Origin of the sequence: Deinococcus aerophilus, assembly GCF_014647075.1 — a bacterium.
GTDB lineage: Bacteria > Deinococcota > Deinococci > Deinococcales > Deinococcaceae > Deinococcus > Deinococcus aerophilus.
The window spans coordinates 1-51,582 of the sequence record NZ_BMOM01000023.1 but is presented as its reverse complement, the minus strand read 5'-3'; the positions used below and the strand labels follow the sequence as shown (position 1 = coordinate 51,582).

Below are 51,582 nucleotides of genomic sequence, written 5' to 3'. Positions count from 1 at the left end.
CATGGAAGAAGGCCTGCGCTTCGCCATCCGCGAAGGTGGCCGCACCGTCGGCGCCGGCGTCGTTACCAAGGTCCTGGAGTAACACTCCACGGAAGGGTGGGGAGGCCGCTTGGCCTCCCCCTTTTCTTTTCACCTGCACCTTTGGGTTGTCGTTCGGTCCCTCAAACACCCCAAAGATTCGAGGTTCCAGACATACTCATCCGCCTGTGTAACGGGGGAGAACTGCGCTGTCCATCAGTGTTTTTTGGCCTTCAGAACTGGCCGGGAAGAATGTAACGCTTTCACACAAGTAGACACCCACCCCGACAGTGTCTATAATCCGAATGTTGCCCGCCACAAGGCGGGCTTTTACCAGCGTGTCACCGGGCATCGCCCAACGACGTTGCCGCGCAGGCGGACGCTGGGAGCAGGCCTCTTCCGTTTCTGGAAAGGACTGCGAAAGGAGCGAGATTATGGCTAAAGACGGCCCCCGCATCATCGTGAAAATGGAAAGCACCGCTGGAACGGGCTTCTACTACACGACCACCAAGAACCGCCGCAACACGCAGGCCAAGCTGGAACTGCGTAAGTACGACCCCATGGCCAAAAAGCATGTGGTCTTCAAGGAGAAAAAGGTCTGATCTTCGTTGATGCCGGAAGGCCCCCCCGCTGGGGCCTCCGGCAGCCGGAGCGCCTTTCTCTTCTCGACCGCAGGTGAATGCATGAACTTGATTCAGTACTTCCGGGATTCGCGCGGCGAACTCGCGCGGGTGTCGTGGCCGACACGGCAACAGGTGTTTGAAGGCACGCAGGCCGTGCTGATCTTCGTGGTGGCCCTGACGTTGATCGTGTGGATGCTCGACGTGCTCTTCAGTACCGTGATCCGGTTGGTGTTGCCATGAGCATCGAGTGGTATGCCGTGCACACGTACGTGGGTCAGGAAGACCGCGTGCAGCAGCACCTGATGGAACGCGCCACCAAACTCGGCATGCGCGGCAGCAAGATCTTCCAGGTGTTGCAGCCCAGCGAGAAGGCCGTGGAACTGCGCGAGGGCGGCAAGAAAGAAACCGTGGAACGCAAGCTCTTCCCCGGTTACGTCTTCGTGCAGATGGACGTGGAGGATGACGACGCTCCCGGGGAACTCGGCGAGTCGTGGGAAGTCGTTCGCGGCACCAACGGCGTCACCGGGTTCGTCGGGACGGCCACCCGTCCTGTGCCCCTGTCGCCCGAAGAGGTGCAGCGTCTGCTCGCCTCGGTCGGCGTGGGGGTGCAGCCCAAGGCTGCCGAAGCTCCGCGCGTCAAGGCCGATTTCAAGGCCGGCGACATGGTCCGCGTGACTGGAGGCCCCTTCGCGGACTTCAGCGGCGTGATCAGCGAAGTCAACGTGCCGCAGGCCAAGGTCAAGGTGCTGGTCAGCATCTTCGGCCGCGAGACGCCCGTCGAACTCGATTTCGGTCAGGTCGCCAAGTAACCGCCGCGTCTCCTCTGTGCCGGACACCACTAGGCACGGAGGGCCGGAGCGGGTAAAATCAAAAAGTTGCTGTCGGGCCGCCTCAGGGCGGCGCAGACGGAACTTAGCGCCAGCACCCCACCGCCGCCCCGGCCCACGCCGGGTCAGGACAGGACGGGGGAGCTAAGGAGGACACAAAATGAAGAAGGTAACAGGCATCGTGAAGCTGCAACTCCCGGCGGGCAAGGCCACTCCGGCCCCCCCCGTGGGTCCCGCGCTGGGTCAGTACGGCGCGAACATCATGGAGTTCACCAAGGCGTTCAACGCCCTGACCGCCGACAAGGGTGACGCCATCATTCCCGTGGAGATCACCATCTTCGCGGACCGCAGCTTCACCTTCATCACCAAGACCCCCCCGATGAGCTACCTGATCCGTAAGGCCGCCGGCCTGAGCAAGGGCAGCCCCACGCCCAACAAGGCCAAGGTCGGCAAGCTGAACTGGGATCAGGTGCTGGAAATCGCCAAGACCAAGATGCCCGACCTGAACGCAGGCAGCATCGAGGCCGCCGCCAATACTGTGGCCGGCACCGCCCGCAGCATGGGCGTGACCATCGAGGGAGGCCCCAATGCCTAAACACGGCAAACGTTACCGCGCGCTGGAAAGCAAGGTGGACCGCGAGAAGCAGTACACCATCGACGAAGCCGCCGCACTGGTCAAGGAAATCGCCACCGCCAAGTTCGACGAAACGGTGGAGATCCACTTCCGTCTGGGCATTGACCCCCGCAAGAGCGACCAGAACGTGCGCGGCACGGTCTCGCTGCCGCACGGCACGGGCCGGACCGTTCGCGTGGCCGTGATCACCAAGGGTGACAACATCGCGGCGGCCGAAGCGGCGGGCGCGGACATCGCCGGCGGCGACGAGCTGATCGAGCGCATTGCCGGCGGCTTCATGGACTTTGACGCCGTGGTGGCAACTCCTGACATGATGGCGTCGGTGGGCCAGAAGCTCGCCCGTCTGCTCGGGCCGCGCGGCCTGCTGCCCAACCCCAAGAGCGGCACCGTTGGTCCCGACGTGACCGGCATGGTGTCGAGCCTCAAGGCGGGCCGCATCGAGTTCCGCAACGACAAGACCGGCGTGGTCCACGCGCCCATCGGTAAGGCCAGCTTTGACCCGGCCAACCTGAGCGCCAACTACGCCGCGCTGGTCTCGGCGCTGGAAGGAGCCAAGCCCGGCAGCGCCAAGGGCGTGTTCCTGCGCACCGCCTTCCTGACCACCACCATGGGGCCGAGCATTCCCCTGACCCTGAGCGCCAGCGCCCAGTCCTGAGCCCCACCCGGGGAGAGGTTCAGACCTTCTCCCCACCCCATTTCTGGCACCCCGGTGCATCTTCGCACCCTTTCCAATCCGCTTTCTCTCCAGGCATCCATGACAGCGGGGACCCTTGCCCGGTTTAAACAACCCGCCGAGTTGCCAGGCTGCAAGCACCGCCGAGCTGTATGGCTGCGAAACTGCACCTGGACTTGTTCAACCACGAGGAGGTTTACTGCGTGGCGAACCCCAAGAACCAGCAGACCCTCAGCGCCCTGAAGCAGAGCCTGACCGATATCGAGACGTTTTACGTCGTCGACTATCAAGGCCTGAACGCCGGACAGCTGAGCAAACTGCGCCAAGACATCCGTGAAAAGGGCGGGCAGCTGATCGTTGCCAAGAACACCCTGATTCACCTGGCCCTGCAAGAGGGTGGACGCGACTTCAGCGACACCCTGAAAGGCCCCAGCGCCATCGTGCTGGCCCAGACCGATCCTGCCGGAGTCGCCAAGGCCCTGGCCGACGCGGCCAAGGGCAACGACCGGGGCATCCCGAACGTCAAGGGCGGCTTCCTGGAAGGCAACAAGGTCGACGTGAAAGTCGTCCAGCGTCTGGCCAGCCTGGGCAGCAAGCAGAACCTGCAAGCCGAACTGGTCGGCGTTCTCAGCGCCCACCTCAGCAACTTCGTGGGCGTCCTCGAAGCCTACCAGGCCAAACTCGAAGAGCAGGGTCAGGGCGCTTAAGCCCTCTCCCCCTTCACCCCTCAGCATTTTCCCTCAACCGCTTTACCAATCCACCTCTGGAGGAACACCAACATGGCATACGACAAACAGGCTCTGATCGACCAACTCGGAACTCTCACCATCATGGAACTCGCGGACCTGATCGACGGTCTGAAAGAGCAGTGGGGCGTCACTGCTGCGGTCGCCGCCGGCCCCGCCGCTGGCCCCGCTGCCGCCGCCGAAGAGAAGACCGAATTTGACGTGGTGCTGGTGGACGCCGGCGCGAGCAAGATCAACGTCATTAAGGAAATCCGCGCCATCACCGGCCTGGGTCTGAAGGAAGCCAAGGACCTGTCCGAGAAGGGCGGCGCCCTGAAGGAAGGCATCAGCAAGGACGAGGCCGAGAAGATGAAGGCCCAGCTGGAAGCCGCCGGCGCCAAGGTCGAACTCAAGTAAGTCCCCCAACCGGGTGTGCAGCCCCCTGGCCCTTGTGGCCGGGGGGTTTTTGTTGATGGTCCTGCCCGTGACGGTCACTGGATGGCACCCTGCCGGGCTCCCCACAGTCAACAGCGGGCCACCCCTACACCCGCGCCATGAACGCCGGAGCCGCCACATACAGCACGTGGGGCGAATGTCTTCGGACCAGTTCAGCTGGGCTTCAAGGGCGGCGCCGTTGCCCGCGTACAGGTGCGGGCTGCCGACGGTCACCCTCAGGGCTGGCTTTGTGCGCCTTCTCGAGCGGGCCGCGCGGACCGAAGTTCACCCGCCGCTCGGTCCGGTCACCGAAAATCAGCGGGAAAGGCCCTGGCGTTCATGGGACGCAGCCAGCGTCACGGGCAGAAGGACCGTCCTTACTTCACTTCCCGCCGCAACCCCGCCGCCATCTCGAACCACTCGCGCTCCTGACGGCGGTACAGTCCTGTGGCCCGGCGCTCGGTCTTTTCCATCTGCTCGAGCAGTTGCCGGGCCTCGGCCTGACGGCCCTGCGCGATCAGGTAAGCCGCGTAACGGGCACGGGGTTCCTCGGTGGTGGCCGCCGTCATGGCGTCCCGGTAGGTGGCATCGGCCTGTGGTTTGTTCTGCATGGCCTGCGCCTGGGCAAGCAGCGTCAGGGCGCGGGTGCGGGTGGCGGCGCTGGTCTTGAGGTCCACCGCGTTCAGCCGGGCCTCGGCCTCCGCCGGATTGCCGCGCGCCAGATCCAGTTCGGCGCTGGTGAGCAGCACCACCGGGTCGTCGGCATAGATGCCCCCCAGCAAAGGATCGAGGGTCGCCTGTGCCTCGTCGCGCCGTCCGGCACGGGCGAGCAGTGCGGCCAGATCGGCGCGGTTTTGCAGGGTGTCGCTCTCGGACAGGCGCTCGCCGACCTCCCGGATGCGGACATCCAGGGGCTTGAAGGCCTCCACGCCACGGGCCACCGCCCGCCCGGCCACCCGGGTGCTGCCGCGCAGACTGGGAATCAGCACCATGAAGGTGTAGGCCAGCGAGCCCAGCAGGCCGAAGATGCTGCCCAGCAGCGCCCCAAACCCCAGCAGAAACATCCAGAACACCGGCTGCCGGGTGGCGATGGCATGCACCAGGCCCACCACTGCCAGCACGCGCAGGACGTTGAAGATCAGGGGCAGGTAGGGTTGAAGGAAGTCCATTCCCCTCATGATAAAGGGCGGCCCTGCCGAGCTCAGGGCGCAGGCACCCTCTCTGACCCTGCAGACCCTCAACCCACCGTGCCGGGGGCCGCGCCTTATAAGAAAGTGACGTGCTGCACACCCTGAGACGGGTACGCTGCCGACCCCTTTCCCGCGCCAGCCTTCTCGTCCCTTGATGGAGCATGAAAAGCGCAAAGGAACGTCATGACGGGCATCCTCCGCTGCCCCATCTGGAGTGGATACGGCTGAGGCTGCGTGTTTCGGTGCCGGTCGGGGCAGGTCTTCTCTCTGGGCATGATGTACGCGGCCACCCTCATCTGCGTCCTGGCCGCCCGGCGTGGCGGGGGCAATAATATGGCGTGGCGCTGGATCGCTCTGGCGGTGGGCACCTACGTACGCCGTGGCCGACACCTGCTTTGATGTGCTGGAGTCGGGCATGGGGGCCGTGAAGACGCCTTCGGTGGCGGACGCGCTGTACCTCGCCTTCTGTCCCCTGATCTCGCCAGGGTGTCTGGCCCTGAGCGCGGCGGCACGGGCCCTGAACCTCAGCGTGGCCGCCGAGGGAATAGAAAATCTGGCACAGTGGCCGGCCATGACCGAGCTGGGATGTGGGCGCAGTCCAGGCTCCCGAGTGGGCCACCCCCAGAACGTCTACAAAACGCTGGATCTGCTTACCTGAACCCACCTGCAGACGGCAGCGCAGGCCACGGACGGCCCCCACCACGGCCATCCCTAACCCGAGTTTCTGATGGTCCTCGGTCCCTATTGACATTTTGCACTGCCACCAAATATACTTTCCTGTGGCCGACCAGGATGGGTCAGGCAGGAGCCTCTTGATCTACTCAGCGGTATTCTCCGGTTCTCACAACTAAGTTTCAACGACAGGGACGCAAGCCGGGCGGTTTGCGGGTCCCAATTGCGCCTTTTGATACCCCCGAAAGGCCGCAACCACGACGCAGGGTGTCCTCGAGGTGTGCATGAGCTTGTCCAGTAAAGAACCCCGCATCGAACGCTTCGGTGAAATCAGCGAAGTGATTCCGCTTCCCAACCTGACCGAGATCCAGGTCAACTCCTTCCGCGCCTTCTTGCAGGCGGACCGCGCTCCCGACAAGCGCGAGAACGTGGGCCTGCAGAGTGCTTTCAAGGAAGTCTTCCCCATCGACGAGACCGAGAAGGGCCGCTCGACCGGTCTGGTTCTCGACTACCTGGAATACCGCCTGGGCGACGCGCCGTACACCCCCGAGGAGTGCCGCGAGAAGGACCTGACCTACCAGGCCCCGATGTACGCCAAGCTGCAGCTGATCCACAAGGACAGCGGTCTGATCAAGGAAGATCAGGTGTTCCTGGGCGACCTGCCGCTGATGACCGAGGACGGCTCGTTCGTGATCAACGGCGCCGACCGCGTCGTGATCTCGCAGATCCACCGCAGCCCCGGCGTGTACTTCACGTCCAGCTACAAGGGCATCAAGAAGATGTACACCGGCGCGATCATTCCGATGCCCAAGCGCGGGCCCTGGATCGAGCTGGAGTTCGCGGGCGGCATTCTGGAAATGAAGGTGAACAAGCGCAAGTTCCCGGTGGCGATGCTGCTGCGGGTGCTGGGCTACGACGACGCGAGCCTCAAGACGCTGTTCACGGAATTTGACCCGAACACCGAGCTGCCCGAGGACAAGAGCGCGGGCATGGGCGCGGACGAAGCGCTGCTGCGCCTGTTCACGGTGCTGCGCCCCGGCGATCCGCCCAAGCGCGACAAGGCCACCCAGTACCTGTACGGCCTGCTCGCCGATCCCCGCCGCTACGACCTGGGTGAACCGGGCCGCTTCAAGATGAACCGCAAGCTGGGCCTGGACCGCAGCGAGCACACCCTGCTGACCTTCACCGACGGCAAGTTCAGCGACGCCGGTCTGGTGGACACCATCCGCTACCTGATGGCGCTGCACCACGGCCACGACACCGTGTCCATGATGGGCCCCGACGGCAAGATGCACGACGTGCCGGTGGGCGAGGACGACATCGACCACCTGGGCAACCGCCGCGTGCGGACCGTGGGCGAACTGCTCGCCGACCAGCTGCGCGTGGGCATGGGCCGCATGGCGCGTGGCGTGCGCGAGCGCATGCTGCTGGGCAACCCCGACGCCGCGACCCCCACCAAGCTGGTCAACAACCGCCCCATCGTGGCGGCCATGCGCGAGTTCTTCGGGCGCTCGCAGCTCTCGCAGTTCAAGGACCAGACCAACCCGCTGTCGGACCTGCGCCACAAGCGCCGCATCTCCGCGCTGGGGCCGGGCGGCCTGACCCGCGAGCGCGCCGGCTTCGACGTGCGCGACGTGCACCGCACGCACTACGGACGCATCTGCCCGATCGAAACGCCCGAAGGTGCGAACATCGGTCTGATCTCCTCGCTGGCTTCGTACGCCAAGGTGAACCCGCTGGGCTTCATCGAGGCGCCGTACCGCCGCGTCAAGGACGGCACGGTCAGCGAGACGGTCGAGTACATGACGGCCGACATCGAGGACCGGTACACCGTCGCGCAGGCGAACAGCCCGCTGAACGCCGACAACACCTTTGCCGACGAGCGCGTGCTGGCCCGCCGCAAGGGTGACCCGCTGTGGTACACCCCCGAAGAAGTCGACTACATGGACGTCTCGCCCAAGCAGATCGTCTCGATCAACACCTCGCTGATTCCCTTCCTGGAACACGACGACGCCAACCGCGCGCTCATGGGATCGAACATGCAGTCGCAGGCCGTGCCGCTCGTGCGCGCCGACTCCCCCGCCGTGGGCACCGGGGTCGAGCGCCGCGTGGTGACCGACTCGGGCACCTCGGTCGTGAGCGACGTGACCGGCCGCGTGACCTACGTGGACGCCCGCGCCATCCAGATCACCCTGGCAGAGGACTCCGCCGCCGCCGGCATGGTCACGGGCAACGTCCGCACCTTTGAACTCGTGCGCTTCACCCGCTCCAACCAGGGCACCAACCTCGACCAGCACCCCATCGTGAACGTGGGAGACGAGGTCAAGGCCGGCCAGGTCATCGCCGACGGTCCCGCCAGCGACCTGGGCCGCCTCGCGCTGGGCCAGAACATCACCATCGCCATCATGCCCTTCGACGGCTTCAACTTCGAAGACGCGATCTGCATCAGCGAAGGTCTGGTTCGCAAGGACTTCTACACCTCGGTCCACATCGAGAAAGACGAGATCGAGGCGCGCGACACCAAGCTGGGGCCGGAAAAGATCACCCGCGACATTCCGGGCCTGAGTGAAGCCGCGCTGCGCGACCTCGACGAGGACGGCATCGTGCGCGTCGGCGCGGAAGTCAAGCCCGGCGACATCCTCGTGGGCAAGACCTCCTTCAAGGGTGAGTCCGAACCCACCCCCGAAGAGCGGCTGCTGCGCTCGATCTTCGGTGAGAAGGCCCGTGAAGTGAAGGATACCTCGCTGCGCGTGCAGTCCGGTCAGGGCGGCATCGTGGTGAAGACCGTGCGCTTCCGCCGCGGCGACGAGGGCGTGGACCTCAAGCCCGGCGTGCGCGAGATGGTGCGCGTGTACGTGGCCCAGAAGCGTCAGCTGCAGGTGGGCGACAAGGTGGCCAACCGCCACGGAAACAAGGGCGTGGTCTCCAAGATCATGGCTCCCGAGGACATGCCCTACCTGGAAGACGGCACCCCCGTCGATCTGGTGTTCAACCCGCTGGGCGTGCCCTCGCGCATGAACCTGGGTCAGATTCTCGAGACCCACCTGGGTGAAGTGGCCCGCCTGACCGGTCAGAAGTTCGAGACTCCGGTGTTCGACTCGGTGACCGAGGCGGCCATCAAGGAGATGCTGGAGGTGGCGGCTGCCGAGCGGCTGCAGGCCCGCAAGGACGACGGCTTCGAGCTCGACAAGCGCGAGCAGGAAGTGCTGGACCGCGCCGGCAAGCTGGGCGTGATCAACCAGCCGGGCGACGACTATGAGGCCGCGCAGATGCAGCTGGCCCGCACCGGCAAGAGCATCCTGTTCGACGGACGCAGCGGCGAGCCCATCAGCGGCCCGGTCGTGGTCGGCACCATGTACGTCATGAAGCTCTACCACATGGTGGAAGACAAGCTGCACGCCCGCTCCACCGGCCCCTACAGCCTGATCACCCAGCAGCCGCTGGGGGGCAAGGCGCAGTTCGGCGGCCAGCGCTTCGGCGAGATGGAAGTGTGGGCGCTCGAGGCCTACGGCGCGGCACATACCCTGCAGGAAATGCTGACCATCAAGTCCGACGACATTGACGGACGCGACGCGGCCTACCAGAGCATCGTCAAGGGCGAGGAAGTCTCGGGCAGCACCATTCCCGAGTCGTTCAAGGTGCTCGTCAAGGAGCTGCACTCGCTGGGCCTGAACGTCGAGGTGCTCGACGCCGGGGACCGCCCGGTGGACATCTTCGAAGGCATGATGCCCAAACGCTGAGTGCCCCGGGACGGGGGCCAGGCGCCTGCGCCTCCCGTCCCGGCCCTCGACCCCGCTTCACCCTGGCCACGCTCCACCCCCCTAAGCCTCTCTCCTAGGAGAAGCCGTGAAAGATTTCAGCAAAGTTCGTATCGCCATCGCCAGCCCGGAAAAAGTCCGCGAGTGGAGCTTTGGCGAGGTTGAAAAGCCCGAGACCATCAACTACCGCACCCTCAAGCCCGAGCGCGAGGGCCTGTTCGACGAGCGTATCTTCGGGCCACAGAAGGACTACGAGTGCGCGTGCGGCAAGTACAAGCGCCAGCGTTACGAGGGCAAGGTCTGCGAGCGCTGCGGTGTGGAAGTCACGAGCAGCAAGGTGCGCCGCTACCGCATGGGCCACATCGATCTCGCGACGCCCGCCGCCCACATCTGGTACGTCAAGGACAGCCCGAGCAAGATCGGCACGCTGCTGGACCTGAGCGCCGGGCAGCTGGAAAAGGTGCTGTACTTCAGCTCCTTCCTGGTCACCGATCCGCGCAACGCCCAGAAGGATGGCCGTCCCCTCAAGCGCGGCGAACTCCTGAGCGACGACGAGTACCGTGAGCTGCGCTTCGGCCGGCAGGAAACCTACACCATCCCCGGCGGCCAGGAAGCCGTGGTCCGGGACGGCGAGTACGTGACGCGCGGCCAGACGCTGGGCGGCAACGTGGTTGCCAAGATGGACGGCCTCGCGCAGTTCCGCTTTCCGCGCCGCGCCGAGATCGCCTACCGTGAGGAAGTCGAGGCCACCCTGCCCCTGCCCGCCGACGTGCTGGTGGATCAGGAAACCTTCCGCGCCGGAGAAATCCTGGCCGAGCTGGAAAGCGCCGTGAGCATCACCGCTCCGGTGGGCGGCACCGCCTTCCTGCACGACATGGGCGAGGACTCCGTGATGGTGATGATCCGCGAGAGCGTGGACGCCACCGAGAACGAGGACGAGGATGCCGAAGCCGCCGCTCCGCTGGGCGAGGTGCTGGCCCGCGTGTACGTGCCGCACGGCATGGACGTGCAGGTCGCGCACGGCGAGATCATCGAGGCCGGGGCCGTGCTGGCCGAGGCCGCTGCGGGCAAGCGCCTGCGCGTGAGCCGCGACAGCCGCCTGAGCGCCGTTAAGCTGCCCAAGAAGGGTGACCCCACCGTCACCGCGCACTGGACCCGCCGCGCCGAGTACCCCATCAACCCCACCATGCACGTGCTGGTCGGGGACGGCAGCGAGGTCGAGGCCGGCCAGAAGGTCGTCGGGGCCATCGACACCGCCGAGGAAATCACCGCGGAGGCGAACGGCACCATCACGCTGCACGCGCCCGCGAGCATCATCGTCTCCAAGGCCAAGGTCTACCCCTACGAGGACGAGCCGCTGGTCGTGATCGGGGACCGCGTGGAGCCTGGCGATGAGCTGGCCGACAGCGGCAACCTGCGCAGCGAGATCTCGGGCCGCATCGAGATTGATCTGGTGCGCAAGCAGGTGCGCGTCATCGAGTCCTACGACTTCGAGGCCAAGATGGGCGCCGAGGCCGTCAAGGAACTTCTGGACGACCTGGATCTGGACGTGCTGGAAGCCGAGCTGAACGAGGCCATGAAGGACTCCTCGCGCCACAAGCGTGCCAAGTCGCGCAAGCGCCTGGAAGTCACCCGCAGCTTCAAACGCAGCGGCAACCACCCGTCGTGGATGATCCTGAACACCGTGCCCGTGATGCCGCCGGACCTGCGTCCGATGGTGCAGGTGGACGGCGGACGCTTCGCGACCTCGGACCTCAACGACCTGTACCGCCGCCTGATCAACCGCAACAACCGCCTCAAGAAGCTGATCGGTCAGGGTGCGCCCGACATGATCATCCGCAACGAGAAGCGCATGTTGCAGGAAGCCGTGGACGCCCTGATCGACAACGGTCGGCGCGGCAGCCCCGTGACCAACCCCGGCAGCGACCGCAGCCTGCGCAGCCTGACCGACCTGCTCGGCGGCAAGCAGGGCCGCTTCCGCCAGAACCTGCTGGGCAAGCGCGTGGACTACTCCGGGCGCTCGGTCATCGTGGTCGGCCCGCAGCTCAAGCTGCACCAGTGCGGTGTGCCCAAGCGCATGGCCCTGGAACTGTTCAAGCCCTTCCTGTTCAAGGTGCTCGAGGAAAAGGGCGAGGTCACGAACATCAAGCAGGCCCGCAAGATGCTCGAGCGCTACCGCGACACCCGCGACAGCGTGTGGGACGCCCTGGAAGAGGTCATCGAGGACAAGGTCGTGCTGCTCAACCGCGCGCCCACCCTGCACCGACTGGGCATCCAGGCCTTCGAGCCGGTGCTTGTGGAAGGTCAGTCCATCCAGCTGCACCCGCTGGTCTGTGAAGCCTTCAACGCCGACTTCGACGGCGACCAGATGGCGATTCACGTCCCCCTGAGCGCGCAGGCGCAGGCTGAGGCACGCATCCAGATGCTCGCCTCGCACAACCTGCTCTCGCCCGCCAACGGCGAGCCGAACGTCAAGCCCAGCCGCGACATCATCCTGGGGATCTTCACGCTGACCCAGCTCAGGCATGACAACCTGGGCGCCGGGACCGAGTTCCCCGACGAGCGGGCGGCCCTGAAGGCCCTGGCCGACAAGAAGGTCAGCCTCAACAGCCCCATCACCGTGCGCGGGGTCGAGACCAGCCCCGGCCGCCTGAAGTACGTCTTCTCCAGCCCCGACGAGGCGATCATGGCCGTCGAGCGCAGCGAGATCGACTATCAGGACCACGTGCGCATCCGCCTGAACGGCGTGACCTACGAGACCAGCGCGGGCCGCGTGATGTTCCGCCGTCTGGTTCAGGAAGCCCTGGGCACCCAGGCGAACCTGGTGGACACCCTGGTCAACCTGGACACCGCCTACGAGAAGGACCACCTGAAAGACATGGTGATGGCCTGCTTCAAGCACCTCGGCATCGAGGCCACCGCCGGTCTGCTGGACGCCCTGAAGGACAGCGGCTTCAAGCTCTCGACCTCCTCGGGCATCACCATCGGCATCGACGACATCGTGATTCCGCCCAGCAAGGGCGACATCCTGGCGCGCGCCGACGAGCAGGTCGCCGAGATCGAGCAGAACTACGAGTTCGGCTTCATGACCGACGAAGAGCGCTACAAGCAGGTCGTGCAGCTGTGGAACGAGACCAAGGATGAAATCAAGAACGCCATGTTCGACAATTTCAGCCAGAACTACCCGTTCAACCCGCTGTGGATCATGAGCCAGTCCGGCGCGCGTGGTAACGCCCAGCAGATCACGCAGCTCGCCGGGATGCGCGGCCTGATGGCCCGCCCCGACGGCAGCACCATCGAGGTGCCGATCCGCGCTTCCTTCCGCGAGGGTCTGACCGTGCTGGAGTACTTTATCAGCACGCACGGCGCGCGTAAGGGTGGGGCCGACACGGCGCTGCGTACCGCCGACTCGGGCTACCTGACCCGTAAGCTCGTGGACGTGGCCCACGAGGTTGTTGTCCGCGACGTGGACTGTGGCAGCACCGACTACACCACCATGATGCTGGGCGCAGTGGATGAGCGCAGCGGCGAATGGCGCGCGCGCAAGGCCAGCGAGATCGAGACGAGCATCTATGGCCGCACGCTGACCAGCGATGTGGAACTCAGCGACGGCCGCGTCATTCAGGAAGGCGAGATGCTGTCCCTGGAAGACGTCAAGGCCATCACCCGCGACGCCAAGGCCATCGGGGAGATCTTCGTGCGCACCCCGCTGAACTGCCGCGTCAAGAGCGGTGTGTGCCAGAAGTGCTACGGCTACGACCTGTCGCAGGCCAAGCCGGTCAGCATGGGCGAAGCGGTGGGCGTCGTGGCCGCAGAAAGCATCGGCGAGCCCGGCACGCAGCTCACCATGCGGACCTTCCACACCGGCGGTGTGGCCGGCAGCGGCGACATCACCATGGGTCTGCCCCGCGTGATCGAGCTGTTCGAGGCCCGTAAGCCCAAGGTGCCTGCGCTGATCGCCGACACCACCGGCACCCTGCACATCACCGAGGAAGAGGAACGCTTCCTGATCAAGGTGGAAGCCGACGACGCGCAGTTCAGCGGCAAGCTGCACAAGGTCACCCGCGCCACGCGCCTGCTGCCCGACATCAAGGACGGCTCGCACGTGGAGGCCGGCCAGCAGCTCACGCGCGGAGCAGTCAACCCGCACGACCTGCTGGAGCACAAGGACAACGAGTCCGCCCAGAAGTATCTGGTGGACGAAGTGCAGCGTGTGTACCGCAGCCAGGGCGTGAAGGTCCACGACAAGCACATCGAGGTGATCATTCGCCAGATGCTGCGCTACGTGGAGATCGTGGACGGCGGCAGCACCGACCTGCTCGAGGGCCAGACCGTCGAGCGCTGGGAAGTGGACGCGGCCAACGACGCCCTGGAAGACGGTCAGACCCCGTCGAGCTGGAAGCCGGTGCTGCTCGGCATTACCAAGAGCAGCCTGACCACCAAGAGCTGGCTGTCGGCCGCCTCCTTCCAGCACACCACCCACGTGCTGACCGAAGCCTCCATGAAGGGTCAGGTCGACGACCTGATCGGCCTGAAGGAAAACGTCATCCTGGGCAAGCTGATTCCCGCCGGCACCGGCCTGCTGACCGTGCGCGAGATGCAGGTCGCCGACGACCGCACGCTGGAGAAGTACGGCGAGAACAACACGAGCAGCGATTCCGTCACCGGCAACCGCAGCTACGATGACACCCGCCCCGGTGTGGTCAACGAGAACGTGACCTACACCAACTAACCCACCTTTCACTGAGCAGCCCCCGCCGAAGATCTGGCGGGGGCTGCTTTTTTGCTGGTGGGCGGGGTCTACTGGCGGGAAGACTGACCCGCCGCCACCTCTGCGGCGTCCGCCAGGGCGTCCAGGCTGGCAGTCCCGGCCACCGTCACCCGGGTAAAGCCAGCCTCGCGCGCCGCGTCGGCCGTTTGCGGCCCCATCGCGGCGGCGGGCAAAGACAGCGGGTCAAAGTCCGCCGAGGCCAGCGCCGCGAGGTGGCGGGCCGCGCTGCCCGAGGCCAGGGTGATGACGGCCGCGTTCTTCAGCCGTTCCAGGGCATTGAGGTCGGGCCGGGCCGCCTCGGTGCGGTACAGTTCGGCCCGGCGGTAGCCCAGGCCCCGCGCCTCCAGCGCCCTTTGCAGGTCATCCTCGGCCAGCTGCGAGGTCAGGTGCAGGGCGGCCTCTTCCTCCCGCACCGGCAGCTCTGCGCCCAGATGGCGCGCGCCGGGTGTGGACGGCACGAAGTCGGCGCGCACGCCACGCTCCTGCAGGCTGCGGGCGGTGCTGGGGCCCACAGCCGCCACCTTCACGCGGGCCAGGGCGCGGGCATCCAGCCCGGCTCCGTCGAGCAGCGAGAACAGCGCCGTCACCGCCTGATTGCTTGTGAGCAGCAACCAGCCTTCCAAGTCACGCAGGGCAGACAGGGCGGCGGCCCCTCCGTCCGCCGCCGGTTCAAAGCGGATCAGCGGCACCTCCAGCACATCTGCGCCGCGCGCGCGCAATACGTCTCCCAGGGCGCTCGCTCCGTCCCGAGTGCGGGTCACGGCCACGGTCTTACCGCTCAGCGGACCGCCGAAGGCCGGGGCGTTGTCGAACCAGCGCAGCTTCTCGCGCAGGCGCACCACCTCGCCCACCACGGTGACGGCGGGGGCTTCCAGGCCCGCCTCCTTCACCACCTCCGCGATGGTGGCCAGGGTGCCGGTCGCCACGCGCTGCTGATGGGTGCTGCCCCACTGCACGGTGGCGGCGGGGGTCTGTGGGTCACGTCCGGCGGCGATCAGATCGCCCGCGATCTGGTCGAGGTTGCGCACGCCCATCAGGAGCAGCAAGGTGTCCACGCCCGAGAGGCGTTCGTAGTGGGCGCCGCCCTCGCGCGTGTTGCCGGTGAGCACCGCGAAGGAACGGGCCACGTCGCGGTGCGTCACCGGAATCCCGGCGTAGGCGGGCGCGGCGATGGCACTTGTGACGCCCGGCACGACCTCAAAAGGAATGCCCGCCGCCACGCACGCCTCGGCCTCCTCGCCGCCGCGTCCGAACACGAACACGTCGCCGCCCTTCAGGCGGGCCACCCGCTGACCGCCCCCCTCCTGCGCGGTGGTCACGATCAGCGCATTGATCTGCTCCTGGGTGATGTACTCGGAAAAGCCCTTCTTGCCCACGTAGATGGTCCGGGCCTCGGGGCAGTGACGCAACAGTTCGGGATTGGCGAGGTAATCGAACAGCACCACGTCGGCCTGTTGCAGCGCGCGCTGGCCGTGCAGGGTAAGCAGGCCAGGATCGCCCGGCCCGGCCCCGATCAGGGAGACGAAGGCGCGGGAAGAGGAGGCGGGAGCATCGGTCATGCTGCACAGGCTAGCGGGCCAGGGCAGGGACATGTGCGGGACGCTAGGGTAACGGCGTGAACACAGAGTTGCTGGGACGGCTGGCCCGCGCGGAGGCGGCCGCCCACGCCCGCTATGGCCGTACAGGCGAGACGGCGCACTTTGGTCCCCTGATCGCGGTCCACGCGGGGCCGGAGCTGCCCATCAACGCGGCCTGGCACGACGGGACCCGCCCGCCCACAGCGCAGGAACTGGAAGCCTTCGGGGTGTTCTGTGCCCATCACAGCCAGCCGCAGACCGTCCATCTGCTCTCGGCCTTCATGCCCCAGGGGTGGACCGTCCTGAGCGAACGCGGCTACGCGCTGGACTACGTATTGCATGTCTACGTGCATGATCTGAAACGGCGGCCTGCCGCGCCGCCCGGCGACCTCCGGGAGGAGGAACCTGCCGGCTGGGCGGCCGTGGCCGCACGGGGGTTTGGGCCCGGAACCGAGGCGATCATGGACGCCGTGGCCCGCGCGCCGGGAACCCGGCGGTTCATGGCGTGGCTGGACGGTGAACCCGCCGCCGTGGCCGCGATGAGCATGGGCGAGGGGGTGGCCGCCTTTCATGGCACCGCCACCCTGCCCCCGTTCCGCAGGCGGGGGGTGCAGACGGCGCTGCTGGCCCACCGGCTGCACGTGGCGGCGCAGGCCGGAGCGGACTTGGCCAGCGTGTTCGTCACGCCCGGCAGTGGCAGTGAACGCAATGTGGAGCGGGCCGGTTTCCGGCTGGTGGGGGCGCGGCTGACCGTGACCCGGCACCCGGAAGCCCTGACCCGGCACGCCTGAGCCTGCTCAGTCCGAGGCGCTCGCGAGCAGATCCGCCTCCCCCACTGGACTGGTCAGCAAGGGGGAAGCGGAACCGACCTGGGGGCCGGCCACTCCAGGTGGTGCCCCGAGGTGTCGTGCAGCTCCACAAAGTGCAGACGCCGCTGACAGACGAACCACAGCTCGTCGCGGTCATTGGGCAGGATGAAGTACGCGTCCGAGGACTCCGAGGGATTGTGGACGCTCATCACGCGGTAGGCCCCGTTCTCAGAGAACCCACTTTGCAGTGGCAGAGGCACCGGAGCCGCGCGGTCCACCCAGTTCCACGATCCGCACGAACATCGGGGGATGAAGGGCAAGCATGGCCCAGGGTGCGGCGAAGGTGGGGGCACGACTGGCCCGGTGGGCACAAGGTCAAGTCGGAGTCAATACCGGCTCAGGACTGGAGCCGCCTCTGCCCAGCTTGTCTGCAGACGACCCAGCCCCGCCAACGCCTGCCCATCCACCGGGCCGAGGGAGACGGGCAACTCCTCCAGGCCAAAGAAGCGCAACTCCGTGCCCTCCTCGCCGTCGGGAGTCGGGGTGCCGGTCCACTGCCGCACCAGATAGACGGCCACCACCTGATAGAACTCATCGCCGTTAGGCAGCTTCTGATAGGTCTGCGGCCCGCTGATGACTGTCAGAAACTCAGGGGTGATGGGCGTGAGGCCCGCCTCCTCCAGCAGTTCGCGCCTGAGCGTTTCTTCCAACGCCTCGCCCAGCTCCGCCACGCCGCCCAGGGTTCCCCACCCCCCGGTATCGGTTCGACGTTGCAGCAGAACCTCGTGTCTGGCATTCAGCACCAGCGCACACACCCCCACCCAGTTGACGGGCGCATGACCGATCATGGCGCGCAGATCACGGACATAATTCACGTCCGCCCCTCCTGGGCCTTGCGGCCCAACCGGGTCAGAGGCGGCAGATCGTGGGTAGAAAAAAAGCGGGCCTCCGCGATTTCCACGCCGTCCGGTACGGGCGTCCCACTCCATTCGGTCACGCGGAAGAGGGCCGTGTCGCTGTAGAACCCATCGCCGTTCGCCACCTGAGCGAGTTCGGTGGGGCTGAGCAGTTCCAGCAGCTCCACCGCGCCGACCCTCAGCCCGGCCTCCTCCAGGGCCTCACGCCTGAGGGTGTCCTCCAGCGCCTCCCCCAGCTCGCTGAGGCCCGTGATCAGCCCCGAGGTGCTGGCCCCCACACGCCGCAGCAACAGCATTTCGCCGCGCCCATTGGTGACGATGCCCGCCGCACCCACGAGATTGACGGGCCGCGTGCCGATGACCCGTCGCAACCTCCCCACATGGTCAAGTGTACTCACCTGAGTATCTTACACATCCAGAGCGTTCGCCTGCCGCACCGCGTCCCGAACCGCTGCGCAGACCGCTTCCTGCACCAGCGCACCCAACAGCAACGGATCAGCGGGTGGGCGCGTACAGGCGCTGAGCATGAAGGCGGCGTCGCCGTCCCAGGCGGTGTGGCTGGGGTGGATCACCCGGCCCAGGGCGGTCTGGGCGGCGTCGGCCAGGCGGCGGCACTCGGCCTTGGTCAGGGTGTGCTCGGTGACCACCGCGATCAGGGTGGTGTTCTCCACGTCGCCGGGCGTGAACGACACCGCTCCCGGCCCCGTGCCCGGCCCGGCGAGGACGCCGCCACGTTCGTCCAGCACGTCCCCGATGGGATTGACCACCGCCAGCGCCCCCACCTGTACGCCGTGACGCTCCAGCATCACGCTGCCCAGTCCCCCGGGCACCGTGCCGACCCCACCCAGGTACTTGCCGGCCGTGGTCCCGGTGCCCGCCCCTACCCGGCCCCGGGGCACGGGAGCGTCCGAGGCCGAGCGCGCCGCGGCCTCGCCTTCCCGCTCGCCGGGCCGGGCAGTAGGGTCGCCCACCCCTAGGTCATACACCACCGCGCCCGGTACCAGCGGCACGCGGGCCCAGGGCGTCGGGTGGCCCACCCCCCTTTCCTCCAGTACCCGCACCACACCGGTCGCCGCCGACAGGCCAAAAGCGCTGCCACCGGCCAGCAGCACAGCGTGGACACGCTCCACCTTCTTCTCGGGAGACAGCAGAACGCCCTCGCGGGTGGCCGGACTGGGCCCCAGAAACGAGGCCGAGGCCACCGCACCCTCATCCGGACACAGCACGACGGTACAGCCGGTCTGGCCCACCGGGTCGGTCCAGTGGCCCACCCGGAAGCCGGCAACGGCCGTCAGGGTGGTGTTGGGAGGGCTCAGATCTCGGGACGGCGCGGAGGACGGCATGGGCCACACCTTCGCACACGCCCCTTCCCTTCACCAGGTCAAGCCGCCTGTTCCCACCCAGCGATCGCAGGAACGGAGGCACATGAAAGGGGGCAGCCCCTGCATGAGCCACCCCTCCTTCACTTCATCCCTTGGTTGTGCCGCTCTGGTACGTTCCAGGCTCAGGAACGCTGGAAGTCCCAGACCAGACGGTAGGTGTCGAACTCCCTCTCCACGCTGAAGGACACCCGGCTGTCCACACCACGCTCGTAGATGTAGGTCAGCGCGTAGTCTCCCCCGGCCCCGGTATCGGTGGGGTTTACCAGCGTGAAGCCCTGGGCCTTGAACTGGCGGTCATAGAAGTCCATGACCTGCTGCAGGTTCAGGTTCGACCCCGCGATGCGGGCCATCAGGGTGCCGTCGACGTTGATGTCCGTCTCGGCCAGCAGGGAGCCCTGCGGGATCGAGAAGCTGACCGTGCCCGGATTGCTCGTGAGGTTGTTCAGCTCGATGGGGCCGTACAGCACGTAAGTGACACCGGCAAAGTCCTTGGCACTGGCCAGCGCGGTGCGGCCTGCGTTGGCGTTCTGCTCCGGCGTGAATTTGGTCACGCCCACCACGGTCACCGGCAGGACCGGCGTGGTCCCGGCCGCATTGTTGTTGTTGGCGTTGGCGTTCGTCGTGTTGCTGGACGTGTTGTTTGCCTTGTTTGCTGTGGTGTCCGTGACCGCATTGCTGCTGTTCGCCATGTTGGCCTTGACCCCGCTGAGGTCGAAGGTTGCGCGGTAGGTGTTGTCGTTCTGACGGGTCAGGTTGACGACCACGCTCGAGCCGCTGCGGGTATACGTGGCCTGCGCAGCGTTGCCCTGCATGGACTGCGCCGTGCGCTGGAACCCCTGGTTGCGTAGTTGCTGGTCGTGGTACGAGTAGACCGTCTGCAACGGAGCATTCACGCGGAAGGCCAGGATGGCGGTCTTTCCGTCGTACTTGGCACCCGTCACCGTGGCCTGCGGGTGGGCCGCGACCTTGAGGGTGGTGGACTGCATGCTGAGGCCATTCAGCTCACCGGGGCCGTACAGCGTCCAGCTCAGGCCATTCGTCGTGCCCGACAGCACGGCCTGCTGGGTCTGGGCAGCGGCGAGGGAGGCGATGGACAGCACGGCGCTCAGTGCAGCGGCACCAATCATGTTTCTGGGATTCTTGTTCATGGTTCACTCCAGTCACGATGGGATTTCCGCGGTTGGCATTGATGTAAGGCTTGATTCCTTTGCGTTCTCGTGGTGCTTGTCATTCAGCGAAGGACGGCCAACCGGGCATCGCAGGAGTCCACCCTACCCACCGGACAGCCGGCAAACATTTGAACGCCACCCTTTCAAAGAGTCTTCATGTTCCTGAAGTGAATGTAGGGCCAATTACACGATGAATCTGTGTCTAAAGCATGGCGGGTCATATGCTTTCGGGAGAAAACGACCTCTGTAGGGCCACAAGAAGAGGTCTCCTGTGTCTGCCGCTCATGAAGAACGCTGAAGCGACCAGCCAGCCTCCTCATCTGAGCAAAATTCTGTGGCTAAAGTCCTTCTTTAAGGACATTTGATGAGACCTTCAGGTGCAGACCAGCGACGACAACGGGTGCCGGGGAAAGGTTGGAAGATGATCCTCTCCTCCCGGCGGCCAGCGATCTCGTCTTCACTCCAGACCACCGAATTTCGGGCTGAGGACCGCACAGCGACGGGTGACCTGTACCGCCCAACGGGGGGGTCGGGAAATGCGCCGGACCGGGTATGTGGCGCTGGCTCTGGACCCCTTCACCCACCGAAGGTGCACGGTCTGCATGACGCGCAGGATGTCCGGCATTTTCCCGAATCCGCCGGAACACCAGGGTGGACATGGGACGTGCTTCCGAGAGACTGAGCGGGCTGGACAGCGTGACCCGGAGCGGCTGGGAGCGGTTTCTGCGTGGGCACCAGCTTGATGGGGGCGCTAGCGTGTACCGACGACCGCGTAAAGGGGATCGCCCCGTACTACGGCATCAACCCCCACGCGCTGGAAGCCGTGCGGCGCAGTTGCCCGGTGGTGGGCAGCACCCGGAAAGGGACATTACCCGCCGGCAGGGAGGGAAGGGAGAGCTCCTGTGTGATGGGCTTGCGGCGGCCGGTATTCCCCCACGGCCGCCGCTTTAACGCAGTACCTGAACACCGAGTGGAGGGGGAAGAGACTGCGGTCTCTTCCCCCTCCACTCGGTCCCGGACAGACCTCAGCCGGTCTTCAGGGCGTACCCGATGCCGCGGACGGTGCGGATGATGCCGTAGCCGTCGAGGTCGCGCAGCTTGGCGCGCATGTTCGCCATGTGGACGTCGACCACATTGCTGTTGCTCGGCAGTTCGCCGTTCCAGACCTCGCGCTCGATTTCCTGGCGTGAGTACACCCGCCCCGGCTGACGCGCCAGGAAGGTAAGCAGGTCAAATTCCTTGGGCGAGAGCCGCACCTCGTGGCCGTTGTAATGACACAGCCGTTTTTGAGGGTGGATCTCCAGCGCCCCGATGGTGATGACCTCGCCGTGTTGCTGGTGGCGCAGTTGAACCTTGACGCGGGCCACCAGTTCCTCGGGGTGAAAGGGCTTGGTCATGTAGTCGTCCGCACCCGCTTCCAGGAGGTTAACCTTGCGGTCCACAGCGTCCATGGCCGTCAGGATGATGATCGGCACACTGCTCGTCTTGCGCAGGCGGCGGGCGATCTCTGCCCCGTCAAAATCGGGCAGGCCCAGGTCGAGGATCACCAGGTCCGGATTGCTCTCGCGGGCGCTGGTCAGGCCGGTCACACCGTCGGGGGCGCTGAGCACCCGGTAGCCTGCCTGCTCCAGCTCATATTCCACGACGCGGGTGATGTCCGGATTGTCTTCGATCAATAGAATGCGTTGCTCCATGGCCACCCTCTTCTCAGCTCCTCCCCCGACGGCACGTCTGCGGTGTGAAGGACGTAATTCGCTTGTCTGTGCTCGGCTTGCGTCCCCAAGATTTCCGCACCATCGGGGTGAGAGATCTCCTCTGCTTTGGCACATGGTAGGGGGCGCAGCGGCGATCGGCGCACAGGCGCGGTTTATGGCTTCTTAACAGGCCGCATCAATTTTCGCCGGGAACGCTCACCGAGTCCACCTGAACTCCGTGGCGCAGCAACAGGGTCTTGAGGCGCTGCATGGCCGCCACCGCCTGCGTGCGGTGCTGCGGATAGAAGGCCAGGGTCAGGCGGGCGCTGAGTCCCGGACGCGGTTCCTGCGCCTGAATCTGCAGCGGTTTTCCGAACACCGGATCCTGCGTCACGTCGCTCAGAATGCGCGTGAAGGCCAGTTCGTCCACACCGTCGAGCGTGAAGGCGATGCCCTGAACGCCGCCGGGGGCCGCCGGTCCGGGTGCCGAGGAAGTCATGTCAGGCAGGGTAGCGCGTGGGCGAAAGGTCCGCAGCGCCGGGAAAAGCGCGGACAGCGCCGCAGCAACCGGCGTTCTACTCCCAATGACCCGCCGGGTTGTCCCTAGAATGCCGGGATGACGGGCGACCACGACGAGCTTTTCCATGACCAACCCGACCCTGCCGACACCGATCTGGCCGAGGGCGCGTACTTTGAGCACCTGAACGGCGCGGACCTGTATTTCGAGGTCGCCGGCGAGCTGGACTCGGGCGAGGCCCCGCTGGTCTACCTGCACGGCGGTCCCGGCTACAACAGCTACTCGTTCCGTGAACTGTTCGGTGAGGGCTGGACGGGCCGCCCCGTGATCTATCTGGACAGCCGCGGTTCGGGCCGCAGCGGACCGCTAGAGGACACCGAACAGGGCGCCGACACCCTGGATCTGGACACGCTGGTGGCGGACGTGGAGGCCCTGCGTGACTTCCTGGGTCTGGAGCGCATCGTACCGCTGGGCCACGGCTTCGGCGGGCTGGTGGCACTGGAGTACGCCCGCCGCCACCCGGCGCAGACCGAGCGTGTGGTGGTTGTCGGACCGTGGCTGCACTTTCCAGCGCTAGCCCTGACCCTTCTGCGCGAGGCCAGCGCCCTGCGCGGTGTGGCGCTGGAAGACCCCGCCGACGCCGTGCGCGCCGCCGCCGCGGAAGGCGAGCACCCGCCGGTGGGAGGCGCGCGGGTGGAGGCGGCCTTCAACCTGCTCAACGCCCGCGACCTGCTCAATGCCCTGGAGTTCGTGGACGCCCCCAGCCGCATGAGGCTGGAATTCGTGGACGCCGAAGGCCAGCTGGTGGGCGGCGGCGAGGTGCAGGAAGCGCTGGTCCATCAGGGCCTGTGGGAATTTGAATACCTGCCCTTTTTGCAGGACATCCGCCGCCCGGTGTACGTGATCGTGGGCGTGCATGACCGCACGAGCTACCCCGAACAGGTGCAGTTCCTGGCCGATCTGGCCGACGCCGATGTGACGGTGCTGGACGCCGGACACTATCCCTGGCTGGACGACGATGAGGCCTTTACTCAGGCGCTCGAGGACGCGCTGAGGCGCTGAGCCCGCCCGTGGCGGCGCAGCGCGGCGGGCCACAGGGGCAGCAGGCCCAGCAGCAGGGCCGTCAGCCCCCACATCAGCGTTGAGGTGGGCAGCGGCAGAGCGGCCAGCCCCGCGCCCAGGCTGAGGCCCACGGCATTGACGGCCAGCAGCGCGCCGATCACGCGGCCCCGCACCGCCGGAGCGGTCAGGTGCTGGGCCCGGGTGGTCGAGGCCACTTCCAGCAGCCCCAGGCCCACGCCGAACACCGCGGCCCCCAGCCACCACCCGGCCACGCCCGCATCCAGGAAACCCAGCGTTCCCGCCACCAGCACCCAGCGCCCCAGCCCGATCAGGGTGTCCAGCGACCACCGGGCCGCCAGCGGCGTGACCAGCGCGATGCCCAGCAGCACGCCGCCCGAGATCAGCATCTCGAAGATGGCGTAGTCGGCGGCCCCGCGGCCCTGCGTGGCCATCTGCAGAGGCGCGCGGGTGTTCATGACGTTCAGGGCGAGGTTCAGCCCCAGGCTCAGACCGAGCAGGGCCAGCAGCAGCGGCGAGCGGCGAATCACCGCCAGGCCCTCGCGCAGATCGGCGAGCGGGGCGGGGCGGCCCCCCGCCTGCGCGGCGCGCAGGGGAGGCAGGCCCAGCGTCGCCGCGCACAGCGCCAGAATCAGCGGCACACCCACCAGCAGTGCGCCCGGCGCTCCCAGCCCATGAATGAGCCCGCCCCCCAGCCCGTAGCCCACCAGGGGCGCGCCCATCAGTGCGCCGCTGCCCAGACTGTTGGCCCGGGACAGCGCCCCGGGCGATACCAGCCGCGGTACCAGCGCGCTGCCCGTGGCATAGGCCAGGGTGGACAGCAGCCCGTTCAGGAAGGCCAGGATCAGCAGGGGGGCCAGCGGCAGCTGACCAAGCAGGCCCCACAGCCCCACCCCCAGCACCGCCAGTCCCCGCAGCCCGGCGCTCAGGGCGAGCAGTCTCCGGGGAGACGACCGGTCCGCCAGCCCGCCGAGCAGCGGCCCCAGAAACCGCGGCAGGCTGCCGGCGAGCACCACCAGCCCCACCACCTCTGCGGACCCGGGGTGCGTGGCGGTGGCCAGGGCCAGAAAGGGCAGGGCCACGTACACGATGGCGTCTCCCAGCGCCGTGAACGAGAGGCCCGACCAGTACAGCCAGAAGGCGCGGGGCAGATCAGCGGAGGCCGGAACAGTGGTCATGGACCCAGCTTCCGGCGTACCCTACCCAAAATGCCGCAGACCATTTTGGGTTCATACCGGGGCGAATGGTTCACCGCCAGCACGCCCGAACAGGGCCGCCTGCTCAGCGATCCGGTGGCTCTGCGCCACCTGAAGCCGTTCATCGGGCGCACGCTGGGGGCCGGAGCCGCGGCGCGCGAGGCCGGGGTCACCGTGGAGCGCATGCTCTACCGGGTGCGGCAGTTCGTGCGGGTGGGGCTGCTGCGTCCGGCGGGCGAGGAGCGGCGGGCAGGCCGCCCGGTGCGGCTGTTCCGTGCGCCCGGCGGGCTGCGGGTGCCGTTCGCCCTCACACCCTTTGCCGATCTGGAAGCGCAGGTCGCCCGGCACAGCCGCCCATATGACCAGTTCCGGGCGCGTGTGGCCGGCCGCCGGCTGCAGCGGCTCGACCACCACGCCCGGCTCATCTACCGCGACGAACAGGGCGAGGTGAACTCCGAGACTGACGCGCCGGAGTTACAGGGACAGCTCAGCCGCGACTATACGGGGATCGTGTGGCTCGACGAGACCGACGCCCGGCGGCTGTCGCGCCTGATTGATGAGGTCCGCACCTTGATGCGTCACGGGGAAATGGACCATCCCGGACAGCAGCCCTACCTGATCCAGGCTGTGTTGCTCGCCCTGGAACTCGGGGAGCTGGACGAGTTTCAGGGTCCGCCCGGATAGACCGCTGACCGTCGTGAAAGGGCGCGGGCTGGGATGGCCTGTCCGGCTCCAGACGGCCGCCGCGCCCGGTGTCCAGCCCTCTTGGCCCGGTGCTGAGCGCAACTGAACGACCTGCCCGCGTCGGCCGCACCCCCGAGCGCCTCAGGCTTGACTGCAGTTACGGCAGTGACGCTCAGGCTATGGCCGCCGGATGACGTCACGGGGCCACACCTGTAGATTCAGGACATGCGCGGGCGAATGATGAAGAGAACGGGACTGTGGTTGCCGACCCCAGCGACGCGGGACAGACCGGCATGACCCTGATGGAACTGCGGGCCGTGTGGGGTCCTTCGTCATTGCTGGCTGTGGCTGTGGGGGCCCTGATTCAGGATGAACGCGGGCGCGTACTGCTGCAACGGCGGGGAGATGACGGGCTGTGGAGCGAGCCCGGCGGGGCGCTGGACCCCGGGGAGGACTTCCTGACTGGGGCGCGGCGCGAACTGATAGAAGAGACCGGCTTGGTCTGCCCCGACCTGCATCTGATGTCCCTGCCCGACGCCCTTCAGAGCGGGCCTGAACTGTTCCACCGCTATCCCAACGGCCACGAAAGCTACATTGTGGGAATGCGCGCACAGGGCACGTTGCCCGCCTCGGCGCTGAACCACGCTGCACCCGATGACAGCGGTGAGACCCTGGAGCTGAGGTGGTTTCCACTGGATGATCTCCCCCCCCTCAGCAACAATGCCAACCGCCTGAGCATGAACGTGCTGCGGGCACGGGTGGGCCTGCCGCCGGTGCCCCTGACTCCCTGGCCCGCGCCCCCACCGCTGGGCGAGCATCTGCTGAAGCTGCGCCGAAAGGTGGGGCCCCGTCCCCTCTTCTCCCCCGGGGCCAACGTGCTCGTCACCGACGAACACAACCGGTTGCTGCTGCTCAGGCACGCGGGGACAGGCCGCTGGACCCTACCCGGCGGCGGCCTGGAACCCGGCGAGAGCTTCGAGGCGTGCGCGCGGCGCGAACTCCTCGAGGAAACGGGGCTGCGGGCCAAACGGCTGGAGCCGCTGGAGATGTTCGCGGGGCCGCGCTACCGCTTCACCTACCCGCACGGGGATGTGGTGGACAACGTGTCCGTGCTGTACCGGGCGCACGGCGTCACGGGTACGCTGACTCCGCAGGACAGCGAGGTGCTGGCAGCCGGGTGGTTTGGTGCCGGGGCCTTGCCGGACGGTACGGAGCTGAACGGCGAGTTGATCCGTGTAAACGTGGACCTCTGGAAAACGTTGGGGCCGTAGAAAAGGAGCCAGGGCATGCTGCCCTGACCCCCTTCCCTTTCCTGTCGCGCGGAGCTTACTTCTCGCGGATGCTCCAGCCCTGGCCGCGCACGGCGTCCATTAGGCGGTCCATCACCGGGTCCACCTCGGCGTCGGTGAGGGTGCGTTCTCCCCGGAACACCAGCCGCACCGCCACCGAGCGGTTGCCGGCGCCGATCTGCTCGCCCGTGAACACGTCAAAGGGGTCCACGCTTTCGAGCAGGTCCCCGGCCTCACGGCGCAGCAGGGCGGCCACCTCGCCGTAGCCCACCGTCTGCGGCGCGATCACCGCGAGGTCCCGCCACGCGGCGGGCGCACGGCTGGGATCGCGGAAGCCCCAGACCCGGCCCGGCAGCGGCAGCCCCAGTTCGGTGATGAAGGTGTCCCCCTTCAGGCCAAAGTCCTGGGCGACTTCCGGGTGCAGCGCGCCCATCCAGCCGATGGCCTGCCCGTTCCAGACCACCTCTCCGGCAATGCCCGGATGCAGTGCGCTCGGCACGGCCCCGCCACGCAGTTGCCGCACTTCCAGGGCTGCCCCCACGCTGGCGGCAAAGGCCTTGATCAGTCCCTTGAACACGGCAAAGCCCCCCGCCACACCGCCGCCGGTGGTGGCCGGAGCCAGCGGGCCGCGCATGAGCAGTCCCAGCCGCTCGGCCTCGCCGGAGGCGGGAAAGGCCCGGCCCAGCTCGAACAGCAGGGTGCGCTCGCCTTTGGGGTGGGCCAGCGCGGCGCGCAGCAGGCTGGGGTACAGGGCGGTGCGCAGCGCGGTGCGGTCGGCCGTGAGTGGATTGCGCAGGCGCACGCCCGGAGCCTCGGCGCGGGCGCGGGCGGCCTCCTCGTCGCTGGAGAAGGTGTAGGTCACAACCTCCTGAAAGCCCTGACCGGCCAGCGCGCGCCGCAGGTCCTGGCGGACGTCGTTGGCCGCCGAGGCCCCGATGTTGCTGTCATGCACGCGCAGGGTGGGCAGCGTTTCGGGCAGGTGGGCGTAGCCGTGCAACCGGGCCACCTCCTCGGCCACGTCCTGCCAGATTGCCAGATCCACCCGCCAGGACGGGGGCTGCACGCTCAGGCAGTCGCCCTCGCCGGTCACGTGGCAGCCCAGCCGGGTCAGCAGGGCGCGCATCTCTGAGGTGGCGATGTCCATGCCGAGCAACGCGCGGATCTCTTCTCCCGTCACGGTGATCGCGCTGGGCTGCTCGGGCGTGCCCACCACTGCCGCGCCGGGGTGAACCTGCCCGCCCCCGGCCTCGGCGAGCAGACCCGCCACCCGGTCGGCGGCCCGGGGCGCGAGCAGCGGGTCCACGCCGCGCTCGTAGCGGTAGACGGCGTCGGTCTTGAGGCCCAGGCGGGTGCTCGTGCGGCGCAGCAGCACCGGGTCAAAGTGCGCGGACTCGATCACCACGTCCGAGGTATCGGCCCGCACGTGTCCGTGGTCGCCGCCCATGACGCCCGCGATGCCCAGCACGCCCGCCCCGGTGCGGGGTTCCCCCGCGTGTTCCAGGGCCTCGGCCACGCCGGGAACCGGTCGCTCCCGGCCGTCGAGGATCAGCAGGTCTTCGGGGCCCACCGTATGTTCGCCGCCCATCAGGTCGCGCACGTACTCGCCCTGACGCAGCCCGAAGGCCACCAGAATCTGATCGCCAGTCACGTCGCGCCGGTCGTACAGCGCCGTGGGCTGCCCGAGTTCGAGCATCACGTAGTTGCTGGTGTCCACGATCAGGTCGATGGGCCGCATGCCCGCCAGATTCAACCGGCGCTGCATCCACAGCGGAGCGGGGCCGTTGGTCAGGCCGCCGACCGTCCGGGCCACGAAGTGGTCGCAGCCAAAGCGCAGCTTGCGCGACGGATCGCGCTCGATGGTCAGGCCCCGGGGGGGCAGCCCCACCCGGATCTCGCCCTCGCCGCTGGGTGTGGGACCGGCGGAAGGCTCACGCAGCTCCAGCTGCAAAAAGGCAGCCAGATCGCGTGCCAGGCCCAGCGCACTCAGCACGTCGGCGCGGTTGGGCGTGACCTCCACGTCCAGCACGGTATCGGCGGCCCACAGCTCGCGCATGGGCGTGCCCGGCGCGGCAGTTCCGGCGGGGAAGAGCAGAATGCCCGAACTGCTTTCCCCAATCTCCAGCTCCTTGGCACTCGCAGCCATGCCCCAGGACTCCACACCCTGCAGGGTGCGCACGCCGTATTCCACGCCGCCCAGAGCCGTGCCCGGCGTGACCAGGGCCACCACCGTGCCGGGGGGCACCCCTACCGCGTTCGCCGCCCCGGTGGCGATCACGCGCTCGCCGTGCGGTCCGGCGTCCAGGGTCAGGCGGGTGAGCTGCGTGCCCTCCATTGCCTCGGCACGGCGCACGGCCACGAGCAGCACGCCCTCGGGCGGGGCCGGCACCTCCTCGGTGCCCTCCAGCGGCAGGCCCATGTTGGCAAAGGTCGGCTCCAGCTCGGAAACGGGCGGCAGGTCGGGAATCAGTTCTTTGAGCCAGGAATACGGCAGTTTCATGGGGTCTCCAGCAGGGTCAGGACCAGGGGGCGTGCGGCGGGGGGCATCAGGTTCACGGCGTCCAGCGCGCCGACATCCACCCACTGCGGGTCGTAGGAATTCTCAGGGCTGTGGCGCACACCCTCGGGGCCGTTCCCCAGTTGCATCTCGCCGGAACGGTGGGTGACCCGGAAGTAGTGCTCGCGGCTGCCCAGGTTGTCCAGGGTCAGCACCTCCTCGTGCACGTCCACCACGAGGTTGACCTCTTCGAGCAGTTCGCGGGCACACGCCTCGGCGGGCGTCTCGCCGGCCTCGATGCCGCCGCCCGGCAGGGTGGCGTACGCGCGGCCCTCCTTGCGGCGCAGCATCAGCAGCACCTGATGGTTTTGAATAAGAATGCCAACGGCGCGCGATCTCATGGATTCTCCTTGCTCAGATACAGGCCGAGCGCATGGATATGAAGCGGGTAAAACGCCTCCGGGCGGTCCTGAAGGGCGGTCCGGCATTCCCCCAGCGGCATCCAGCGGAAGTTGCCCGCCTCCGGCGACTGGGAGACCGGCTCACCTGCGGCCTCACAGACAAAGCTGTGGAGCAGGATCGAATACCCGCCCGACAGGTTCTGGGTGGTGCAGAAGGGTGCGTAGCTCATGACCTCGTATCCGTTCACGGTGCGGGTCATGGCCGCTTCTTCGCCCTCAATGCGGGTCACGCGCAGTCCGGTTTCCTCATGGACCTCACGGCGCAGGGCATCGAAGACGTTTTCATACTCACGCACCTTGCCCGCCGCCACTTCCAGCAGTCCGTTCTCGGTGCCCGCGCCCGGCTTGCGGCGTTCCTGAATCAGCACGCAGGGCTGCCCACCGACCTCACGGACCATGAGGGCCCCGACGCAGGGAATGGCGAACGTCTCGGCCATCCTCAGCCCAGCTCTCCCCGGAACTGGCCCAGCACCTTCGGATCGTTGGCGTAGAAGTACCGGATGTCCGGAATGCCGTACTTGAGCATGGCGATGCGCTCCGGCCCCAGGCCGAAGGCAAAGCCGGTCTTGCCCTCGTAGACGCGCGGCTTGCCCTGGGCCTCGCGCAGGTCGTCCACCGCCCTGAACACGTTGGGGTGGACCATGCCACAGCCGCCCAGCTCCAGCCACTTGCTCTCGCCGCGTGGGTTGTCCCACCACACCGCGAAGTCCGCGCCGGGTTCGGTAAAGGGGTAGTAGCTGGGCTGAAAGCGCACCTTCGCCGAGGGACCGTACAGCCCGCGCGCCATCTCGGCAATGGTGCCCTTGAGGTCGGCCATGGAGATGCCGTCGCCCACCACCAGTCCCTCAAGCTGGTGAAACATCGCCTCGTGGGTGGCGTCGGTGGCCTCGTAGCGGTAGACCTTGCCGCGCACCACGATCTTCAGCGCCGGTTCGTGGTCCACCATGTAGCGGATCTGCATGGGGCTGGTGTGGGTGCGCAGCAGGCGGCCGTCCTCCAGCCAGAAGGTGTCCTGCAGGTCACGGGCGGGGTGGTACCACGGCACGTTCAGGGCCTCGAAGTTGTGGTGCTCGTCCTCGACCTCCGGTCCCTCGACCACCGCGTAGCCCAGCCGTTCGTAGATGCGGGTCAGGTCGTCGTAGACCCGGTTGATGGGATGCAGGCCTCCGGCGGGCAGCGCCAGACCCGGCAGGGTCACGTCGATGGCCTCGGAGGCCAGCCGGGCGTCCAGCGCCGCACGTTTCAGGACCGCTTCCCGCTCGGTCAGGGCCGCGTCGATGGCCTGGCGCACCGCATTGATCTGCGCGCCGCGCGCCTTGCGCTCCTCGGGCGGCAACTTGCCCAGCGCTCCCAGTTCCCGGGTCACCAGACCGCTCTTGCCCACGTACTTCGTCTTGACTGCCTGCAGGGCGTCCAGCGTGTCGGCCCCGGAGATGGCCTGCAGCGCCTCCTGTTGCTGGGACTCTGAATGCTGGGGCTCTGGTTGATGGTTGTCCGTCATCTTGCTCCTCCTGTCGGTCGGTCCGTTCCACAAAAAAGCCCCGCCTCACAGAACAGGCGGGGTGACGCGCTCGACTTTGCTGCTAAGTCGGCGAACCCCCACGGCGGGTAAACGGCGAAAGTGTACCGGCGCGGGGCGTCATGCCCATCAGGGTAGCAGATCGGGCGGGGCCCCCCCCCGGAAGAAACGCTCCATGAACGGCCGACATGGAAAGAGAACGGAACGCCTCATCACCTCCGTGTGCAGAATAGGAACTCCATGTCCTTCCATCTGCCTGTCCGCCGCGGCCTGATGCTGCTCACCTGCGTTTCTCTGACGTTGTCGGCCTGTGGCCGCGCCCCGGAGGCGGGGGCGTTCCTGCCGCTCGCCGCGGCCGGAGAGCCGGTTCTCAACGAGGTGTATTACGACGCGCCGGGCACCGACACCGGCACCTTTATTGAACTGAAGGGTCCGGCCGGCAAGAGCCTGAGCGGCTACTCGCTGGCCGCCTTCGACACGGCGGGCACGCAGTACCGGACCATCACCCTCTCCGGCAGCATTCCGGCCAGCGGGTACTTCGTGGTGGCGCAGGACACCACCGTGCCCAACCGCTCGCTGGTGAACAGCGGCGCGGACCTGAACAACGGCAGCGCCAGCCTGCGCCTGCTGAAATCCGGCGCCATTGTGGACGCGCTGGCCTACGGCACGCCGGGCAGCAACCGGGGCGAGGGCAGCCCGGCCCCCACGACCGGAGCAGGCGGTGCGCTGGCCCGCGTGCCCGACGGCAGCGACACCAACGCGAACAGCGTGGATTTCCGGGTACAGGCCGCCACCCCGGGCGTGGCCAACGGGGGCGGGGGCACTTCCGGCAAGAAGGTCCTGTTTGACCTGACCAAGGCAGAGGACGCCGGAAACGCCGACTGGCGCATTGACGGAGCGTACAGCGACTATGCCGATGCGCTGCGCGGCCTGGGCTACACGGTGAGCAGCGTAACGGGCAGCAGCATCACGTCCACGACCCTGACGGGAGCGGCGGTGCTCGTGATCCCGGAGCCGCAGAGCCCTTTCAGCGACGCGGAGCGGACGGCCATTCAGTCCTTCGTGCAGGGGGGCGGCGGGGTGTTCATGATCACCGACCACCGCAGCAGCGACCGCAACAACAACGGCTGGGACAGCCCGGAAGTGTTCGACGGCTGGGACGGCAGCACCCCGGCAACCGTGGGCAGCACCCTGCAGGCCAGCCTGAACAGCGACGTGGTGTTCGGACTGAACGCCTCGTTCAATTCCAGCTTCAGCGATCCGGTCCTGACCGCCACGCCTCTGACCTCGCACCCGGTCCTGAACGGGGTGGGCAGCGCGGGCGTGTACGTGGGCACCAGCGTGGACGTGCTGGCCGGCACGGCGCTGATGGGCACCGGCGGCAAGACCTACCTGGCGGTGAACACGGTGGGCGCGGGCCGCGTGGCAATGTGGGGCGACAGCAGCACCTTCGGGGACAACACGTATTCGGATGGCAGCACCGGTACCTACAACAACTGGCCCAACCTGAGCAACGCCACCATGGGACAGAACATCGTGCGCTGGCTGGCCGGAGACCTATAAGCGCCGGCCCCGACCCGGTCCCTGCGGACCGGACACCCTGCGCGGGGGCGTCCGGTCCTTTCTATGGGGCCGGCATGCATGCCACCATATCGGCATGACGACGTGCAGGGCGGCCACATGACGCAGGCGGGGCCGGATGGATGAGGGCCGCACCGAACTGGCGCTGCTGGCTGCGGGAACGCTGCTGATCGTCAGCCTGGTCGTGAGCCGCCTGGGTGGACGGCTGGGCATTCCAGGGCTGCTGCTGTTTCTGGGCGTGGGCATGCTCGCCGGGTCGGACGGTCTGGGCATCCAGTTCAGCGACTACCGGCTGGCGCAGGCGCTGGGCACCGTGGCGCTGTGTTTCATCCTGTTTCAGGGCGGCCTGACCACCCACTGGGGCGATACGCGGCCGGTGCTGCGCCGGGGCCTGAGCCTGGCGACCCTGGGGGTCCTCGTCACGGCGGGGGTGATGGCCGCCTTCGTTCATTTCGCCTTCGGGTGGCCGTGGCTGGCGGCGTGGCTGCTCGGCGCGGTGGTCAGCAGCACCGACGCCTCGGCGGTGTTCAGCGTGCTCAAGGAACGGGCGCTGGGCCTCAAGGGGGACGTGGCCCCGCTGCTGGAGTTTGAATCCGGCGGCAACGATCCGATGGCCGTCTTCCTGACCGTAGGCCTGCTGGAACTCATCGCCCACCCCGGCATGTCGGTGCTGGAAATCGTGCCGCTGTTCCTGCGCCAGATGCTGCTGGGAGCCGTGCTGGGCGTGGTGCTGGGCCGCGCGGCGCTGTGGGCCCTCAACCGCCTGCAGCTGCAGTTCGAGGGGCTGTACTCGGTGCTCAGCCTCGCACTTGCCCTGACCATCTTCAGCGCGGCGGCGGTGGCGGGCGGCAGCGGCTTTCTGGCCATCTACATTGCGGGGGTGCTGCTCGGCAACGCCGACTTTCTGCACAAGCGCAGCCTGCTGTCCTTTCACGACGGGCTGGCGTGGCTGATGCAGGTGGCGATGTTCCTGACGCTGGGCCTGCTCGTCAATCCGCATGAGCTGCTGCCCACCGCCGGGCTGGCGCTGGCCTGCGCGCTGGTGCTGGTGTTCGTGGCCCGGCCCGCGGCCGTGTTCCTGAGCCTGGGCGCCTCCCGCATGCCCCGCAACGGCAAGGCGATGGTGGCCTGGGTGGGGCTGCGCGGCGCGGTGCCCATCGTGCTCGCGACCTTTCCGCTACTCGCGGGGGTGCCGCAGGCCCAGACGCTGTTCAACGTGGTCTTCTTCATCGTGCTCACCAGCGTGCTGGTGCAGGGCACCACCCTGACCTGGGTGGCCGACCGACTGGGCCTGCGGGAAGCGCGCGCCGTCCCCGCGCCTGCGCCCATCACCTACACCCCCACCGGCCACAGCGAGAACGCCCTGACCACGGTGGAGGTGCGCCCGGACAGTGACGCCGACGGCCAGCGCATCGTGGACCTGCACCTGCCGGTCGAGGCCCTGGTGGTGCTGATTCAGCGCCGGGGCGAGTACCTGATTCCCAAGGGCGCGACCCGGCTGGAGGCGGGCGACAGCGTGCAGGTGCTGGCGCAGGCGGAGGGACTGGACGAGGTCCAGCGCCGCCTGGGCCACTGACCCGCCGGCGCCGGCGCCCGTCCGGCAGGTGGCCCGCCCCTGTCTGAGCTGCGGAGACAGGCTCCATTTTTCGCCGCGCCGGAGTGTTACCGTACCCCTATGACCACCGCCCAGCGCAACGCCACCCCGTCCCAGCAGACGCCGCCTGCCGCGCCCCGTGACACGGCCGTCTTTGACCTGATCGCGCAGGAGGCCGAGCGCCAGCGCGTGGGCCTGGAGCTGATCGCCTCCGAGAACTTCACCTCGGCTGCCGTGCGCGAGGCGGCGGGCAGCGTGCTGACCAACAAGTATGCCGAAGGGTATCCCGGCAAGCGCTGGTACGGCGGCTGCGAGGTGGTGGATCAGGTGGAACTGCTCGCCATCGAGCGGGCCAAGCAGCTGTTCGGCGCCGAGTGGGCCAACGTGCAGCCCCACAGCGGCAGCAGCGCCAACATCGCGGTCTACGGCGCGCTGCTGCAGGAAGGGGACACCGTGCTGGGCATGGACCTGTCGCACGGCGGCCACCTGACCCACGGCAGCCCGGTGAATTTCAGCGGCCAGCGCTACACCATCGTGGGGTACAAGGTCAGCCCCGAGACCGAGCGGATCGACATGGACGAGGTGCGCCGCCTGGCCCTGGAACACAAACCGAAGATGATCATCGCCGGGGCAAGCGCCTACAGCCGCGTCATCGACTTCGAGGCCTTCCGCCGGGTGGCCGATGAGGTGGGGGCGGTGTTGTTCGCCGACATCGCGCACATCGCCGGGCTGGTCGCGGCGGGCGTGCATCCCAGCCCGCTGCCGCACGCCCACGTGGTCGCCACCACCACCCACAAGACCCTGCGCGGCCCGCGCAGCGGCCTGCTGCTTTCCAGCGATCCCGAGGTGGCCGCCAAGCTGGACCGCGCCATCTTCCCCGGTCATCAGGGCGGGCCGCTGGAGCACATCATCGCGGCCAAGGCGGTGGCTTTTGGCGAGGCGCTGCGCCCCGAGTTCCGGGCCTACGCCGAGCAGATCGTGAAGAACGCACAGGCGCTGGCGGCGGCGTTCCAGGACAAGGGCTACCGCGTGGTCTCGGGCGGCACCGACAACCACCTGTTTGTGCTGGACCTGCGCCCGCAGGGCCTGAACGGCACCAAGGCCACCAAGCGGCTGGACGCCAACCACATCACCATCTCCAAGAGCACGCTGCCCTACGACACCGAGAAGATTCTGCACGGCGGCGGCATCCGCATCGGCACGCCCGCCGTGACCACGCGCGGCATGGTAGAGGGCGACATGCCGAAAATCGCCGACCTGATTGACCGGGCCCTGAGGGGTGAGGCCGTCAAGGACGAGGTCCATGCCTTTGCGGGGGGCTTTCCGCTGCCCTGAGCTTTCTGGGTCATGCGGTGCGGGCAGGGGGTGAACCCCCTGCCCGCACCACATTTTCTTTCAGGGTCTTTCCGGGCCAAGATTTGCCGGTGGTCAGGGCCAAAGCTGTGATAAAGCTGTCACTCCGGCCAGCGTATTTTTCAAGGCATGTCAGGTCCATCTGCGGCTCCGCTGCTTCCTCAGGAGACGACGCTGTCCATCAGCGTGCCTGATCTCACCCTGCAACTTGCCAGAACCGGGCTGGGAGCCCCGGACCTGAGCAGCGCCATGCTGCCGGTGCTCTCGGCCCTGGTCAACCAGACGAGTGCCGAGGGCGCGGGCTACTTTCAGCTGGGCGAGCAGACTCTGGCGTATCACGCCCGCGCTGCCAGCGGGGTCATGCCGCAGGGCCCGGCCATGGAAGCGCTGCTCGCCCACGGCCTGCCAGGCAACCTGCCCCTGATCACGGCCCTGGAGGCGGCCGACAGCGTGCTGTTCTTCCCGGACACGGCCGCGCATCCGGCCGCCGCCGGTTTTCCGGAGCTGGGGGTCTGTGCGCTCACGGCCGCGCCCGTGCATGACCACAGCGGCCGGCTGGTGGGGGCGCTGCTCGCCCACGCCTTTCATCCGCACGAGTGGACCGGCGAGGAGCGGCTCCTGATCAGCAGTGTGACCGGCCTGCTGACCCTGCTCGCAGCCCGGCTGGACGCCGAGGAGCGCGAGCGCAGCGCCCACGAAAGTGCCCTGCGCGCCATGGGCCTGTCGCTGGAAGCGCGCGACGCCGAAACGCAGGGCCACACCGACCGGGTCACCCACCTGGCCGTGCGCTTGGGCGAGAAGATGGGTCTGGCCAAAGACGATCTGCGGGCCCTGCGCTGGGGCGCGTACTTGCATGACATCGGCAAGGTGGGCGTGCCGGATTCGATTCTGCTGCACACCGGCCCCCTGACCCCCGAGATGCGCGCCCGCATGGAAGAACATGTGGCGGACGGCGTGGCGCTGGCCCGGCAACTGCCCTTCCTGCCCACCGCCACCCTGAACGTCATTGCCGGACACCACGAGTGGTGGAATGGCGGGGGCTACCCCAAACGGCTCAGCGGCGAACAGATTCCTCTGCTGGCCCGCATCTTTGCCGTCTGTGACGTCTACGACGCCCTGACCAATGTGCGGCCCTACAAGCGCGCCTGGACCGTGGGCGAAACCCTGACCCACCTGCAGGCCGCCAGCGGTCAGCAGTTTGACCCACGGGTGATTGAGCTGCTGCTGGACGTGCTTGCCGAGGACCACCCGTTGTCCGAATCCGCCTGAGTGGTGGCCCGGGAGCATATGCAGCATCTTCTGAAGATTTGAAGGCGGAGCCACCCTGTTGAGTGGCCCCGCCTCTTCTGTCGCTTTGCTGCGCCTCAGCGGGGCAGCACGCTGGTTCCCATCAAGTGCTGGTCGATGGCCCGCGCCGCCTGCCGGCCTTCTCGGATGGCCCACACGACCAAGCTCTGTCCCCGGCGCATATCTCCGGCGGCGAACACACCCGGCAGGTTGGTGAGGTAGCCTCCCTCCTCCTCGGTGCCGGCCAGGGCGTTGCCCCGCGTGTCCTTCTCGATACCGAAGGCTTCCAGTACGCTGCCCACCGGGCTGACAAAGCCCATGGCCAGCAGCACCAGTTCGGCCTTGTGGATCTCCTCGCTGCCCTCGATTTCCTGCAGCTTGCCGTCAACCAGCTCGATGCGCACCGTCTTGACCCCCGTGAGCTTGCCCCCCTTGCCGATGAACTCCTTGGTGGCAATGGCAAATTCCCGGGTCACGCCCTCCTCGTGGCTGGAACTGGTCCGCAGCTTGAGCGGCCAGTACGGCCACACCAGCGGCTTGTTCTCGTGTTCGGGAGGCTGGGGCATCACCTCGAACTGGGTGACCGAGACGGCGCCGTGGCGGTTGCTGGTGCCCACGCAGTCGCTGCCGGTGTCGCCGCCGCCGATCACAACGACGTTTTTGCCATCCGCACGCAGTTGCTTCTTGAGCTTGTCGCCCGCATTCACCCGGTTCTGGCCCGGCAGGAACTCCATGGCAAAATGCACGCCGTCCAGGTCGCGCCCGGGCACCGGCAGGTCGCGCGGCTGTTCCGCACCGCCCGAGAGCAACACGGCGTCGAATTCGGCGCGCAGGTCCTCCGGCGTCACCGTGGTTCTGGCCAGGTTGGTCACCTTGCTGTCCTTGTCCCAGGTGCCCACCAGCACGCCGGTGCGGAAGGTCACGCCCTCGGCCTCCATCTGGGAGACGCGGCGATCAATGTGCTGCTTTTCCATCTTGAAATCGGGAATGCCGTAGCGCAACAGGCCGCCCACGCGGTCATTCTTCTCGAACACGGTCACGTCATGTCCGGCGCGGGCCAGCTGCTGCGCTGCGGCCAGACCCGCCGGTCCGCTGCCGACCACCGCGACCCGCTTGCCGGTCTTCACCTGCGGGGGTTGTGGCCGGACCCAGCCCTCCTGCCACGCCCGCTCGATGATGGCAAGCTCGATGGACTTGATGCCCACCGGATCATCGTTGATGTTCAGGGTGCACGCGGCCTCACACGGCGCGGGGCAGATGCGGCCCGTGAATTCGGGAAAGTTGTTGGTGCTGTGCAGCGTTTCAATGGCCGAGAGCCAGTCGTTCTCGTACACCAGATTGTTGAAGTCGGGAATGATGTTCCCCACCGGACAGCCGTTGTTGCAAAACGGAATGCCGCAGTCCATGCAGCGCACCGCCTGTTTCTGGGCCGCGTCGTTCGCCAGGGGCAGCACGAATTCGGCGTAGTTCTTGAGACGCACGTCGACGGGCTGGTACTTCTCCTTGACGCGGGGTTGTTCGAGGAAGCCGGTGATTTTGGACATGAAAGTCTCCGTGCAGGGGGATGGGTGAGTTCGGTAAGCGCGGGGGCGGACGACGGCGCGGAGGCCCTCGGCGTGCGCCGCCCCCCACGGCCTATTTGGTAAGGATTCCCTGCCCACCGGCGCGGCTGGGGCCGGCCTGCATGCTGGTGGTGTCGGCAGCCTGCACGGTTCCGGGAGCGGCCTTGCGGGCCGCCTGCTCCTTCAGGGCACGCTGGTATTCCAGGGGGAAGACCTTGACGAACTTCTTGCGGGCGTTGTCCCAGTCGTCGAGAATCTCGCTGGCGATGGCCGAGCCGGTCCAGCGGTGGTGGTCTTCGAGCATGGTCCTCAGCTGCGTCTCGTCGGCCTCGCCGCCATGCAGGCCCCCGGGCGCGGCACTCTGCATCTGCTCATCGGCAGGCTGCACCTTGTGCAGGCTGACCATGCTGTGGTTGCAGCGTTTCTCAAAGCTGCCGTCCTCGTCGTACACGTAGGCCACTCCGCCGCTCATGCCCGCCGCGAAGTTGCGCCCGGTCTTGCCCAGCACGACCACCGTGCCGCCGGTCATGTACTCGCAGCCGTGGTCGCCGGTGCCTTCCACCACGGTTTTGGCTCCGCTCAGGCGCACAGCGAAGCGCTCGCCCGCCACGCCCCGGAAGAAGGCTTCTCCGGAGGTCGCGCCGTACAGCACCGTGTTGCCCACAATGATGTTCTGGCGGGCGTCGCCCCGGAACTCGATGCTGGGGCGCACCACCACCCGGCCGCCGCTCAGGCCCTTGCCGGTGTAGTCGTTGGCATCGCCGATCAGGTACAGCGTGATTCCGGGAGCCAGGAACGCGCCGAAGCTCTGGCCGCCGGTGCCTTCCATCTGAACAAAGATCGTCTGGTCAGGCAGCCCTTCCGGGCGGGCGCGGATCAGTTCGCCCGAGAGCATCGCGCCCACCGTGCGGTTGACGTTCTTCACGTCCTGCAGGAAGTGAACCCGCTCGCCCTTCTCTATGGCCGGGCGGCACTTCTCGATCAGGCGCCGGTCCAGGGCGTTTTCCAGCCCGTGTTCCTGCACGCCCATGTGCCGCCGCGCCGCGTCCGAGGGTTCGGGGCGGTAGAACAGCCGGCTGAAGTCCAGCCCGCTCGCCTTCCAGTGGTCAATGCCGGCGCGGGTATCGAGCAGGTCAGCGCGTCCGATCAGTTCCTCGAAGGTGCGCACTCCCAGCGAGGCCATGATCGCGCGCACCTCCTCGGCCACAAAGAAGAAGTAGTTGATGACGTGTTCGGGCTTGCCGGTAAAGCGGGCGCGCAGGGCGGGGTCCTGGGTCGCCACGCCCACCGGGCAGGTGTTCAGGTGACACTTGCGCATCATGATGCAGCCCTGCACCACCAGCGGCGCGGTGGCGAACCCGAACTCGTCGGCACCCAGCAGGGCGGCAACCACCACGTCGCGCCCGGTCTTGAGCTGACCGTCGGTCTGCACGCGCACACGCTCGCGCAGGCGGTTCAGGACCAGCGTCTGCTGCGTCTCGGCCAAGCCGAGTTCCCACGGCGTGCCGGCGTGCTTGATGCTGCTCCACGGCGAGGCCCCGGTGCCGCCGTCGTGTCCGGCAATCACGAGGTGGTCGGCCTTGGCCTTGGCCACGCCCGCCGCGATGGTGCCCACGCCCACTTCCGAGACCAGTTTGACCGAGATGTCGGCGCGCGGGTTGACGTTCTTGAGGTCGTGGATCAGCTGCGCGAGGTCCTCAATGGAGTAGATGTCGTGGTGCGGCGGCGGGCTGATCAGACCCACGCCGGGCACGCTGTGGCGCAGGTAGCCGATGTACTCGCTGACCTTGCCGCCGGGCAGCTGACCTCCCTCACCGGGCTTGGCGCCCTGGGCCATCTTGATCTGGATCTGGTCGGCAGACGTCAGGTAGCCGGTGGTGACGCCAAAGCGCCCGGAAGCCACCTGCTTGATCTTGCTGCGCAGAGAATCGCCGGGTTGCAGCGGGTAATCAACCTCAACGCGGCTCTGGCCGATGATGCCGGCCAGGGTCTCGCCCTCGCCCAGCGTCTCGCCGCGCATCTCGCGCTCGTAGCGGGCCGGGTCCTCGCCGCCCTCGCCGGTGTTGCTCTTGCCGCCGATGCGGTTCATGGCCACGGCCAGCGTGGTGTGCGCCTCGGTGGAGATGCTGCCCAGCGACATGGCCCCGGTGGCAAAGCGTTTGACGATCTCGGCGGCGCTCTCCACTTCCTCCAGCGGCACGGGCGACACGCCCTCGGTCCGGAAATCGAACAGCCCGCGCAGGGTCATGTGCCGCTTGCTCTGGTCGTTGATGATGCGGGCGTATTCCTCGTAGGTGCTGTACGAGCCGCTGCGGGTGGCGTGCTGCAGCTTGGCGATGGCGTCGGGCGTCCACATGTGCTCCTCGCCGCGCACCCGCCACGCGTACTCACCCCCGGCGTCCAGGCTGCGGGCGAGCAGCGGGTCGTCGCTGAAGGCCGCCGCGTGGGTCCGCAGGGCTTCCTCGGCCACCTCGAAGATGCCGATGCCGCCCACCTGGGTGGACGTACCGCGGAAGTACTTCTCGATGAACTCGCTCTGCAGCCCCACCGCCTCGAACAGCTGCGCGCCGCAGTACGACATGTAGGTGCTCACGCCCATCTTGGACATGATCTTGCTCAGGCCCTTGCCGATGGCCTTGATGTAGTTGCGCATGGCCTTGTCCGGCGCGAGGTCGTTCAGGCGCGGCATGCCGGGCACCTCGGTGTGCAGGTCCAGCAGCGTCTCCAGGGCCAGGTACGGGTGGATGGCCTCCGCGCCGTATCCCGCCAGCGCAGCAAAGTGATGCACCTCGCGGGCGTCGCCGGTCTCGACGACCAGCCCGACCTTCATGCGCAGCCCCGCCTTGACCAGATGGTGGTGCACGCTGGACAGCGCGAGCAGCGCCGGAATCGCCACCCGCTCGCGGTCCAGCCGGCGGTCGGAGATGATGATGATGTTGTGCCCACCCTCGATGGCGTCCACCGCCCGGGCATTGATGGTCGCGAGCTTGGCCTCGACGCCGCGCGCTCCCCACTCGGCGGGATACGTGATGTCCAGGTCGTAGGCGCTGAACTTGCCGCGCGTGTGTTCATGGATGGCGCGGACGCGGGCCATGTCGTCGAAATCCAGAATCGGCTGCTCGACCTCCAGGCGCATCTGGGGGTTGACCGCATTGATGTCCAGCAGGTTGGGGCGCGGTCCCACGAAGGACACCAAGCTCATGACCACCGATTCGCGAATCGGGTCAATGGGCGGGTTGGTCACCTGGGCGAACAGCTGCCGGAAGTACGAGTACAGCGGCTTGTTGCGCGAGGACAGCACCGCCAGCGGCGAATCGTTGCCCATCGAGCCGATGCCTTCCTCACCGCTTTTCGCCATCGGGCCCATCAGGAACTTGAGGTCCTCCTGGGTGTAGCCGAAGGCCTGCTGGCGGTCGAGCAGCGTCTCGCTGAAGCTGTCCACCGTGCCGGTCTGTTCCGCGTCGGCCAGCGGCACGCGGGTGTTGTCCACCCACTGCCGGTACGGCTTGGCCGAGGCGTACTGCATCTTGAGTTCCTCGTCCTCGATGATGCGCCCGGCCTCCAGATCGATCATGAACATCTTGCCCGGCTGCAGGCGCCACTTCTTGACGATGCGGCTTTCTGGAATCGGCAGCACGCCGGACTCGGACGCCAGAATCACGAGGTCGTCACGGGTCTGCACGTAGCGCGCCGGACGCAGGCCGTTGCGGTCCAGCGTGGCCCCCACCTGCCGTCCGTCGGTAAAGACCATCGCGGCCGGGCCGTCCCAGGGCTCCATCAGGGCCGCGTGGTACTCGTAGAAAGCGCGGCGGCGGTCGTCGAGCAGGGTGTTCTGTTCCCAGGCCTCGGGAATCATCATCATGGCGGCATGCGCCATGGGGTAGCCCGCCAGGGTCAGCAGTTCCAGCGCGTTGTCGAAGGTGGCCGTATCGGACTCGCCCTCGAAGGACACCGGGTAGATCTTCTTCAGGTCGTCGCCCAGCACCGGCGAGGACATGATGCCCTCGCGCGCACGCATCCAGTTGAAGTTGCCCTTGACGGTGTTGATCTCGCCGTTGTGGGCCACCATGCGGTAGGGGTGGGCCAGCGGCCACTCGGGAAAGGTGTTGGTGGAAAACCGCTGGTGAACCAGCGCCAGCGCCGAGGCCACCGCCGGGTTCTGAAGGTCCAGGTAGTACTCGCCGACCTGCGTGGCGAGCAGCAGACCCTTGTAAATCACCGTGCGGCACGACATGCTCGGCACGTAGTATTCCGCGCCGTGCGTGAAGTTCAGCGCGCGGATGGCGTTGCTCGCCCGGCGGCGGATCACGTACAGCTTGCGCTCCAGCGCGTCGGGCACCAGCGTGTCGGGGCCGGCCCCGATGAACACCTGCCGGATCACCGGCTCTTTGGCCCGCACCGCCGGGCTCATGGGCATCTCGTGGCTGACCGGCACGTCGCGCCAGCCCAGCACCAGCTGACCCTCGGCCAGAATGGCGCGCTCCAGTTCCTGCTCGCAGGCCCGGCGCGAGGCGATCTCCTTGGGCAGGAAGATCATGCCGACGCCGTAGTCTCCGGCGGGGGGCAGGGTCACTCCCTGCCCTTCCATCTCGGCGCGGTAGAAGGCGTCGGGAATCTGGATTAGGATGCCCGCACCGTCCCCCATCAGGTGATCGGCGCCCACCGCGCCCCGGTGGTCGAGGTTTTCCAGGATCTTGAGGCCCTGCTGAATGATCGAGTGCTGCTTGTGGCCCTTGATGTGCGCCACAAAGCCCACGCCACAGGCGTCGTGCTCTCGGCCGGTATACAGGCCACCCGCCTGTGCCCGCTGTATTTCTTCACGGGTGGTGTGCATAGGCAGGGCCTGCAAGGGGGAGTCGGGGTGGAACGGGGCCGGAGTCACCCGGTCAGTCTTTTTCTGCATGTGGACACTCCCATCACGGTGAAATCCGCCCAAGCTGACGCATGCGGGCCGCTGAATTCACCATACCCAAAATGCACATTCATGCAGGAGCGTTGTTTATAACGCTCCTGGAACACAATTCTGGGAAAGACGGAAGTGCGGGCAGGGGTGGCCTGCGGGGTCTTACACCTCGCCGCCGTACTCGCCGCGCGCCGGATAATCCTTTTGCAGCGCGAAGTCTACGGCGGCGAGCAGGTCGCTGAAGGCGGGGCGGGCGAACGGCATGGTCTGGACCGAGCCGTAGTACAGCGTGCCGTCCGGGCGCACCAGAAAGACGCCGGGCTCGCTGAACAGGGCCGGTTCCTCCAGACCGGTCGAGGTCACGCCGCGCGAGGTGCTGATAAACAGGCCCCACTGCCGCGCCGTTTCCAGGGACAGCCCATACCCGAACTCCAGGCCTTTGCCCCCCACTTTCTCGGCCATCTGGCGCGCGCGGTCTTCCCCATCGCTGCTGAGCGCCAGCAGGCGGACACCCCGCCCGGCAAACTGCTCCGAGAGCCGCTCGAGTTCCAGCAGATACTTCGCGCAGATCGGGCAGTGCAGGCCCCGGTAGAACACGATCAGATCAAAATTGTCACCTGGATTCTGCCCGAGCACGTACCGCCCGCCAGAGACCAGCGGAACGTCCAGGGCAGGCACCGGCTGGCGGGGCATCAGGGCGGCGGGAGCAATGAGGGATGCAGCAGAGGTCATTCGGGAATTAGAACAGATTTTCGGAGCCATGTCATCAAGGATTAAAGTACTTTGAAAAATCAATTTACCAGAAGTTCCGGGGCAGGAACGGCACCCACCCGCAGATCAGCCGCCACGACCGCCTACAATTCGCTCATGTCCCTCCCTGCGACCACCGCCGACGCTCTGGTCATCGGGGCCGGAATCATGGGCGCGGCCTGCGCCGCCCGCCTGAGTGAGCGTGGCCTGCGGGTCACGCTCCTCGAAGCCCAGGCGAGCCCCGCGCTGGGCTCCACAGGACGCAGCGCGGCGGGCGTGCGTACCCAGTTCACGTCCGCGACGAACATCCTGCTGTCCCAGCACAGCGTCGCCGAATACGCGGCCCTGCCCCAGGCGGAATACCGGCCCATCGGGTACCTGCTGCTCGTGCCGCAGACCGGATGGAAGGCCCACGCAGCGGGAGTGGAGCGTCAGCAGGCTCTGGGGGCACCGACCCAGGTGCTCACCCCGCACGAGGCGCAGGCCATCCTGGAATTCGATACAGACGGCATCCACGCCTGCACCTTCGGGCCGGCGGACGGCGTGGTCGACCCGCACGGCATCACCTACGCCTTTTTAGAACAGGCGCGGGCGGGCGGGGCGGCGCTGCACCTGAACACACCGGTAACCGCTCTGGAGCGGCGCGGCGAGGACTGGCACGCCACCACCCCGGCGGGAACCTTCCAGGCCCCGCTGCTGATCAACGCCTCCGGGGCGTGGTCCGGGGAGCTCGCGGCGCTGGCGGGTTTTACCCTGCCGGTCTGGCCCGCCCGGCGCATGGTCTACGCCACCGGTCCCCTGCCGCGGCCGCGTGCCGTGCCCATGACCTTCGACCTGAGCAGCGGCGTGTGGCTGCGCTCGGAAGGACAGCGGGTCATCCTGGGCCGCGCCGACCCCGCCGACCGTGGCTGGCGCGAAGGCCTGAACTGGGACTGGCTGCCCGAGACGCTGGAACCCGCCCTGGAGCGTTTTCCGTGGCTGGCCGACGCGGGGCTGGACCGCCATGCCAGCTGGTGGGGGTACTACGAGATGACCCCGGACGAACTGCCCATCGTGGGCCGCATGCCGGGCGTACCCGGCTGGCTCAACGCCTGCGGCTTTTCCGGCCACGGGGTGATGCAGGCCGCCGCAGTGGGCCGGGTGACCGCGCAGGAGGCCCTGGGCGAGCCGCCGTTCATCAATGTGGACTCCCTGCGCTTCGAACGCTTCGGGCGCGCGGAGGCCGGGGTCCGGGACATTCAGGTCTGAGCGGGGGTCAGCGTGAGCAGGGTCAGTTCGGGGGCACACAGGTTGCGCAGCGGCACGCCGCTGAGGCCCAGACCCCGGCTGACATATCCGGGCGTGTCGTGCGCGCCCATGACCCAGCCCATCGCGTAGCGCTGACCGTAGCGGCTGGGCACCACCGGAGCGCCGAGCAGCGGCACACGAATCTGGCCGCCGTGGGTGTGTCCGCTGAGCACCAGACCCACGTGCTGAGGCAGCTTGGGCAGCAGATCGGGGTTGTGGCTGACAAGCACGGTGGCGCGCTTCCCCGCTCCGGCCAGGGCGGCGGCCACATCGGGAGTTCCATGAATCAAATCATCCACGCCGCCCAGATACACATCGTCCCGGACGGCGCGGCCCTCGTTACGCAAAATGGTGATGCCTGCCTGCAGATAGGCCTGCCGCAACGCCTCCCGGCGGGCGGCCCAGCCGGGACGGGACCGACTCAGGCGGCTGGCCTGACCAAAGTTGTCGCAATCGTGATTGCCCCACACGCCAAAGACCCCCAGCGGCGCACGCAGGCGACCCAGCTCTGCCAGCAGCTCAGACGGCGGACCAGCCGCGCGGCGGTCCAGCTGGTCGCCGCCCAGCACGATCAGGTCGGGGCGCAGGGCAGTCGCCGCATCCACCCAGGTCCGCACGCTGCCCGGGCCGATGAACAGCCCGTAATGCAGATCGGTCAGGAAGGCGACCCGCAGGGGCCGGGTCAGGCCCCCCAGCGGCGGGCGGCGGAACGTGACCTCGAAGCGGTACGCCTGCGCCACTCCCAGGCCGCCCAGCGCTGCCACGCCCAGACCGCCGCCCAGCAGGCCGCGCAGCACGCCGCGGCGGGTGAAGTGGGGGGAAGGGGAAAACGCCATGTCCGGCCAGCCTACCCCGTGCGCCGGTAAGGGCGCTTCCATCCTTTGATGCAGCCGGGGCCGGTAGACTCCCCCCATGAACGCCGACACCGACAACCTGCTTGTAATCGATGTGCTCGATGAGGACGTGGGCCTGGCCGACGTGGAGGACCTGCGGGGCCGGACCTTCCAGCTGCCCGCCGAATGGCTGCCCGGGGCGGCGGACGGCGCCGCGTACCGGGTCACGGGCCACGCCGGCACACTGACCTTTACCCCCGACCCGGACGGCGCCCGCACCCTGCGCGAACGCAGCAAGCAGACCCTGCTGGACTTCAGCGACGAGCCTGCCCCGGATGGAGAGAGGTGACTGCTCAGGCCCTGGGCCGGCAGATCGTGGTGATTCCCGACCTGCACGGCCGCCCCGATCTGCTGGACGCCGCCATACGGCAGTTTCCGCAGGCCCATTTCGTGAGTCTGGGCGACGCCATTGACCGCGGGCCTAACAGCCTGCGGGCCGTGGAGACCTTGCTCACCCTGCAGGCCGAGGGCCGCGCGACGCTGCTGATGGGCAACCACGAGCGCATGGCCCAGGAGGGCCTGAAATGGTACCGCCGTTATCAGGGCACCCACGACCTGGGGGATTACCGCAAGGCCATGGAAGGCTACCGCTGGTGGATGCAGGCGGGCGGCGAGAGCGTGCGCCACGAGGCGGGCGGCCTGACCCTGGAGCGGTTTCCGGAACTGCTCGAGACCTACCTGCAGGACCTGCGCCGGGTGGTATACGTCACCGCCGACGGAGCCATTCACGACGCCGCGCCGCAGGAGCCCAGCGTGCTGATCTCACACGCCGCGCCCCCGGTCAGCCACCCGCAGCACCCCAATCCTGAGTCGGCGGCGCTGTGGCTGCGACCCTTTGAGGGCCCGTTCTCCATGGCCGCGGGCGTGGAATACAGCATTCACGGCCACACACCGGTGCCCGTCCCCACGCGCCTGGGCCGACACCTGTACATCGACCTGGGGGCCTACGAGACCGGCCGGCTGGCCGTGGCCGACCTGCGGCTGAACGGTCCCCCTGAGGTCACGGTGCTGTGCGGACGCGGTGAGCCCGGACGGGGCCGTCGCTACACCCGTTTCGGTGAGCCGCTGCCGGTGCGGGCGGTGGATCTGCCCGGCGCTCCCCTGCGCTGAGCGGGTTGGCTTCCGGCCCCCCCCCACACGGCCAAGGTCTCCTCAAGCTCTGCTGCGGATTGTCCCAACGTCCCCTCTGTGATGGCTCAATCCGGGTGTCATCCACACTCCGCCGCCTCCCGGCACACTGGAGCCATGGAACTGATTGTGCTGATGGCGGCCGCGACCCTGCTGATCATGCTGCTCAGCTTTTTCTCGCTGACACGTGAGGACCGCGACATCAACCGCGAGTACCTGGACCTGCTCGCCCAGGAGGCCGCCGTTCGGGAACAGCCGGTCGCCAGCCCAGCGCCCCGTCTGGGCCGTCAGCACGCCCACGGGTGAGGTCCAGTCGGGCTGTCTTCGGCTCCAGCCATACCCACCCCCGAGCTTCAGCACATCAGATAGGCCCCCGGAAACGGGGGCCTGAACCATGGTGTACGAGAACTGAGGAAGGCCGCTGCCCAGCGGCGAACGCTCAGCCCTCCTCGTATTCCAGATAGGTGTAGCCCAGCAGCTCCTCACCGTAGTCTTCGAGCAGTTCGTTCTCCTGCTCGCCGGTCAGGATGCCCAGCTTGATGGCGGCGTCGGCCTGATCCTCGATGGCGTCGCGCAGCATGGGTTCCTCGTAGCCCATTGATTCGATCATGCGCCGGGCCTTCTGGCCGCGCACGAACAGGTCGATGTGGAACTTGCCGCCGGGCCGCACCGTGACGTGCGCCTCGCTGACCTTGCCGAACAGGTTGTGGGCGCTGCCCAGCACATCCTGATACGCGCCCATCAGGAAGGTGCCCAGGTAGTACGGCTCGGTGCCCGGCTCGTGCAGCGGAAGGGTGGATTTCACGTCCCGCAGATCGATGAATTTCTCTATCTTGCCGTCCGAGTCGCAGGTGATGTCCACGATGGTCGCCTGCCGGGTGGGTTTCTCGCTCAGGCGGTCGAGCGGCACGATCGGAAACAGCGCCTGGATGGCCCAGTTGTCGGGCAGGCTCTGGAACAGGCTGAAGTTGCAGATGAACTTGTCGGCCAGGACCTTCTGCAGGTCTTCGAGTTCGTCGGGCACGTACTTCTCGCTCTGGATCAGCTTGGCGATGCGGCGCAGGATGGCGTTGAACAGCGCCTCGCCGCGCGCCCGGTCCGAGAGGTTGACGTAGCCCAGATCAAAGAGGTTGTGCAGCGTCTGCTTGTCGCCCACCGCGTCGTTGTAGGACTCGCGGTAGTTGCGCAGCGTGATGTTGCTCAGGATGTCTTCCATGTCCTTGACGATCTGGTGGCTGCCCTCGTCGGCCGGGGCGAGGTCCTCCAGGTCGCGGGTGGGGCCGGTCACGTCCACCACCGGCATGATCAGCACCGCGTGGTGGGCGGTCAGGGCGCGCCCCGACTCGCTGATGATCACGGGTTCGGGCACCTCGCGCGCCTTGCACACCTCCTGAATGGTGTACACGATGTCGGCGGCGTACTCGCGCACGGTATAGTTCATGGAGGCATAGAAGGTGGTCTTGGAACCGTCGTAGTCCACGCCCAGGCCGCCGCCCACGTTCAGGTACTTGAGCTGTGCGCCCGCCGCGATCAGGCCCGCATACGTCTGGGTGGCCTCGCGGACCGCCACCTTGACCCGGCGGATGTCGGTGATCTGCGAACCGATGTGGGTGTGCAGCATCACCAGGCTGTCCAGCATGTCCTCTTCCTTGAGGCGCTCGACGACCCGCAGCAACTCGTAGGCGTTCAGACCGAACTTGGCCTGATCCCCGCCCGACTCCTCCCACTGCCCGGAGCCGCGTGCGTGCAACTTGAAGCGCACGCCGATGGCGGGCCGCACACCCAGAATCTTGGCCTGCTTGAGAATCCGGTCCAACTCGCTGAACTTCTCGATGGTGATGACCACGTTCTTGCCCAGCGTGCGGCCCCACAGGGCCAGCTTGATAAAGCCGTCGTCCTTGAACCCGTTGCAGCACAGCAGCGCGTCGGGGTGCATGCGCTGGGCCAGGCACAGGGCCAGCTCGGCCTTGCTGCCGGCTTCCAGGCCGTGCGCGTAGTCATAGCCGGCGGCGGCGATGGACTCCACCACCACGCGGCGCTGGTTGACCTTGATGGGAAATACACCCTGATAGTGGTTGCCGTACCCGTACTCGGTGATGGCATTCTGGAAAGACTCGTTCAGATGCCGGACCCGCCCGGTGATGACCTGGGGAAAACGCAGGATGACCGGCAGACTTTCGCCGCGCTCCACAATCTCATCGACAATGGTGCGCAGCGGCGCATGCAGTCCGGGGCCGGGCGTCACTTCCATCTGGCCTTTGTCAGAAACACGGAACCAGCCGCCGCTCCAGTTGGGGACCTGGTACAGTTCGGCGGCGTCGGCGGTAGAAAAGGGGGGTTTACTGATCGTCACGTTCGGGCGTCCTCCTCCGTCAGATGGCTCCCCTTGGGGGGCCGTGGACAGGCTCGCCGTGCGCGGGGTTCGGAGCAGACTGGGGTGCGCTCACGGACGCCGTGCGAAACCGGGGCGCATGATACGGCAAAGCGCGGATCAAGAGTGTCAGAGAGTCCGGTTTATGCCCTCTGCCGCAAGGGCCAGCGCCCGCAGCGCCGCGTGGGGGGCGGCACGCGTCGGGGCTGGATCACGTCAGCCCGAAAAGAAAGCGGTCCAGGCGTGATGTAGTACCAGCTCAGCCCGTCCACCCCATCCAGGCCCAGCGGCGCGGCCTGCGCACTGATCTGGGGAGCATTGCGCCTCTGTCATCCGGCATGAAAAAAGCGCCCACCTGTTGGGGTGGGCGCTTCTCTTTTCTGGCGGTCCGGACGGGATTTGAACCCGCGACCTTCTGCGTGACAGGCAGATATGCTAACCGCTACACTACCGGACCAGCGGAAAGAAGATTAAGGGTCCGGGCATCAGAAGTCAAGCCGCCACGCCGGATCTGCGTGGGCGTTACGCTGGGCCGCATGACAGGCAGCGGCAGGGTGGTGTTCACGCGGGGCGGAATGGACGAGAGCGCTCACACGGTCCACGTGGCGGTGGTGGACGGTTCAGGCCGGCAGGTGGCCGCGTGCGGTGACGGCGGTCTGGTGACCTTTCCGCGCAGCAGCAGCAAGCCGGTGCAGGCGCTGCCGCTGGCCCTGGCCGCTCCCGAGCTGCCGGCCGACGAACTCGCCGTCGCGTGCGCGAGCCACGCGGGCACCCCCGAACATCTGGCGGTGGTGGAGAGGCTGCTCGCCCGGTCGGGCAGCACAGTGAACGATCTGCGCTGCGGCACCCACCCCCCTTTCGACCCTGACGCGGCGGCCGCCCTGATCCGCCGCGGCGAACGCCCCACGTCCCTGCACCACAACTGCTCGGGCAAGCACGCCGGGATGCTGCTCGCGTGCGCCCTGAACGGGTGGCCGCGCGACGGGTATACCGACCCGGGCCACCCGCTGCAACGCCGCATCCGCGCCCTGCATGCCGAGCTGGGCCAGGCAGAGCTGCAGCAGGTGGTGGTGGGCACCGATGGCTGCAGCGTCCCGGCCTTCGCACTGCCGCTGCACGCCGCTGCCCGCACCTTCGCGGCGCTGGCCCAGCCCTCGGGCGAGTATGCCGGAGCGCTGGAACGCATCTTCAGGGCCATGACCGCCCACCCCTTTCTGGTCGCCGGACCCGGACGGCTGGACACCACGTTGATGCCCCTGGTGCCCGGTCTGGTGGCCAAGATGGGGGCCGAGGCGTTCTACGGCCTGGGGCTGCGAAGCACGCCCCACGGCCCACTGGGCGTGGCCTTCAAGATCATGGACGGCGGCGAACGGGCGCGGCCCCATGTGGCGCTGGCCGTGCTGGAGGCGCTGGGGATCCCTGTCACGCCGGAGATGCGCGCCCTGGCCCCTGCCCCCCTCCACAACTGGGCTGGCCGTGAGGTGGGGACGGTGCGGGTGGAACTCCAGCTGAGAGAGGTGTAGGAGGCGGGAAGCGCCGCACCTGCGGGACAGAAGTGGACTCCGGGGGGCTGGGCTGCAGTGCCGACTGTGGTCACCCGGCCCACCCCACCGTTATGCAGCCGGCTCCCGGATCCGGCTGTAAATCTCCGCGCTGAGACGGGACTTTTCAGGCCACCCGGGTAGAGGGTTCAAGGTAATGACGCGTTGTAGCGGTGGAGAAAGAGCCAGATCAGCAGCTCCAGATTGGCTTGCTTGCG

General features: G+C 67.4%; 44 protein-coding genes and 1 tRNA gene. 25 read left to right on the top strand and 20 right to left on the bottom strand.

Annotated elements, in window-relative coordinates; translation table 11 throughout:
- The 8 genes from IEY21_RS12875 to rplL form a co-directional block, all read left to right on the top strand.
- Positions 1 to 82: EF-Tu C-terminal domain-related protein (locus IEY21_RS12875; RefSeq protein ID WP_188902398.1), on the top strand; the 82-nt coding region annotated here is incomplete at its 5' end.
- A 370-nt stretch (positions 83 to 452) separates the two neighbouring features.
- Complete coding sequence (rpmG, locus tag IEY21_RS12870; RefSeq protein WP_029479293.1) at positions 453 to 620, top strand: 50S ribosomal protein L33; 168 nt, start codon at positions 453 to 455, stop codon at positions 618 to 620.
- A gap of 81 nt (positions 621 to 701) precedes the next feature.
- On the top strand, positions 702 to 881 hold the full coding sequence (secE, locus tag IEY21_RS12865) for a preprotein translocase subunit SecE (RefSeq protein ID WP_188904753.1): 180 nt from the start codon (positions 702 to 704) through the stop codon (positions 879 to 881).
- A complete protein-coding gene (gene nusG, locus IEY21_RS12860; RefSeq protein WP_188904752.1) occupies positions 878 to 1,450 on the top strand; it encodes a transcription termination/antitermination protein NusG in 573 nt (190 codons plus the stop codon). The genes secE and nusG overlap by 4 nt, the downstream gene beginning before the upstream one ends.
- A 178-nt stretch (positions 1,451 to 1,628) precedes the next feature.
- On the top strand, positions 1,629 to 2,063 hold the full coding sequence (gene rplK, locus IEY21_RS12855; protein WP_188904751.1) for a 50S ribosomal protein L11: 435 nt from the start codon (positions 1,629 to 1,631) through the stop codon (positions 2,061 to 2,063).
- Positions 2,056 to 2,757: a 50S ribosomal protein L1 gene (gene rplA / locus IEY21_RS12850; RefSeq protein ID WP_188904750.1), complete on the top strand. Its 702-nt coding sequence runs from the start codon at positions 2,056 to 2,058 to the stop codon at positions 2,755 to 2,757. The genes rplK and rplA overlap by 8 nt, the downstream gene beginning before the upstream one ends.
- 221 nt (positions 2,758 to 2,978) lie before the next feature.
- Positions 2,979 to 3,482, top strand: coding sequence for a 50S ribosomal protein L10 (rplJ, locus tag IEY21_RS12845; protein WP_188904758.1), 504 nt, complete (start codon positions 2,979 to 2,981; stop codon positions 3,480 to 3,482).
- A gap of 72 nt (positions 3,483 to 3,554) precedes the next feature.
- Positions 3,555 to 3,917 carry a 50S ribosomal protein L7/L12 gene (gene rplL / locus IEY21_RS12840; protein ID WP_188904749.1) on the top strand — a complete coding sequence of 121 codons (363 nt, stop codon included), beginning with the start codon at positions 3,555 to 3,557 and terminating at the stop codon, positions 3,915 to 3,917.
- Positions 3,918 to 4,312: 395 nt separating this feature from the next.
- Here rplL and IEY21_RS12835 read toward each other — a convergent pair whose 3' ends face one another.
- Entirely contained in the window at positions 4,313 to 5,104 is a 792-nt protein-coding gene (locus IEY21_RS12835; protein WP_188904748.1) for a tetratricopeptide repeat protein, read from the bottom strand.
- Between the two features lie 294 nt (positions 5,105 to 5,398).
- Between IEY21_RS12835 and IEY21_RS17025 the strand changes: the two genes are divergently transcribed.
- The 4 genes from IEY21_RS17025 to rpoC all read left to right on the top strand — a co-directional run bounded on the left by IEY21_RS17025 (position 5,399) and on the right by rpoC (position 14,287).
- Positions 5,399 to 5,524, top strand: coding sequence for a hypothetical protein (locus IEY21_RS17025; protein WP_268237803.1), 126 nt, complete (start codon positions 5,399 to 5,401; stop codon positions 5,522 to 5,524).
- Between the two features lie 25 nt (positions 5,525 to 5,549).
- Positions 5,550 to 5,783 carry a hypothetical protein gene (locus IEY21_RS12830; protein ID WP_188904747.1) on the top strand — a complete coding sequence of 78 codons (234 nt, stop codon included), beginning with the start codon at positions 5,550 to 5,552 and terminating at the stop codon, positions 5,781 to 5,783.
- Between the two features lie 298 nt (positions 5,784 to 6,081).
- Positions 6,082 to 9,537 (top strand): DNA-directed RNA polymerase subunit beta, encoded by a 3,456-nt coding sequence (gene rpoB, locus IEY21_RS12825; protein WP_188904746.1) that lies wholly within the window; start codon positions 6,082 to 6,084, stop codon positions 9,535 to 9,537.
- Between the two features lie 106 nt (positions 9,538 to 9,643).
- On the top strand, positions 9,644 to 14,287 hold the full coding sequence (rpoC, locus tag IEY21_RS12820; RefSeq protein WP_188904745.1) for a DNA-directed RNA polymerase subunit beta': 4,644 nt from the start codon (positions 9,644 to 9,646) through the stop codon (positions 14,285 to 14,287).
- Positions 14,288 to 14,355: 68 nt separating this feature from the next.
- Here rpoC and cobA read toward each other — a convergent pair whose 3' ends face one another.
- On the bottom strand, positions 14,356 to 15,885 hold the full coding sequence (gene cobA, locus IEY21_RS12815; protein ID WP_188904744.1) for a uroporphyrinogen-III C-methyltransferase: 1,530 nt from the start codon (positions 15,883 to 15,885) through the stop codon (positions 14,356 to 14,358).
- Positions 15,886 to 15,941: 56 nt separating this feature from the next.
- On the opposite strand from cobA, the gene IEY21_RS12810 reads away from it, so the two are divergent.
- Positions 15,942 to 16,694, top strand: a complete 753-nt coding sequence (locus IEY21_RS12810) for a GNAT family N-acetyltransferase (protein WP_188904743.1) — start codon at positions 15,942 to 15,944, stop codon at positions 16,692 to 16,694.
- 53 nt (positions 16,695 to 16,747) lie between these two features.
- On the opposite strand, the gene IEY21_RS12805 is transcribed toward IEY21_RS12810, so the two are convergent.
- The 7 genes from IEY21_RS12805 to IEY21_RS12775 all read right to left on the bottom strand — a co-directional run bounded on the left by IEY21_RS12805 (position 16,748) and on the right by IEY21_RS12775 (position 22,373).
- Positions 16,748 to 16,972 carry a hypothetical protein gene (locus tag IEY21_RS12805; protein ID WP_229753087.1) on the bottom strand — a complete coding sequence of 75 codons (225 nt, stop codon included), beginning with the start codon at positions 16,970 to 16,972 and terminating at the stop codon, positions 16,748 to 16,750.
- A gap of 126 nt (positions 16,973 to 17,098) precedes the next feature.
- On the bottom strand, positions 17,099 to 17,587 hold the full coding sequence (locus tag IEY21_RS12800) for an NUDIX hydrolase (protein WP_229753086.1): 489 nt from the start codon (positions 17,585 to 17,587) through the stop codon (positions 17,099 to 17,101).
- Entirely contained in the window at positions 17,584 to 18,009 is a 426-nt protein-coding gene (locus IEY21_RS12795; protein ID WP_229753085.1) for an NUDIX domain-containing protein, read from the bottom strand. The genes IEY21_RS12800 and IEY21_RS12795 overlap by 4 nt, the downstream gene beginning before the upstream one ends.
- Before the next feature lie 27 nt (positions 18,010 to 18,036).
- Positions 18,037 to 18,972 carry a P1 family peptidase gene (locus IEY21_RS12790; protein ID WP_188904740.1) on the bottom strand — a complete coding sequence of 312 codons (936 nt, stop codon included), beginning with the start codon at positions 18,970 to 18,972 and terminating at the stop codon, positions 18,037 to 18,039.
- 161 nt (positions 18,973 to 19,133) lie between these two features.
- The gene (locus IEY21_RS12785; protein ID WP_188904739.1) at positions 19,134 to 20,159 is read right to left on the bottom strand and encodes a hypothetical protein; all 1,026 of its coding nucleotides are present in this window, start codon (positions 20,157 to 20,159) and stop codon (positions 19,134 to 19,136) included.
- Between the two features lie 1,046 nt (positions 20,160 to 21,205).
- Positions 21,206 to 21,874 carry a response regulator transcription factor gene (locus IEY21_RS12780; RefSeq protein ID WP_188904738.1) on the bottom strand — a complete coding sequence of 223 codons (669 nt, stop codon included), beginning with the start codon at positions 21,872 to 21,874 and terminating at the stop codon, positions 21,206 to 21,208.
- A gap of 196 nt (positions 21,875 to 22,070) precedes the next feature.
- Positions 22,071 to 22,373 (bottom strand): hypothetical protein, encoded by a 303-nt coding sequence (locus IEY21_RS12775; protein WP_188904737.1) that lies wholly within the window; start codon positions 22,371 to 22,373, stop codon positions 22,071 to 22,073.
- Between the two features lie 117 nt (positions 22,374 to 22,490).
- Between IEY21_RS12775 and IEY21_RS12770 the strand changes: the two genes are divergently transcribed.
- Positions 22,491 to 23,453, top strand: a complete 963-nt coding sequence (locus tag IEY21_RS12770; protein ID WP_188904736.1) for an alpha/beta fold hydrolase — start codon at positions 22,491 to 22,493, stop codon at positions 23,451 to 23,453.
- On the opposite strand, the gene IEY21_RS12765 is transcribed toward IEY21_RS12770, so the two are convergent.
- Positions 23,423 to 24,649, bottom strand: a complete 1,227-nt coding sequence (locus IEY21_RS12765; RefSeq protein WP_188904735.1) for an MFS transporter — start codon at positions 24,647 to 24,649, stop codon at positions 23,423 to 23,425. The genes IEY21_RS12770 and IEY21_RS12765 overlap by 31 nt on opposite strands.
- Before the next feature lie 30 nt (positions 24,650 to 24,679).
- Between IEY21_RS12765 and IEY21_RS12760 the strand changes: the two genes are divergently transcribed.
- Positions 24,680 to 25,351, top strand: coding sequence for a hypothetical protein (locus IEY21_RS12760; RefSeq protein WP_188904734.1), 672 nt, complete (start codon positions 24,680 to 24,682; stop codon positions 25,349 to 25,351).
- A gap of 257 nt (positions 25,352 to 25,608) precedes the next feature.
- Entirely contained in the window at positions 25,609 to 26,622 is a 1,014-nt protein-coding gene (locus IEY21_RS12755; RefSeq protein ID WP_308424840.1) for an NUDIX domain-containing protein, read from the top strand.
- A 55-nt stretch (positions 26,623 to 26,677) separates the two neighbouring features.
- Here the strand turns inward: IEY21_RS12755 and IEY21_RS12750 are convergent, their stop codons facing one another.
- The 4 genes from IEY21_RS12750 to pheS are packed head-to-tail and all read right to left on the bottom strand — an operon-like array spanning position 26,678 to position 31,096.
- Complete coding sequence (locus IEY21_RS12750) at positions 26,678 to 29,137, bottom strand: phenylalanine--tRNA ligase subunit beta (protein ID WP_188904733.1); 2,460 nt, start codon at positions 29,135 to 29,137, stop codon at positions 26,678 to 26,680.
- Positions 29,134 to 29,535 (bottom strand): NUDIX hydrolase, encoded by a 402-nt coding sequence (locus IEY21_RS12745; protein WP_188904732.1) that lies wholly within the window; start codon positions 29,533 to 29,535, stop codon positions 29,134 to 29,136. Before IEY21_RS12745 ends, IEY21_RS12750 begins: the two co-directional genes overlap by 4 nt.
- A complete protein-coding gene (locus IEY21_RS12740) occupies positions 29,532 to 30,032 on the bottom strand; it encodes an NUDIX hydrolase (protein ID WP_188904731.1) in 501 nt (166 codons plus the stop codon). Before IEY21_RS12740 ends, IEY21_RS12745 begins: the two co-directional genes overlap by 4 nt.
- 2 nt (positions 30,033 to 30,034) lie before the next feature.
- Positions 30,035 to 31,096: a phenylalanine--tRNA ligase subunit alpha gene (pheS, locus tag IEY21_RS12735; protein WP_188904730.1), complete on the bottom strand. Its 1,062-nt coding sequence runs from the start codon at positions 31,094 to 31,096 to the stop codon at positions 30,035 to 30,037.
- Positions 31,097 to 31,354: 258 nt separating this feature from the next.
- Between pheS and IEY21_RS12730 the strand changes: the two genes are divergently transcribed.
- The 4 genes from IEY21_RS12730 to IEY21_RS12715 all read left to right on the top strand — a co-directional run bounded on the left by IEY21_RS12730 (position 31,355) and on the right by IEY21_RS12715 (position 36,911).
- A complete protein-coding gene (locus IEY21_RS12730) occupies positions 31,355 to 32,677 on the top strand; it encodes a lamin tail domain-containing protein (protein ID WP_188904729.1) in 1,323 nt (440 codons plus the stop codon).
- Between the two features lie 136 nt (positions 32,678 to 32,813).
- The gene (locus IEY21_RS12725; protein ID WP_188904728.1) at positions 32,814 to 34,271 is read left to right on the top strand and encodes a potassium/proton antiporter; all 1,458 of its coding nucleotides are present in this window, start codon (positions 32,814 to 32,816) and stop codon (positions 34,269 to 34,271) included.
- A 99-nt stretch (positions 34,272 to 34,370) separates the two neighbouring features.
- On the top strand, positions 34,371 to 35,624 hold the full coding sequence (glyA, locus tag IEY21_RS12720) for a serine hydroxymethyltransferase (RefSeq protein WP_188904727.1): 1,254 nt from the start codon (positions 34,371 to 34,373) through the stop codon (positions 35,622 to 35,624).
- A 147-nt stretch (positions 35,625 to 35,771) separates the two neighbouring features.
- Positions 35,772 to 36,911 carry an HD-GYP domain-containing protein gene (locus IEY21_RS12715; RefSeq protein ID WP_188904726.1) on the top strand — a complete coding sequence of 380 codons (1,140 nt, stop codon included), beginning with the start codon at positions 35,772 to 35,774 and terminating at the stop codon, positions 36,909 to 36,911.
- A 95-nt stretch (positions 36,912 to 37,006) separates the two neighbouring features.
- On the opposite strand, the gene IEY21_RS12710 is transcribed toward IEY21_RS12715, so the two are convergent.
- From IEY21_RS12710 to IEY21_RS12700, 3 genes are all read right to left on the bottom strand, one after another.
- On the bottom strand, positions 37,007 to 38,473 hold the full coding sequence (locus IEY21_RS12710; RefSeq protein WP_188904725.1) for a glutamate synthase subunit beta: 1,467 nt from the start codon (positions 38,471 to 38,473) through the stop codon (positions 37,007 to 37,009).
- A 91-nt stretch (positions 38,474 to 38,564) separates the two neighbouring features.
- On the bottom strand, positions 38,565 to 43,325 hold the full coding sequence (locus IEY21_RS12705; RefSeq protein ID WP_188904756.1) for a glutamate synthase-related protein: 4,761 nt from the start codon (positions 43,323 to 43,325) through the stop codon (positions 38,565 to 38,567).
- Positions 43,326 to 43,556: 231 nt separating this feature from the next.
- Positions 43,557 to 44,126 carry a peroxiredoxin-like family protein gene (locus tag IEY21_RS12700; RefSeq protein ID WP_188904724.1) on the bottom strand — a complete coding sequence of 190 codons (570 nt, stop codon included), beginning with the start codon at positions 44,124 to 44,126 and terminating at the stop codon, positions 43,557 to 43,559.
- Between the two features lie 135 nt (positions 44,127 to 44,261).
- Here IEY21_RS12700 and IEY21_RS12695 point away from each other — a divergent pair, with 135 nt between their 5' ends.
- Complete coding sequence (locus tag IEY21_RS12695; RefSeq protein WP_188904723.1) at positions 44,262 to 45,392, top strand: NAD(P)/FAD-dependent oxidoreductase; 1,131 nt, start codon at positions 44,262 to 44,264, stop codon at positions 45,390 to 45,392.
- On the opposite strand, the gene IEY21_RS12690 is transcribed toward IEY21_RS12695, so the two are convergent.
- Positions 45,383 to 46,267 (bottom strand): metallophosphoesterase, encoded by an 885-nt coding sequence (locus IEY21_RS12690; RefSeq protein ID WP_188904722.1) that lies wholly within the window; start codon positions 46,265 to 46,267, stop codon positions 45,383 to 45,385. The two genes, IEY21_RS12695 and IEY21_RS12690, sit on opposite strands and share 10 nt — an antisense overlap.
- Positions 46,268 to 46,343: 76 nt before the next feature.
- Between IEY21_RS12690 and IEY21_RS12685 the strand changes: the two genes are divergently transcribed.
- From IEY21_RS12685 to IEY21_RS12675, 3 genes are all read left to right on the top strand, one after another.
- Positions 46,344 to 46,613 carry a hypothetical protein gene (locus IEY21_RS12685; protein WP_188904721.1) on the top strand — a complete coding sequence of 90 codons (270 nt, stop codon included), beginning with the start codon at positions 46,344 to 46,346 and terminating at the stop codon, positions 46,611 to 46,613.
- Positions 46,610 to 47,434 carry a metallophosphoesterase gene (locus IEY21_RS12680; protein WP_229753084.1) on the top strand — a complete coding sequence of 275 codons (825 nt, stop codon included), beginning with the start codon at positions 46,610 to 46,612 and terminating at the stop codon, positions 47,432 to 47,434. Before IEY21_RS12685 ends, IEY21_RS12680 begins: the two co-directional genes overlap by 4 nt.
- 135 nt (positions 47,435 to 47,569) lie before the next feature.
- Positions 47,570 to 47,758 carry a hypothetical protein gene (locus IEY21_RS12675; RefSeq protein WP_188904720.1) on the top strand — a complete coding sequence of 63 codons (189 nt, stop codon included), beginning with the start codon at positions 47,570 to 47,572 and terminating at the stop codon, positions 47,756 to 47,758.
- Positions 47,759 to 47,891: 133 nt separating this feature from the next.
- Here IEY21_RS12675 and speA read toward each other — a convergent pair whose 3' ends face one another.
- The gene (gene speA, locus IEY21_RS12670) at positions 47,892 to 49,805 is read right to left on the bottom strand and encodes a biosynthetic arginine decarboxylase (RefSeq protein ID WP_373290514.1); all 1,914 of its coding nucleotides are present in this window, start codon (positions 49,803 to 49,805) and stop codon (positions 47,892 to 47,894) included.
- A 399-nt stretch (positions 49,806 to 50,204) separates the two neighbouring features.
- Positions 50,205 to 50,280, bottom strand: a tRNA-Asp gene (locus IEY21_RS12665).
- 79 nt (positions 50,281 to 50,359) lie between these two features.
- Here IEY21_RS12665 and IEY21_RS12660 point away from each other — a divergent pair.
- Positions 50,360 to 51,346 (top strand): asparaginase, encoded by a 987-nt coding sequence (locus IEY21_RS12660; RefSeq protein ID WP_188904719.1) that lies wholly within the window; start codon positions 50,360 to 50,362, stop codon positions 51,344 to 51,346.
- The last annotated feature ends 236 nt before the right edge of the window (positions 51,347 to 51,582 follow it).

What these genes read in the sequence shown, in the direction of transcription:
- rpmG (WP_029479293.1), top strand. Translation starts at nt 453, where the DNA reads ATGGCTAAAGACGGCCCCCGCATCATCGTGAAAATGGAAAGCACCGCT.
- secE (WP_188904753.1), top strand. Translation starts at nt 702, where the DNA reads ATGAACTTGATTCAGTACTTCCGGGATTCGCGCGGCGAACTCGCGCGG.
- nusG (WP_188904752.1), top strand. Translation starts at nt 878, where the DNA reads ATGAGCATCGAGTGGTATGCCGTGCACACGTACGTGGGTCAGGAAGAC.
- rplK (WP_188904751.1), top strand. Translation starts at nt 1,629, where the DNA reads ATGAAGAAGGTAACAGGCATCGTGAAGCTGCAACTCCCGGCGGGCAAG.
- rplA (WP_188904750.1), top strand. Translation starts at nt 2,056, where the DNA reads ATGCCTAAACACGGCAAACGTTACCGCGCGCTGGAAAGCAAGGTGGAC.
- rplL (WP_188904749.1), top strand. Translation starts at nt 3,555, where the DNA reads ATGGCATACGACAAACAGGCTCTGATCGACCAACTCGGAACTCTCACC.
- IEY21_RS12835 (WP_188904748.1), bottom strand. Translation starts at nt 5,104, where the DNA reads ATGGACTTCCTTCAACCCTACCTGCCCCTGATCTTCAACGTCCTGCGC.
- IEY21_RS17025 (WP_268237803.1), top strand. Translation starts at nt 5,399, where the DNA reads ATGATGTACGCGGCCACCCTCATCTGCGTCCTGGCCGCCCGGCGTGGC.
- rpoB (WP_188904746.1), top strand. Translation starts at nt 6,082, where the DNA reads ATGAGCTTGTCCAGTAAAGAACCCCGCATCGAACGCTTCGGTGAAATC.
- cobA (WP_188904744.1), bottom strand. Translation starts at nt 15,885, where the DNA reads ATGACCGATGCTCCCGCCTCCTCTTCCCGCGCCTTCGTCTCCCTGATC.
- IEY21_RS12790 (WP_188904740.1), bottom strand. Translation starts at nt 18,972, where the DNA reads ATGCCGTCCTCCGCGCCGTCCCGAGATCTGAGCCCTCCCAACACCACC.
- IEY21_RS12785 (WP_188904739.1), bottom strand. Translation starts at nt 20,159, where the DNA reads ATGAACAAGAATCCCAGAAACATGATTGGTGCCGCTGCACTGAGCGCC.
- IEY21_RS12780 (WP_188904738.1), bottom strand. Translation starts at nt 21,874, where the DNA reads ATGGAGCAACGCATTCTATTGATCGAAGACAATCCGGACATCACCCGC.
- IEY21_RS12775 (WP_188904737.1), bottom strand. Translation starts at nt 22,373, where the DNA reads ATGACTTCCTCGGCACCCGGACCGGCGGCCCCCGGCGGCGTTCAGGGC.
- IEY21_RS12770 (WP_188904736.1), top strand. Translation starts at nt 22,491, where the DNA reads ATGACGGGCGACCACGACGAGCTTTTCCATGACCAACCCGACCCTGCC.
- IEY21_RS12765 (WP_188904735.1), bottom strand. Translation starts at nt 24,649, where the DNA reads ATGACCACTGTTCCGGCCTCCGCTGATCTGCCCCGCGCCTTCTGGCTG.
- IEY21_RS12760 (WP_188904734.1), top strand. Translation starts at nt 24,680, where the DNA reads ATGCCGCAGACCATTTTGGGTTCATACCGGGGCGAATGGTTCACCGCC.
- IEY21_RS12750 (WP_188904733.1), bottom strand. Translation starts at nt 29,137, where the DNA reads ATGAAACTGCCGTATTCCTGGCTCAAAGAACTGATTCCCGACCTGCCG.
- IEY21_RS12745 (WP_188904732.1), bottom strand. Translation starts at nt 29,535, where the DNA reads ATGAGATCGCGCGCCGTTGGCATTCTTATTCAAAACCATCAGGTGCTG.
- IEY21_RS12740 (WP_188904731.1), bottom strand. Translation starts at nt 30,032, where the DNA reads ATGGCCGAGACGTTCGCCATTCCCTGCGTCGGGGCCCTCATGGTCCGT.
- pheS (WP_188904730.1), bottom strand. Translation starts at nt 31,096, where the DNA reads ATGACGGACAACCATCAACCAGAGCCCCAGCATTCAGAGTCCCAGCAA.
- IEY21_RS12730 (WP_188904729.1), top strand. Translation starts at nt 31,355, where the DNA reads ATGTCCTTCCATCTGCCTGTCCGCCGCGGCCTGATGCTGCTCACCTGC.
- IEY21_RS12725 (WP_188904728.1), top strand. Translation starts at nt 32,814, where the DNA reads ATGGATGAGGGCCGCACCGAACTGGCGCTGCTGGCTGCGGGAACGCTG.
- glyA (WP_188904727.1), top strand. Translation starts at nt 34,371, where the DNA reads ATGACCACCGCCCAGCGCAACGCCACCCCGTCCCAGCAGACGCCGCCT.
- IEY21_RS12715 (WP_188904726.1), top strand. Translation starts at nt 35,772, where the DNA reads ATGTCAGGTCCATCTGCGGCTCCGCTGCTTCCTCAGGAGACGACGCTG.
- IEY21_RS12710 (WP_188904725.1), bottom strand. Translation starts at nt 38,473, where the DNA reads ATGTCCAAAATCACCGGCTTCCTCGAACAACCCCGCGTCAAGGAGAAG.
- IEY21_RS12705 (WP_188904756.1), bottom strand. Translation starts at nt 43,325, where the DNA reads ATGCACACCACCCGTGAAGAAATACAGCGGGCACAGGCGGGTGGCCTG.
- IEY21_RS12700 (WP_188904724.1), bottom strand. Translation starts at nt 44,126, where the DNA reads ATGACCTCTGCTGCATCCCTCATTGCTCCCGCCGCCCTGATGCCCCGC.
- IEY21_RS12695 (WP_188904723.1), top strand. Translation starts at nt 44,262, where the DNA reads ATGTCCCTCCCTGCGACCACCGCCGACGCTCTGGTCATCGGGGCCGGA.
- IEY21_RS12690 (WP_188904722.1), bottom strand. Translation starts at nt 46,267, where the DNA reads ATGGCGTTTTCCCCTTCCCCCCACTTCACCCGCCGCGGCGTGCTGCGC.
- IEY21_RS12685 (WP_188904721.1), top strand. Translation starts at nt 46,344, where the DNA reads ATGAACGCCGACACCGACAACCTGCTTGTAATCGATGTGCTCGATGAG.
- IEY21_RS12675 (WP_188904720.1), top strand. Translation starts at nt 47,570, where the DNA reads ATGGAACTGATTGTGCTGATGGCGGCCGCGACCCTGCTGATCATGCTG.
- IEY21_RS12660 (WP_188904719.1), top strand. Translation starts at nt 50,360, where the DNA reads ATGACAGGCAGCGGCAGGGTGGTGTTCACGCGGGGCGGAATGGACGAG.